Below are 57671 nucleotides of genomic sequence, written 5' to 3' on the forward strand. Positions count from 1 at the left end.
CCGGCTTTTTTGCTCGTTGATCGCTGGTGGTGCAAGCCCTTCTCTAACTTAAGGTTCGCCAGGCCCCGCGCCATTCCAAAAGCGATTAAGCGTGTCAATCAGACCACATCGCTTAGCATAACCCAGCAATTCCAAGGCGCACTCTCGCGCCCCGCTGACGGCTGATATAGCCTGCTCAGTATTGCAAATATTGGAGGGGGCGATCTTGAAGGCAATTGGATCGGCAGCGCTGCTCTGCATTCTCGCGGCGGGCTGCACAACCACAACGGCGGATGGGGTTAAAGTTCGAAACAAACTGACTGTGCACACCGTAGCGAACAAGCCGGTTCAACTTAATGTGTATCGGCATGCTGATAAACAATGCGATCCTATCGGGACGCCAACTCTCAAAATTATTGACCCGCCAAGACTTGGTTCACTGAAGCAGGTTCGTAGTATGGGGTTCCCGAATTTTACGGCTAGTGCGTATGTGCATTGTAATAATCGAAAAGTAGTTGGTTCTGAGATAGTATACACTCCAAGGAACGTCACAGGGCAAGACTCCGCCACCATTGAAATATATTTTTATGACGGAGACGTTTGGAGGCAAAGCTTCGACATTTTTGTTCGATAGCGCGGTATTATCGGCGCAGAGGCGCATTGCTGCCGCTCCATCGGTTCGGTTGGAGCTTTTTTGTTGCTGCAGCGCCTTTTGGTCGTGTCGATGCGGTTCAGTCCTCGAACATTCTGGCATGGGCATAGCTACGCAGGTCGTGAAGATGCCGTCCCCAATGTGATTGGAAGCCGAACCGAAAGTACCAGACGGCATCTGCCGGGCTCGTATTGTCCCACCGCCATGCGACCCCCTGCAGGTCGCATGCAATATCTGTAATATCGTTCAGAGCGTCTCCCACCATTGCTTCGAGAGTCCGCGCGTCGCCTGGCGCGATCTGGTCAGGTCTGACGGTGGTGTAATAGCCGAAACCCGGGAACGCTCGCACCGCTCTTTCGCGCATCTGCTTGTAGGTCGTTTGAGCGGGTATCTCGTCTGGATGCTCGCCCGGCCACTCGTCGGGGCATGCGTGATAGGCCAGCGCCAATCGGTCCAGGGCAACCGCCAAGGCGGCTGCGCGATCGTCAGCGGTTACGCGGCCCTCTGACGTCCGGGAGACGTCCAAGAGGGCCAGATAATTTCTTACGGCGTCGATCAGTTGCCGCCTCCAGCCAGTTTCAGGCGCCGTAGCTCGCGACTTTGAAGGCCCGGCCCGGCTCAGACCCTGATCTTCACATAGCTGCCCGGCGCGTCCCCGAGCGGCGCGAGCTTGCCGCTGCCGGGCTCGCGGGCCGGCACCGTCTTTGGCGCCTGGGCCTTGATCCACTCGAGCCAATGCGGCCACCACGAGCCGGGGTGCTCGGCCGCGCCCTCGATCCAGTCCTCGAAGACGCCCTCCGGCTTCCCGCCGGTCCAGTACTGGTATTTCACCTTGCCCGGCGGATTGATCACACCGGCGATATGGCCCGAGCCGGCCATGACATAATCGACCGGCCCGCCAAAGCATTGCGAGCCGAGGAAGACCGACGGCGCCGGCGCGATATGGTCTTCCTTGGCCGCGAGGTTGTAGACCGGGATCTTGACCGCCTTCAGGTCGAGCGTCTTGCCGCCGATCACCATCTCGCCTTTCGACAGCCGGTTCTCGAGATAGCAGCCGCGCAGGTAGAAGGAGTGGTTCGCCGCCGGCATCCGCGTCGAATCGGAATTCCAGTAGAGCAGGTCGAAGGCCGTCGGCAGCTTGCCCTTGAGGTAGTTGTTGACGGCATAGGACCAGATCAGGTCGTTCGGCCGCAGCATGTTGAAGGCGCCGGCCATGCGCGCGCCGTCGAGATAGCCGCGCTGCGCCATCTGCTCCTCGATGGAGCGGATCTGCTCCTCGTCGACGAAGACCGAGAGCTCGCCGGCCTTCGAGAAATCGACCTGCGTCGTGAAGAAGGTCGCGCTCTCGATCCGCTTGTCCTTCGTCGCCGCCATATAGGCGAGGGTGACGCCGAGCAGCGTGCCGCCGACGCAATAGCCGATCGCCGTGACCCGCTTCTCGCCGGTCGCCTCTTCGATCGCGTCGAGCGCCGCGAAGATGCCCTCGCGCATATAGCTCTCGAAATCCTTGAGCGCGTGGCGCTCGTCGGGATTGACCCAGGAGATGCAGAAAACCGTCAGCCCCTGCGCCACGCACCAGCGGATGAAGCTCTTCTCCGCATTGAGATCGAGGATGTAGAACTTGTTGATCCAGGGCGGCACGATCAGCAGCGGCCGCTTGACGACCTGCTCGGTCGCCGGCGCGTACTGGATCAGCTCCATGATCTCGTTGCGGTAGACCACCTTGCCGGGCGTCGTCGCGATGTTGACGCCGACCTCGAAGGCCCGCCCGTCCGACTGGCGGATCTTGAGCTCGCCGCCGCCGGCCTCGATATCCTCGGCCAGCATCTTCATGCCGCGCACCAGGTTCTCGCCGTTCTGCTTCAGGGTTTCCCGCAGCAGCTCGGGATTGGTCGCGACGAAGTTCGAGGGGGAGAGGGCGCTGGCGATCTGCTTGACGTAGAAGCGCGCCTTCTCCCGCGTATGCGGGTCGAGGTCCTCGGCGCGGTCCACCATCGATTCGGCCCAGCGCGAGCCGATCAGGTAGGCCTGCTTGACGAAGTCGAACATCGGGTGGGCCGACCAGTCCGGATCGGCGAAGCGGGCGTCGCGCTTGTCGGGTTCGACGACCGGCGGGGCCTCCTCGCCGCTGGCGCGCTTCAGGGTGGAGGCCCATAGATTCATGAAATCGCTGGTCAGCGACGCCTGCGCCTCGATGATCTTGGTCGGGTCGGTCACCCAGCGCTCGGCGACGCGGCCGATCGTCTTGACCATCTCGCTGACCTCGTCGGCGGCGCCGGTCTTGGCCTCGCCGCGCTCGATCGGCTTGAGATAGGCGGCCGTGACCTTGCCGGCCTCCTCCATGAAGCGGCTCATGTTCTGGGCGAGCAGGTCGAAATCGGGCGCCGGCGCCTCGTCCGGGCCGGCGGGACCCTTCGACTTGTCGTCGCCAGGCGGGCGCATGACCATCTTCCCCTTGTCGCGTCTTCTGTGGAAGCCATTGCTTCCCATTTTGGTCCCATTAAGGACCTAACCGATATGGTGTATAAAGAGAATTCTGCAACGCGCCGGGCCTATTCATGTCGTTCAACAATCCTATGACGAGGCTCCGGCCTTGGACCGTCATGCTGCTCGCCTGCGGCCCGCTCCTGGCCGGCTGCGCCGGCGACGGCATCAAGGGCGTCGCCGAGGCGACGGGCCTTGCGACCACGCCGCAGGAATCGAAGCCTTTCGTGAAGGAGGCGCGCCGGGGCGATGCCGAATACGTCCCGGTGGGTAGCAGCGTGACCCGGACGGCGCCGCGCAAGCCGGTGGCCGATTTCAAGGCGCTCGAGACCCAGCTCGAGGCCAAGCGCCTCTCCAACGAGGCTGCCGGAAACCAGGCCAAGGTGCTCGGCACCACGCCGCCGCCTGCTCCGGCCGTGATCCCGACCAATTGAGAGCCGCTGCCGGCCGGTTTTCGGCTCCGTAATAGCGCTCTCTTCCGCGATAGAGGGTGAGGCGCTGCTGCCACGCCCGCAGCTTTCGTCGAATCTTGCGTTTAATAATCTGTTCTGACCGAAGATGCGATGCTAAGGGCCGTCAACGCAAAATTGTGACGGGGCCGGTTCGCGCGGCCTGGTCAAGGGACCTGTTTCGAGATGACCGATTTCCATCGCATCAAGCGCCTGCCGCCCTACGTTTTCGAACAGGTCAACAAGATCAAGGCTGCCGAGCGCGCCAAGGGCGTCGACATCATCGATCTCGGCATGGGCAATCCCGACCTGCCGGCCCCGAAGCACGTCATCGACAAGCTGGTCGAGACGGCAGGCAAGCCGCGCACCGACCGCTACTCCGCCTCGAAGGGCATCGCCGGCCTGCGCCGTGCCCAGGCGCATTATTACGGCCGCCGTTTCGGCGTGAAACTCAATCCCGAGACCCAGGTCGTCGCGACGCTCGGCTCCAAGGAGGGCTTCGCCAATATGGCGCAGGCCATCACCGGGCCGGGCGATGTCGTGCTGGTGCCGAATCCGAGCTATCCGATCCACGCCTTCGGCTTCCTGATGGCAGGCGGCGTCATCCGCTCGGTCCCGGCTGAGCCGACGCCTGCCTTCTTCCCGGCGCTGGAGCGGGCGATGATCCATTCGGTGCCGAAGCCGATCGCGCTCGTCACCTGCTATCCGGCGAACCCGACCGCCTATACGGCTTCGCTCGACTTCTATCGCGACCTCGTCGCCTTCGCGAAGAAGCATGAGCTGATCCTGCTCTCGGACCTGGCCTATGCCGAGGTCTATTTCCATGAGAACGATCCGCCGCCCTCGATGCTGCAGGTGCCGGGCGCCATGGACGTTACCGTCGAGTTCACCTCGATGTCCAAGACCTTCTCGATGGCGGGCTGGCGCATGGGCTTCGCCGTCGGCAACGAGCGCCTGCTCGCCGCGCTGGCACGGGTGAAATCCTATCTCGACTATGGCGCCTACACCCCGATCCAGGTCGCGGCCGCCGCAGCCCTCAACGGTCCCGAGGATTGCATCCGCGAAATGCGCGAGACCTATCGCAAGCGCCGCGATGCGCTGGTCGAAAGCTTCGGCAAGGCGGGCTGGGAGTTTCCGGCGCCGAACGCCTCGATGTTCGCCTGGGTGCCGATCCCGGAAAAATTCCGGCATCTCGGCTCGCTGGAGTTCTCCAAGCTGCTGATCGAGAAGGCCGAGGTTGCGGTCGCGCCGGGCATCGGCTTCGGCGAGCATGGCGACGACTACGTCCGCATCGCCATCGTCGAGAACGAGCAGCGCATCCGGCAGGCCGCCCGCAATGTCGGGCGCTTCCTGAAAACCGCCGATCAGACGCTTCACAACGTCATTCAGATGCCGAAGGCGGGGTAGGGCGACGCCGGCGAACTGGCCGTCTGCTTCCACGTCATTGCGAGCGCCAGCGAAGCAATCCAGGAAGGCTCGCTCGACGGCTTCTGGATTGCTTCGTCGCTGTGCTCCTCGCAATGACGACGAGGCGCTGTTGCGCCCTGGCACTGGACCCCGCCGCGAAAACATGGGAACCGAAGCGCCGGGGCTGACGGAGCGAAGGGCAGGGCGCGAGATGATCTCCAAGGGCCGGGTAATCGGAGTGGCTTTTGGCCTGTTCGCGCTGATTTGCCTGGTCTTCACCTATGACTATTCGCGCGGCCGCAACACGCAGACGGATTCGCCCCTGATCTCGGACGTACTGGCTGGGACCCGCTCCAATGAATGCGGCCGCGACGCGACCGATGTCGCAGCGCGCTATTTCCCGCCGGGCCTGGAGCAGGCCGAGGCCGAACGCATCCTCGCGACGGTCGCGATCGCACCGCCAAAGGCCTGGTTCTGGACGCCAGTGATCGAGAACGCGACGACCTGGACCGGGACGACGCTGGAGGCGCTGCACACGATCAAGACCACGGCCTTCGGCAACCAGCTGCTGCGCCTGCACCTGACCTTTGCCGACGGCAAGCTGCACCGGCTGGCGGCGGAGGTCGTCTGCCGCTTCGATTGACGCGGCCGGGCGAGATCGGGCTGGGACGAGCCGAGCTCCGCAGCACCATCTTGCCTCGTCAGATATCCGTTTCGCGGTTCCGTTCGTCGGGATAATATCATTCCGCCTGGATAGGCGCTGGGAGGCCGGCTTCGGCTTCACCCAGCGCCAAGTGAAGCATCCTGTCTCACAGGAGCGCGCAATGGCTTCGACCGACAAGCTCTTCGCGGGCCCGATACCCGAGCTCTACGATCGTCTGCTCGTCCCGCTGCTCTTCGAACCCTACGCGGCCGACCTTGCCGACCGTGTCGCAAAGGCGAAACCGCGGCGCATCCTCGAAGTCGCGGCCGGCACCGGCGCATTGACGCGGGCCATGGCGGCCAGGCTCGACGGCGAGGCGCGCATCGTCGCCTCCGACTTGAACCAGCCGATGCTCGATCAGGCCGTAGGGCGGCTGGGCGCGGATGCAAGGATCACCTGGCCGCAGGCCGACGCGCTCGCGCTTCCGTTCGAGGATGGCGGCTTCGATCTCGTGGCTTGTCAGTTCGGGGTGATGTTCTTTCCAGACAAGGCGGAAGGCTACAAGGAGGCGCGCCGTGTGCTGAAACCCGGCGGGCTCTACGTTTTCAATGTCTGGGACAGCATTGCGGAGAACGAGTTTGCGCGGGTCGTGACGGAGGCGCTGGCGACGGTTTTCCCCGATGATCCGCCCCGTTTCATGGAGCGGGTTCCGCACGGCTACCATGATACGGCTGCGATCCGCCGGGAGCTTGCTGCTGCAGGCTTTGGCGCGATCACGATCGAGGCGGTCGCCCGGAAGAGCAGGGCCGGTTCGGCAGGAGAGGCCGCGCTGGCCTATTGCCAGGGCACGCCGCTGCGAATGGAAATCGAAACGCGCGATCAATCGGGCTTGGAGGCTGCAACACAGGCCGCTGCCGAGGCGCTGGCTCGTCGGTTCGGAGACGGGCCGATCGAAGGGCGGATCAGCGCGCATGTGGTGTCTGCGGTGAAGGTTTGACCGGCTCCGCAACTCGCGCCGAGAAACAACGTTTGCCGCCTCCGACCCAGACCGGGCACGCATCGGCTCCGTTGACTCAAGGGGCTCGCCATGCGACCCCGCGCCACATGAATTCCGCGACCCCTTCCCTCGAAACCACACCCCTTCGCATCGGCCTCGCCGGCCTCGGCACGGTCGGTGCCTCCGTCCTGCGCATCCTCAACCGGCAGGAAAACGCCATCGCGGCCCGTTGCGGCCGTGCCGTTCGGGTGACGGCCGTCTCCGCCCGGGACCGGAGCCGCGACCGCGGCGTCGATCTCAGCGGCTTCGCCTGGTTCGACGATCCGGTCGAGCTGGCGCGGTCGCCCCAGATCGATTGCCTGGTCGAGCTGGTCGGCGGCTCGGACGGTGTGGCCAAGGCCGCGGTCGAGGCCGCGCTCGCGGCCGGCAAGTCGGTCGTCACCGCCAACAAGGCGCTGCTCGCGGCCCATGGCGTCGCGCTGGCGGAGCTCGCCGAGAGCAAGGGCGCCGCGCTCGCCTTCGAGGCCTCGTCGGCGGGCGGCATCCCGGTCGTGAAGACCTTGCGCGAGGCGCTGTCGGGCAACAACGTCACCCGGCTCTACGGCATCCTCAACGGCACCTGCAATTACATCCTCTCGCGCATGGAACAGGAGGGGCTGACCTTCGAGGCCTGCCTGAAGGACGCGCAGCGCCTCGGCTATGCTGAGGCTGATCCGACCTTCGATGTCGAGGGCTACGACACCGCCCACAAGCTCGCCATCCTGACCAGCCTCGCCTTCGGCACGAAGATCGACGCCGAAGCGATTCATGTCGAAGGTATTTCCTCGATCACGCCGCTCGACCTGAAGATGGCCGACGAGCTCGGCTACCGGATCAAGCTGCTCGGCGTCGCCGAGCGCACCAAGACCGGCATCGAGCAGCGCGTGCACCCGACCATGGTCCCGAAATCCTCGGCGATCGCGCAAGTCATGGGCGTCACCAACGCCGTGACCATCGATGCCGACGCCGTCCGCGAGATCACGCTGGTCGGGCCCGGCGCCGGCGGCGACCCGACCGCCTCGGCGGTGGTCGCCGACATCGTCGATGTCGCACGCGGCACGGCCGGACTGCCCTTCGGCCTGCCCGTGGCGCGGCTCGAAACCCCGACGCGCGCGCCGATGCAGCGCCACGAGGGCGGCTATTATGTCCGCCTCGCCGTGGCCGACCGCCCGGGCGCCGCTGCCGCCATCGCGACCCGCATGGCCGAAGCCGACATCTCGCTCGAGAGCATCGTCCAGCGCCGCTCCGAGGCCGCTGCCGCCCGCGATCCGGGCGGGCGCTCCGGCGCGCCGGTGCCGGTCGTGCTGATCACCTACGCCACCAGCGAGCAGGCGATCCGCGCTGCGCTGGAGAAAGTCACCGCCGACGGTCACATTGCCGAGCCGCCGCAGGTGATAAGGATTGAACGCGAATAGGCTTTCGGCGTTTCCATCAACGACCTGCCGATTGCCGACAGCCAGAACGCCTGAGGGAGCCTCATGTCCGAACTCACTATCGCCTCAACCCATATCATCGAGCGCTATCTCTCGATGGAATTGGTCCGCGTCACCGAGCGCGCCGCCGTCTCTGCGGCCCGCCTGCGTGGCCACGGCAACGAGAAGGCGGCCGACCAGGCGGCGGTCGACGCCATGCGGCGCGAGCTCAACCGCCTGCCTATCGACGGCGAGATCGTCATCGGCGAGGGCGAGCGCGACGAGGCGCCGATGCTCTTCATCGGCGAGAAGGTCGGCAACCGGCACGGGCCCAAGGTCCATATCGCCGTCGACCCGCTGGAAGGCACGACGCTGTGCGCCAAGGACATGCCCGGCGCGATCGCCGTCATGGCCATGGCCGAGGCCGGCAAGCTGCTCTATGCGCCCGACGTCTACATGGACAAGATCGCGATCGGCCCGGGCTATGCCCAGGGCGTGATCGATCTCGACGCCTCGCCGACCGACAATATCCACGCCATGGCCAAGGCCAAGGGCGTCAAGCCGCACGAGATCAGCGCGCTCGTCATGGATCGGCCGCGCCATGCCAAGCTGATCGAGGAGATCCGCAAGACCGGCGCCTCGATCCGCCTGATCACCGACGGTGACGTCGCCGGCGTGATCTTCTGCACCGAGCCGGAGAAGACCGGCATCGACATTTATATGGGCATTGGCGGTGCGCCAGAGGGCGTGCTCGCGGCCGCTGCCTTGCGCTGCGTCGGCGGCCAGATGCAGGGCCGTCTCATCCTCGACACCGAGGAGAAGCGCGTCCGCGCCCATGGCATGGGCGTCCTCGACCCGAACAAGAAATACGACATGTCCGAGATGGCCTCGGGCGACGTCATCGTCTCCGCCACGGGCGTCACCGATGGTGGCATGCTGTCGGGCGTCAAGTTCGGCAAGGAGGTCATCGAGACCGAGACGATCGTCTATCGTTCGATCACCGGCACGGTGCGCCGCATCTATGGCGAGCACCGCGAGTTCGGCAAGTTCAAGCTGGATTGAGGGGCTGGCGCGAGGCGCCGCCACCATCGTCGGATCGTCACCAGATGGCCGGGCTCGTCCCGGCCATTTGCGTTTCGGCTAACTCAGAGCAGGATGCGAAAAAGTGGAAACCGGTTTTTCGCATTGATCCTGCTCTAACTCTTTGATGAGAGACGGATTCAGATTTCAGATGGGATCACTGCGTGATGCCATCTGAAATCATCCGGCTCTAAGTCGCGCGTCGCACGCATGGCAGGGGACATGGCAGGGAAATTGGCGCTCCCTGTGGTTTGCGCTAGTGAGGGCCGGTTAGTCAGCTCAGCAATTGCAGCACATCCTCCCATGAACATGAATGCGCCGCCCGGGATCGCCCATCGCGCCGCGATGCCGGTGCTGATCGCCCTGAGCGTCACGCATCTGATGAACGACATGATCCAGTCGCTGATCCCGGCGATCTATCCGATCATCAAGGCTGCCTATTCGCTCGACTTCGGGCAGGTCGGGCTGATCACGCTGACCTTCCAGGTCTCGGCCTCGCTGCTGCAGCCGGTGGTCGGCCTCTACACCGACAAGAATCCGATGCCGTATTCGATGGTCGTCGGCATGGGTTTCACCCTGACCGGCCTGGTCGGTCTGGCCTATGCCGGCAGCTACGCGCTCCTGCTCGTGGCCGCGGCCTGCGTCGGCATCGGCTCGTCGATCTTCCATCCCGAAGCCACCAGGATGGCGCGCAACGCCTCGGGCGGCCAGCACGGGCTCGCTCAGGGGATCTTTCAGGTCGGCGGCCAGACCGGCGGCGCACTGGGGCCCTTGCTGGCGGCGTTCATCATCGTGCCGCGAGGGCAGGGCAGCCTCGCCTGGTTCTCGGCCGCGGCGCTCATCGCCATGATGCTGATGACCTGGATTGCCGGGCGCTATGCGCAAATCGGCAAAGCGCAGGCGGCCGCCAGGCCCGCGGCGCTGAAATCCGCCACCCAGCCTGCGCCGCGGCCGATGGCGAGCATCGTCCTGCCGATCACGATATTGATCATCCTGCTCTTCTCGAAGAACGCGTATTCGTCAAGCTTCACCTCGTTCTACACGTTCTACCTGATCGGGAAGTTCGGCGTGTCGCTGCAGACCTCGCAGGTGATGCTGTTCCTGTTCCTTGGCGCGTCGGCGGCTGGCGCCCTGGCGGGCGGCATGCTCGGCGACAGGATCGGCCGCAACAAGATCATCTGGTTCTCGATCCTGGGGGCGCTGCCCTTCACGCTGATCCTGCCCTATGCCGACCTGTTCTGGACCGGCGTCCTGACCATCGTCATCAACCTGATCATGTCGAGCGCCTTCGCCGCCATCCTGATCTACGCGATGGAGCTTCTGCCGGGCCGGATCGGGCTGGTCGGCGGCTTCTTCTACGGGCTGTCCTTCGGGCTGGGCGGTGTCGCCGCTGCCCTGCTCGGGGAATTCGCGGACAGCCTCGGCATCGAGACGGTTTACCGGATCTGCTCGTTCCTGCCCGCCATCGGATTGCTCGCCTGGTTCCTGCCGAGCCTGAAACCGGCCCGGGCCAGCTAGAGCAGGATGCGAAAAAGTGGGAACCGGTTTTTCGCATCGATCCTGCTCTAACTTATTGGTGAGAGACGGATTCAGATTTCAGATGGAACCGCAAAGCGATTCCATCTGAAATCATCCGGCTCTAGGCCGCAAGCCGGCGCCTGCCTCTCCTCAGCCCACCGCCTTCGCCGCTTCGCGTCCCGCGATCCGGCCCGAGAAGATGCAGCCGCCCAAAAAGGTGCCTTCGAGCGCGCGATAGCCGTGCAGGCCGCCGCCGCCGAAGCCGGCCGCCTCGCCCGCCGCGTAGAGGCCGGGCAGCGCCTCGCCATCGGCGCCGAGCACGCGCGAGGACAGGTCCGTCTCCAGCCCGCCCAGGGATTTCCGGGTCAGGATATTGAGCCGGACCGCGATCAGCGGGCCATAGGCCGGGTCGAGGATGCGGTGCGGCTTGGCCGTGCGGATCAGGCGGTCGCCGAGATAGGCGCGCGCGCCGCGCAGCGCCGTCATTTGCAGGTCCTTGCCGAACGGGTTCGCCACCTCGCGGTCGCGCGCCTCGATCTGGGTGCGCAGATTCGCCGCGTCGAGCAGGTTCTCGCCGCTGAGCGCGTTCATGCGCGCGACCAGCCGGGAGAAATCGCGCTCGACGATGAAATCCTCGCCCTTGTCCATGAAGGCCTGGACGGGCGCCGGAATGCCCCTGGTCGCGCGCTCGAACACCTTGCGCCAGCTCTTGTCGGTCAGGTCGGGGTTCTGCTCCGAGCCGGACAACGCGAATTCCTTGGCGATGATGCCGCGCGTCAGCACGAACCAGGAATAGTCGAACCCGGTCTTGCGCAGGTGCTCCAGCGTGCCGAGCGTGTCGAAGCCCGGAAACAGCGGCACCGGCAGGCGATTGCCGCGCGCATCGAACCAGAGAGACGAGGGGCCGGGCAGGATGCGGATTCCGTGCTGCGGCCAGATCGGGTCCCAGTTCGCGATGCCCTCGACATAGTGCCACATCCGGTCGCGATTGATCAGCCGCCCGCCCGCCGCCTCAGTGATGCCAAGCATCCTGCCGTCGACATGGTCGGGCACGCCCGAGAGCATCTGCCTGGGTGGATCGCCCAGACGCCTCGGCCAGTGTTGCCGGACCAGATCGTGATTGCCGCCGATCCCGCCCGAGGTGACGATCACGGCCTGGGCCTTCAGCGCGAAGGCGCCTGCGGTCTCCCGCGAGCTGGCTTGGCCGCGAGCTGCCTCGCTCGGCTCCAGGATCTCGCCTTCGACGCCGTCGATCGTGCCGGCGCTTGTCGTAAGCCCGGTGACGCGGTGGCGGAAGCGCAGCGAGACCAGTCCTTTGTCCGCCGCTTCGCGTACGCGGCGCAGGAAGGGTTCGAGCACGCCGGGGCCGGTGCCCCAGGTGACATGGAAGCGCGGCACCGAATTGCCGTGACCGGTCGCGAGATAGCCGCCGCGTTCGGCCCAGCCGACGATCGGAAACCAGCGCATGCCTTGGCTGTGCAGCCAGGATCGCTTCTCGCCGGCGGCGAAATCGAGATAGGCCTGCGCCCAGCGTCGCGGCCATTCGTCCTCGGGTCGGTCGAATCCGGCCGAGCCGAGCCAGTCCTGCGTGGCAAGCTCCCGCGAATCGTGGATGCGCAGGCGGCGCTGCTCGGGCGTATCGACCAGGAAAAGCCCGCCGAAGGACCAGAAGGCCTGTCCGCCGAGCGATTGCTCCGGCTCCTGATCGAGCAGGATCACCTTGCGGCCCGCCTCCGCCAGCTCGGCTGTGGCCACGAGGCCGGCCAGACCGCCGCCTATGACGATGGCATCGGCATCGAGCGGCATGGCGCGTCATCCCCCGGCTGTCCTGTCCGGTGTCACTATGGCGCAGCGAATGCCGGTGACAAAGCCATGGCGACGGTTGACGAAGGCCGCGCGCTGCGCGACCCCATGAGCATGAACGTCATCGCCCAGCGCCCGTTCCTCGGCGTCACCCGTTCGGCGCTCGGGCGCGTCTGGCGCGACCGGCTCGATGCGGCGGGCCTCGGCCGAGCCGAGGCGCTGGCCCAGATCGAGGGCATTCCCGACATCGTCGCGCGCGTGCTTGCCGGGCGCGGTGTCGAGGCGGCCGAGGCGGCGCGCTATCTCGAGCCGAAGCTGCGCGATCTCCTGCCCGACCCCTCAACCCTGATCGACATGGATGCGGCCGCCGCGCGGCTGGCGGGCGCCGCCGCGAGCGGCGAGGCCGTGGCGATCTTCGGCGACTATGATGTCGACGGCGCCTGCTCGGCAGCGCTCCTCGCCGGCTTCCTGAAGGCGGCCGGAGCCCGCCCGCGCATCCATATTCCAGACCGGCTGATCGAGGGCTACGGCCCCAACAGCGAGGCCATTGGCATGCTGGCCGGCGAGGGCGCGACCCTGCTGGTCACGGTCGATTGCGGCACGACCAGCCATGAGCCGCTCGCGCAGGCGCGCCGGCTCGGGCTCGATGTGGTCGTGCTCGACCACCACCAGGCGCCCGAGCTGCTGCCGCAGGTCGAGGCGCTGGTGAACCCGAACCGCCAGGACGACCTCTCCGGCCTCGGCCATCTCTGCGCTGCGGGCGTCGTCTTCCTGGCGCTGGTCGCGACCGCGCGCGAGTTGCGCCGGCAGGGCTTCTGGGCAAATCGCGGCGGCGAGCCCGACCTGCTGGCCACCCTCGATCTCGTTGCGCTGGCGACGGTCGCCGACGTGGTGCCGCTCAAGGGGCTGAACCGTGCTTTCGTGCGCCAGGGCATCGCCATCCTGCGCGGGCGTTCGCGGCCGGGCCTCGCAGCGCTGCTCGACATCGCCGGGCTCGACGGGCCGGTGCAGCCCTGGCATCTCGGCTTCCTGCTCGGTCCGCGCATCAATGCAGGCGGCCGCATCGGCGATGCCGGCCTCGGCGCCCGCCTGCTCATGACCGAGGACGAGATCGAGGCGCGCGCCATCGCGGCCGAGCTCAACCGGCTGAACCAGGAGCGGCAGGAGATCGAGAAGCGCGCGGTCGAGGAGGCGATGGCTCAGGCCGATCATGCCCTGATGACCGATCCGGAGCTTCCGGTCCTGCTCGCCGGCTCCGCGAACTGGCATCCCGGCATCGTCGGCCTCGTCGCGGCGCGCCTGAAGGAGCGCTTCCGCCGCCCGGCTTTCGCGCTGGCGCTGAACGGTGAGGGCGGCGCCACCGGCTCGGGCCGCTCGGTGGCTGGCGTCGATCTCGGCCGGGCGGTGCGCCAGGCGGTGGAGGCCGGACTGGCTCTGAAGGGCGGCGGCCATGCGATGGCGGCCGGGATCACGCTGGCAACGGGGCAGGACAAGGCCTTTCACGGCTTTCTGTCCGAGCGGCTCGCGGTGGAGGTCGCTGCCGCGCGCGAATCCGAGGCCCTGCTGGTCGATGCCGCGCTCAGCGCCGGCGGCGCCAATCCGCGGCTTCTGGCCGAGATCGAGAAGGCCGGCCCGTTCGGCTCCGGCTGCCCAGAGCCGACCTTCGTCTTCGCCGCGCATCGTCTGGTCGACGCGGTCGAGATCGGCAGCGGCGGCCATGTCCGGGTCAAGCTGCGCAGCGGGGATGGCGCGACGATCGGCGGCGTCGCCTTCCGGGTGGCGCAGGAGCCGCTCGGCCGGGCCCTGCTGGGCGCGCGCGGCGAGAACGTGCATCTCGCCGCCGGCCTCGCCCTGAACCGCTGGGGCGGCAACGAGACGGTGGAGCTGCGCGTCCTCGACCTTGCCCGCACGGTCTGACGGCGAATAGCCCTTCGGTCTCGGCTGTGCGGTTCTTCTCGCTGTGCGGTTCTTCTCGCTGTGTAAGGCGGCCCGCTCGGCAAACTCGGGCTTGCCGAGCGGGAGATGTCGCACTATAGCTCGCGCCGCTTCCGATGGGTTGCAGTGATTTGCAACCGAAGCCCTGCGGCCTTCGTCTATCGGTTAGGACACCAGCCTTTCACGCTGGGGAGACGGGTTCGACTCCCGTAGGCCGCGCCAGAACTCAACCATTCGGAATAAAGCTGCGAACCTCCCGGCAGCATGGAGGGAATCCCAGCGATCATGCCGCCAACGAGCACCCTCTCTGCGAGATGCTCGAGTTGTCTCCGGTTCTGGATCGGTCGATGCGGCGTTTGTCCTGCCTTACGGATCGTTTCGAACTTGGCTCCGTCAGCCTTTCAGGAAATACATCGCGGCCTTCGCGGCGCTCTCGACATGACGCGTCGCGGCCTGCCTCGCTGCCTCCCCGTCGCGCGAATTGAGGGCCTCCATGAGCTCTGACAGCTCGCGCATGCTTTCGCGGCTGCGTCCGGGTGCCTGAAGCGACGTTGCCCGAAGCAGCATGATCCGCGCATTGAGCATCTTGAGACTCAGCCCCAGGGCACTGTTTCCCGATCCGTCGATGAGGCAGTCGTAGAACTTGTTCTTGGCATCGAGCCGCGCCATCGGGTCGGCCACGTCGAAGGATGCGCGCAGCCGCTCGAAGGCCTGGGTCAGTGCCACGCGTTGCGCATCCGTCGCCTTTTCGGCGAAGAGCTTGCAGGCGAGGCCCTCGAGCTGGATTCGGACCTCGTAGATGTCGCGGGCCTGATCGGCGGAGAGCGTCGCGACGACCGGGCCGCGATGCGGTACGACCTCGATCAAGCCCTCCGACTCCAGCTGGCGCAGCGCTTCGCGGATCAATGTACGGCTGACGCCGGTCAATTCGCAGAGCTCGCGCTCCGGCAGGCGCTCGCCGCCCTTGAAGCGCCCTGTGGCGATCGCATAGCGGATATTCTCGGTGACGCTGTGGCGCAACGGTGCCGCCACGCGCTCGACGCGAAAGTCGCGCTCCGGAAACGCCGCATCATTCATCACCGTCCGCTTGCTCCCTGACCTGACGCTGCATTGGCCATGTCATATCCGTCACCAGTATTCTAGCGCAGGCCCATGATTGCGCATAATCACGACGGCAGCGGGCACAAGACCGAAAGTCCGATGCCTGCTGCCGCGATCGCAGCCGACTACTGGGTCGGCTTGCCGAGCGCCTGACGGACCTGGTTGATATAGGCCGGTCCGTCGAAACCGACTTCCTTCGCGCGCGCAAGCCAGCTGTCATAGGCGGCTTTCGCGTATTTCGGGTCGTTGACAACCGCCCGCTCCTGCTCGGAGGCGCTCCAGGGCTCAACGCTATGCTTCTTCATGTTGTCGAGTGCCGACTGAACGAAGGCGTTGTAGGTCCCGAAGGCATCCTTCTGGAGCCCGTCCATCGCGCTTTGCACCTGAGCCCGGACATCGGCCGGCATGCCCTCCCATTCCGCCTTGTTGATCAGGATAGCCCAGCCGGTGATGGCTCCGACGCCCCAGTCCTGCACGTTCTTCGCCAGCCGCCAGAACTCCATCGCGCCGCCGACGCAGGTCGAGATGAAGACCCCGTCGATGACGCCACGCTCGAGCGCCGGCATGATTTCAGTGGTCGCCATCGGCGTCGGTTTGGCGCCGAGCGCGTTCATCTGCGCCGCCGTCTGCGGGTTATGGACGCGCAGACGCTTGTTCTTGAAGTCCTCGACCGTGCGGATCGGTGTCTTCGAGAACAGCCGGGTCGGGCACCAGGCGCCTTCGGCGAGCACCACCGCGCCCCACTTCTCCTCCCAAATCTTGGCGACGTCCTTGGCCCAGAAGGCGTCTCGCACCTTCTGGTACTCTTCGACATTGTTGATCAGGCCGGGCAAGTTGAAGATGCCCATGCGCGGCTCGTCGGCGGCGAGATAAGTGTGAAGCGAAGCCGACATCGGCAGGCGGCCGTCGCGCACGGCTGACGCGATTTGCGCCGGAGCGACCAGAGAATCGCTGACCGTTACCGAGACCCGGCCATTCGTCGCCTTGGCGACGCGCTCCGGCACGCTTGCGGTCATAGCGGAATAAGCATCGCCCGGTGAGACGATGATGCCCATCGTCAGGTCGATCTTCTGGGCCTGGGCCATGCCCGGTACGCCGACCGCGAAGACTGCCCCGACAAAGGCAGCGAGCAGGCTATGGGTTTGGCGCGGCTCGGCCGCCGTCCTGGATATGAGCATTCGGTCCTCCCATGGATTCAATGTTTGTCAGGCGGAACCTTGCGTCCGCCCTCTTGGCGACGACCACGCGGATCTCGATGCGATCCCATATATCCGTCATCCAATCATACAATATGACCGTACTATTGCGCGCCAATCAAGCGCCGTGCTAACGCAGCCCCGACAATGTTTCGGGAGATACGCCTATGGCCGACGCGATCGTGGCGACGGGAACGCTGGAAACCCCCGAGGAAATCCGCTCCCCGGTGATCCGCGGCATCGACAGGCTCTCCGATCTCGGCGGTTTCATCGGCGCGCTCGCCCTCGTGGCGATGACCGCGATCGTCGTGTTCGAGGTGATCTCACGCTATGCCTTCAACGAGCCAACGAGCTGGGTGACCGAGATCGGCACCTATCTCTTCGTCGCGATCGTCTTCTTCGGCATGGCGCCGGCGCAGCGCGCCAATTCCCACATTCAAGTCGAGATCCTGGTCGATTCCGTCTCAACGGAGTGGCGCACCCGTCTCGAGCTGGTGACGCTCTGGCTGGGCCTCACCTTCGTCGTGTTCACCGCCTGGCACACGGCGCGCTTCACCTTCCTCGAATATGTCCATGGTGCGCGCGACTGGGGGTTGCTCGGTACGCCTCAATGGCTGCCGCAGATTCCGATGACGCTCGGCCTGATCCTTTTCGCGGTGGCTATCCTGCGCGATCTGCATGAATTGCGGCCGCCTCGCTCGGTGGTAGCGCAATGGATCGTCCCGGTGGTCGCGCTGGCGCTGACGGCGGCCCTTATGGCGATGGGCCGCTCCGATTGGCGTATTCCCGGCACACGCTTCGACTGGGGCTCGATCCTGATCTGCGGCGCGGTGGCCGTCGCCATGGTCGCCTGGAGCGGCTGGCGCATCGCCGCGGCCACGGTGATCGCCTTCGGCGGCCTGGCGCTGGTCTTCTACCTGTCGCGCGGCACCTCGCTGCTCTGGCTCGGCAGCCTGCTCGGCCTCACCCTGCTGGTGCTGCTCTTCGCCGGCGTGCGCGTTGCCTTCGCCATGGGTATCGTGGGGCTGCTCGGCCTCTATTTCCTGCTGCCGCAGGCGCAGCTTCCGGTGCTGGCCGACCGCTCCTGGACCAGCATCAACAGCTTCACGCTCACCGCCGTGCCGAGCTTCGTTCTGATGGGGGCACTGCTCGTCCGCAGCGGCATCACTACCGAACTGTTCGACGCGCTGGTCGCCTGGTTCGGCAAGACGCCGGGCGGCCTCGCCCATGCCAGCGTCGCGGCATCGGCCACCTTCGCCGCCGTCTGCGGCTCGAGCCTAGCCACGGCCGCGACACTCGGCTCCGTCGCTGCGCCCGAAATGGTCAAGCGCGGCTACAGCCCCCGCCTGACCTACGGCGTTGTCGCTGCAGGCGCGACGCTCGGCATCCTCATCCCGCCCTCGATCGCGATGATCATCTACGGCAACGTCGTCGGCGTCGCCGTCACGCAGCTCTTCCTAGCTGGCATCATTCCCGGCCTGCTGCTGTCGCTGCTGTTCATGGTCACGGTCTTTATCTGGGGGCTGGTTTCGCCCGGCGCGATCCCGAAGGGCGAAGCCTATTCCTGGGGGCGCAAGCTCAGCTCCGCCGTCGGCGTGCTGCCCTTCCTGTTCCTAATCGCGGCCGTGCTCGGCTCACTCTATCTCGGCATCGCGACGCCGACCGAGGCCGGCGCGATCGGCGCTGTCGCGGCGCTCGGGATGGCGGTGAAGCGCGGCAGGCTCGATTGGGACGCCTTCTATGCCTGCCTGATCGACACGGTGAAGGTCACGGCCTTCATCATGCTGATCGTGGTCGGTGCGGCGATCATGAGCTGGGTGTTTGACTATCTGCGGCTGCCGCGCGCCATGGTGCAACTCGTCACCGACGCGAACCTCGCGCCCTGGCTCGTCTTCGCGATCATCGTCGGGATCTACCTGATCCTCGGCTGCTTCATCGAATCGATCGCGATGATGCTGATGACGCTGAGCGTCACGTTCCCCGTCATCGTCTCGATCGGCCTCGATCCGATCTGGTTCGGTGTCGTGCTGGTGCTGCTCGTCGAGATCGGGCTGGTGACGCCGCCGGTGGGGCTCGTACTGTTCGTCCTCAAGGGCATGAGCGGCAACGTGGCGCTGCGGGACATCGCCTATGGCGTCATCCCCTATATCTTCGTGATGCTGGGCTTCATCTGGCTGCTCTATTTCTTCCCCGGGATCGTGACCTGGCTGCCGAAGCAGGTCGGTTGAGCCACGACGCGTCCTGACCCATCGAGAGCACCTGCATGATTTCCCGTAGCCTATCCCGCTTCGTTGTCGACTCGCAGTGGCGCGACATGCCCGAGGCGTTGCGCCACGAAGCGAAGCGCTCTGTCGTCAACGTCATTGGCACTGCCCTCGGCGGCTCGAGCGACGACGCCACGCGCCGCGCGGCGGAGACTCTGGCGCCCTTCTCCTCACCGGCGGAATCGACCGTGATCGGCCGGCGCGAGCAGATGAGCTGCCTTGACGCAGCGTTCACCAATGCGCTCGCCGGCAATGTCTTCGATTTCGACGACACGCATCCCGGCACGATCATCCATCCGTCCGCCCCGGTCGCCCCGCCGCTCTTCGCCTTCGCCCAGCGGCACTCGATGACAGGCGCGAAACTGCTTCACGCCTTCATCTTGGGCGTTGAGATCGAATGCCGTCTCGGCAACGCCATCTCGCCCTTCCACTACAAGAAGGGCTGGCACATCACCGCAACCTGCGGCGTGTTCGGCGCAGCGGCGGCCATCGGCAAGGTACTCGGGCTGGACGAGACGCGCATGCTCTGGGCGCTCGGCAATGCCTCGGCCCAGTCATGCGGACTGGTCGAGACATTGGGCACCATGGCCAAGAGCATCGGCGTCGGACAATCGGCACGGGGCGGGCTGTTGGCGGCGCTGCTGGCGCAGAACGGCGTCGAGGGGCCAGAGCTACCGGTGGAGGGGCCACGCGGCTTCCTGCAGGTTATGGGCGGCGAACCGGATTTTGACGGCCTGACCGAAGGGCTCGGCCAGCGCTGGGAGCTGCTGCGCAACACCTACAAGCCTTATCCTTGTGGCGTCGTGCTGAACCCGGTCATCGATGCAGTGCTCGCTCTCCGGGAGCAGAATTTCGTGCCGCCGGAGCGTATCGCCGGCATCCGCGTGCTCGGCCATCCCCTGCTCGGCGAGCGGGCCGATCGTCCGGCCGTCACGACCGGCCGCGAGGCGCAGGTCAGCGCCCAGCATGCCGTCGCGGTTGCCTGGCTCGACGGGCGCGCGGGGGTCACGGAATTCAGTGATGCCCGCGTCAGGGCGGCGGATGTGCTGGCGCTGCGCAGCAAGGTTTCGGTCGGTCAGGCGGCAGGCCACACGGTCGATGGCGCGCGGGTCGAGATCACGCTCTCCAATGGCGGCGTGCTCGACCATGTCGTCGATGCGGCGCGCGGCAGCACCGACAATCCGCTGTCCGACGCCGAAATCTCGGAGAAGTTCCGAACGCTCGCCGCCCATGGCTGCCCGGGCTTCGACCCCGAGCCGCTGCTGACCGCCCTGTGGGGCCTCGACGAAGCGCTCGATGCCGGAAGCGTCATCGCGATGGCCGCCTCCGGCTGACGCGCTCAGCGCGCCTGCCAGCCCCCGTCGATTGGCAAGGTCGTGCCGGTCATGTCCTGCCCGGCCGGACTGCATAGGAAGACGAGCAACGCCGCGACGCTGTCCAGCGCAACGAAGCGTTCCGTCGGATGGCGAGGTGCGATGTAGTCCTGCGCTGCCTTGTCCTCGCTGACACCCTGCTCGCGCGCGATGCCCGCAATCCGCTCGAGGATCGCGGGGGAGGGCACCGTGCCGGGACAGAGCGCATTGCAGGTGATGCCGGTTTGCGCCGTCTCGATCGCGATTGCCCGCGTCATGCCGAGCAGCGCCGTCTTGGTGGTGACATAGTCGATGCGGTTCTCGGCGCCGCGCGCGCCATAGATCGAGGACAGATTGACGATCCGGCCCCAGCCCTTTGCCTTCATGCCGGGCAGCGCGAGGCGCGCCGCATGAAAGGCGGCGGACAGATTGACCGCGAGCGAGGCGTCCCATTGCGCGGCGGTGAAGCTCTCGATCGGCTGGAAATGCCGGATGACGGCATTGTTGACCAAGATATCGACCGGCCCGGCGCGTCCGGCAGCCGCTGTCATCATCGCCTCGATCTGCTCGGCCTTCGCCAGATCCGCGCCATCGAACGCGACTTCGACGCTGGCCTCCTCGGCCAACGCGGCCGCCACGGCTTCGCCGACGCCCGGCGCAGCCAGGCCGTTCAGCGTGACGGAAGCTCCCTGCAGCGCCAGCCCGCGCGCCATCGCATATCCCAGCCCGGCGACCGAGCCCGTGACGAGCGCATGCCGCCCTTCGAGTATCCTGCCGGTCATGGCAACTCCTTCGGCGTCTCGTCGAGCCGCACCGCGATGCCTGTCAGCTCGGCCGAGACTGGCGGGTAGATCGCCATCACCAGCGGGTCATGGCCCGGCACGACGTGCTGTGGCGAATCGGCCAGCCGGTGGATGGTGCGGTAGCCTTCCATCATCGCGCCAGCGTCGTGCACGGCCGGGAAGGGCAGGCCCTTCTGCATGTTCATGTAGAGATGCGAGGCGTCCGACGCGATCACGACCCAGCCGCGCTTCGTCCAGACCCGTACGATCTGGAGCCCGCCGGAATGGCCGCCGGTGCGATGCAGCGTCAGCCCGTCGGCCAGTTCGACGGTTCCGTCATGGAAGGCGACGCGCCCGGCATAGACGTGGCGCACGAAGGAGACGACGTCCTCGACATGGAAGGGATGGCGCAGGAAGCCGTGGCACATGCAGCGCCCGGTCGCATAGGCGACTTCCGCATCCTGGACATGGAAGCAGGCGCGCGGAAAGGCGCCGAGCGTGCCGGCGTGGTCGTAGTGCAGGTGGGTCAGGATCACCTCGTCTACCTTGGCGGCGTCGATGCCGATCAGGGCGAGCGCCTCATGGGGCTTGCGGATCAGGTCGCGTTTGCGCGCGACCGCCTGTTCCGTGTCGAAGCCCGTGTCGATGATGAAGGTCCGGTCGGAACGCTGGGCGACCCAGACGAAATAGTCGAGGTCCGAACCGTCCTCATGCGGATCGCCCCCGATCATGTTGTCCCAGGCTTTGCGTCCGCCATGGTTGGCATAGCGCAGGGCATAGAGCGCGAAGGGCTCGGGCGCGCTGGCCCGGCCATGCTGCGTCGTCGTCATTCTGGCCTTCTCCTCCCGTCATCGTCACGGGCGCTGTCTATGCATCGCCGCGGGTGCTTCATATCAGCACACAATAATACCGTCATACAATAATTGACGCTCTGCCGACCTTTGCCTTATGCATGGCTCCAGATGCCACCGCTGCCCGCCCTGCCGGACCAGCCTCAGACAGGATAGCCAGACATGACGACCCGCCCGGAATTCCACGGTGAGCAGTTCAAGAGGGGCCTCGATATCCGCCGCGAGGTTCTGGGAGCGGCCTATGTCGACAAGTCCGTCGAGGGCGCGACCGACATGACGGCGCCGCTGCAGAAGCTCGTGACCGAATGGTGCTGGGGCGAGGTCTGGGGCCGTCCGGGGCTCGATCGGCGCACGCGCAGCTTCCTCAATCTCGCCTTCCTGACTGCGCTCAACCGCCCCAACGAGATTCGGCTCCATGTCCGCGGAGCGCTCAACAACGGCGTCACGCGCGAGGAAATCCAGGAGGTCGTGCTGCAGGCGGCGATCTATTGCGGCGTCCCTGCCGCGCTCGACTGCATGAAGGTCGCTGTCGAGGTGTTCAAGGACATCGACGCGGGCCGCTGAGGCGGACTTGGACATAAAGACGGGAGTGAAGGCTATGACACAACAGAAGCGCATCGGCTTCGTCGGACTGGGCACGATGGGGCTGCCCATGGCCGAGAACCTGGTCTCCGCCGGCTTCAAGGTCGTCGGCTTCGATCTGTCGCCCAAGGCCTGCCAGGCGCTGTCCGCCGCGGGCGGCAGCATTGTGTCCACGGCCGCGGCAGCAGCGGAAGGGGCGGACATCGTCATCACCATGCTGCCCAACGCCTCGCATGTGCGGGCCGCGCTGTTCGGCCCCCTCGGTGTCAGCGACACGCTCGCCAAGGATGCCGTCTTCATCAATATGTCGACGATCCTGCCGCAGGAGACCGACGCCCTCGCGGCCGACATGAAGGCGCGCGGCCTGCGCATGCTCGACGCGCCGGTCGGTCGCTCGGCGATCGAGGCACGGCGCGGCGCTCTTCTCATCCTCGCCAGCGGTGAGCCGGAGAACATCCGTAAGGCGCAGTTCGCCTTCGACGTCATGGGCAGCCAGACGGTCGACTGCGGCGCGCTCGGCGGCGGCTCGCGCGCCAAGATCGTCAACAACTTCATGGGCATCTCACTCAACGCCCTGACGGCCGAGGCGCTGACGCTGGCGGAAGCGGCGGGCATCACCATCAAACTCGCGCTCGATGTCATGCGCGGCACGATCGCCGGGCTGGGCCACATGAACATCACCTACCCGAACAAGGTGCTGCGCGGAGACCTCTCGGCCGGCTTCCAGGTCGATCTCGCCCACAAGGATCTCGGCCTCGCGATCGAGCTTGCTGCACGCAACCATGTTCCCGTCTTCATGGGGGCGGCTGCGCTGCAGAGCTACTCGGTCGCCCGCTCTCTTGGGCGCGGCGCGCAGGATTACACGGCGATCTATCCCGTGATCCGCGAGCTCGCCGGCCTACCGGAGGAGATTCCCTACAAGCCGACCTCCCAGCAGGAGGTCGATCCCTTCTCCCGCCCGAAGGCCTGATCTGCCGGCTGACGGCCGGATTCACGCAAAACCCGAAGGGCCGACGTCCGGAGCGATCCGGCGAATCAGCCCTCGCCTCAGGAGGATCGCCCATGTTCAAGCCGCTCGCATTGGCCCTGTCGCTGTTCGTTGCTGGATCCGCCATGGCGCAGGACTATCCGGCCGCCAAACCGATTACGATGATCGTGCCGTTCTCGGCCGGAGGACCGGCGGACATCATCGCCCGCCTCCTCGCCAGGGTGATGGGACCTCACCTTGGCGGGACGATCATCATCGAGAACGCCGTCGGGGCCGGCGGCACGCTCGGTATGAACCGCGTCGCGAAAGCCCAGCCGGACGGCTACACCCTGTTGCTCATGCATACGGGGCACGCCACTGCGCCCTCCTTCTATTCGAAGCTGCCCTTCGATCCGATCAAGGACTTCCAGCCGATCGGCATGGTGACCGACGTCCCGATGACCATCGTCGGTCGCAAGGACTACCCGGCGAGGGACCTGAAGGAACTCGTCGCCGATCTCAAAGCCAAGGGCGACAAGGTCAACTACGCCAATGTCGGTCTGGGCTCGGCCTCGCATCTCTGCGGCGTCCTGCTGATGAGCGCGATCGACAAGCAACTGACCTGGGTCCCCTACAAGGGCGGAGCGCCGGCGCTGAACGACCTGATCGCGGGGCATGTCGACGTCTATTGCGAGCCGGCTACCGGCACCACGCCGCAGATCCAGTCCGGCAAGATCAAGGGCTACGCGGTCACGACGAAGACGCGAGTGAAAGCACTGCCCGACCTTCCGACCGCCGACGAGGCGGGGCTGCCGGGCTTCGAGGTCTCGACCTGGTACGGCATGCATGCCCCGGCCGGCACCCCGCGTCCGATCGTCGACAAGCTCGGTGAGGCCTTGCGCATCGCCCTTGCCGATCCGACCGTGATCGCGCGCTTCGCCGAACTGAGCATGGAGCCCGTCGCGCGGGACAAGGCGACACCGCAGGCGATGGAAGCCTTCCTCGCTTCGGAACTGACGCGTTGGACGACCCTGCTCGCCAAGGCCGGCATCAAGCCGGAATGAAACCGGCGCACCCAGGAACCGCGCGCCTTGCTGTGCGCGCCTCAGAACCGATTCACCGGCAGCATCATCATCTCGGCGATCTGCACATGTGGCGGCTGGTCAAGCACGAAGAGAGCGCAGCGGGCGACGTCCTCCGGATCGAGCGCCATCTTGAACTGGTCGAAATAGGCCTTCTCCCTCTCGGTATCGCCGCGATAGCGCGTGACGATGATGCCAGTTCGGGCAAGGCCCGGCTGAAACTCGGTGACACGCAGCGCGGTCTCGGCAAGCTCGCCGCGCAGCGTCTGCGTGAACATGTGCACGCCAGCCTTGCTGGTGCTGTAGGCGGTCATGTCGGGGATGATCCGCACTGCGTTGATCGAGCTGATATTAAGGATGTGGCCCTGATTGCGCGCGACCATCGCGGGCAGCATGGCGCGGGTGACGCGCATCAGGCCGATCAGGTTCGTCTCGATGATCGCGGTCCAGTCGTCCGGGGAGCCCTCGGCGAAGGCCGTGCGCCCGCCAATGTCGTGCCCGGCATTGTTGAACAGTACGTCGATCGGCTGGAATTCGGTCGGGATCTTCGAGGGCAGGGCGTCGACCGCAGCCGCGTCGCTGATGTCGAGCACGATCGGATAGGTCGTCGCGCCGAGTTCGGCCGCCAGCGCGTCGAGCCGCTCCTTGTCGCGATCGACGAGGATCACGCGGCGGCCGCTGTCGACGAGCCCCTTGGCGAAGGCGCGTCCCAATCCGCCGGCGGCGCCGGTCAACAGGACGGTGCGGGTTTTCTCGACGGTCATCGGCCTCTCCTTCGGCGTGGTCGCCTCCGGCGCCTCGCTCGTGAACGTTCCTCGGCGCTGAAACTGCCACAGCCGCCAGAGGCTGTCCGCCACCGCGGGAGTGCTAGCTGTTATGCCGGATCTGGTCTCGCAGAGGGTGGACGATGATCGATCTCAAGCAGCTCAAGGCCTTCTCGACCCTGGCCGAGTTCGGCAGCTTCTCGCGCTCGGCCGGCGTGCTGGGCATCGCGCAGCCCGTGCTCAGCCGGCAGATCAAGGCGCTTGAGCAGGAACTCGGCGTCGAGCTGTTCTACCGCAACGGTCGCGGCACGGTGCTGACGGAAGCCGGCAAGGTGCTGAACCAGTACGCCAAGGATGTGATCGAGACTGTCGACCGCGCCGCCAGCGAGGTCACGGCGCTGAAGTCGAGCCCACGCGGCACTATCGTTATCGGTCTGCCGCCCTCGGTCGGGATTGTGCTGACGGTTCCGCTGGTGCAGCATTTCCGCGAGGCCTTCCCGCTGATCTCGCTGCGCGTGATCGAAGGCTTCAGCGGCCATGTGCTGGAATGGCTGCTGACCGGCAAAATCGACGTCGCGGTGCTCTACAACGCCCCGCGCACCGGGAGTCTCAGGGCCGAACCGCTGTTGACCGACGAGCTCTTCCTGCTCGGCCCTGCGGAAGGTGGCGTCTTGCCCGATGGAGAGAGCGTTCCTGCCCGCCTGCTCTCCGAAATCCCGTTGATCCTGCCCGCGCGCCCGCACGGGCTGCGGATGCTGATCGATTCGATGCTGGGCGAAGCCGGGATCGTGCCGCGCGTCGAGATCGAGGTCGAGGCGATGCCCTCCACGCTCGGCCTGGTCGAGAAGGGCGTGGGTTATACGATCCTCTCGTACTCGACCGCCTATGCCCGCGTGCAGGAGGGCCGCATGCGCGCCTGGCGGATCGTCGAACCGGGCATCACCCGTCAGCTCATCCTTGCGACATCCAGCCAGCGGCCGACCACGCCCGCGATGCGCTCGCTCGTCGCCATGGTGCGCCAGGAGGTGCGCAGCCTGACCGAGCAGGGCCTCTGGCTGCCGAAAGGTCGCTGAGCCAACTGCCGCGATCGGCATGACTGATATTCGACCCATGGCGATGCCGCCGGCTGCACGGCTTCGCTACCTTGCTGGCAACGAATGAAGACGCCGGAGCCGCAGCGCCCGGCGCAGGGAGATTTCAGGGATGGCACTTCTAGGCTTCGTCGGCGTCGGCCGCATGGGCGCACCGATGGTCTCCCGCCTCATCGAGGCCGGGCATCAGCTCGTCATCTTCGACACCCAGAAGCAAGCGACTGACGCGCTCGCCACCAAGGGCGCGAAAGTCGTGGCGTCCCCCAAGGCGGTAGCTGACGAGACCGAGATCGTCTTCGTCAGTCTGCCGACGCCCGACATCGTCAAGGCCGTGGCCCTGGGCCCTGATGGCGTCAGTGAGGGCGGACGCGTCCGCGTCATGGTCGACCTCTCGACATCGGGTCCGGGCGCTGCGGTCGTGGTGGCGAAGGGCCTGGCCGAGAAGAATATCGTCTCCGTCGACAGCCCGGTCAGCGGCGGCATCAAGGGCGCGACCGCCGGCACGCTCGCCGTCATGGTCTCATGTCCCAGGGCGACCTTCGATGAGCTCGACCCGATCCTTAAGACGTTCGGCAAGATCTTCTTCACCGGCGAGAAGCCGGGCTTGGCTCAGACCGCCAAGCTCGTCAACAATCTGATGGCCGCCGCTTCACTGGTCATCACCTCCGAGGCCATGGCGATGGGCGTCAAGGCCGGGCTCGACGCCCGGGTTCTGATCGACATCGTCAATGTCTCAAGCGGGCGCAGCAGCGCGACCGAGGACAAGTTCCCGCGCGCGGTCCTGCCCGGCACCTTCGATTTCGGCTTCGCCACCGGGCTTTCCTACAAGGATGTCCGGCTCTGCGTCGACGAGGCAGAGGCTATGGGCGTGCCGATGGTGGTGGGCGCCGCGGTGCGCCAGATGCTTGCGGTGACGCAGGCGAGGTTTGGCGCGCAATCCGACTTCACCAGCATCGCCAAGGTGCTGGAGGAATGGGCCGGGGTCGAGATCCGCGGCTGACCCCGCCCCCGATCAGGCCGGTTTCGGAAGGAGCGCGCCATGCCCGCTACCCACGCCGATATGCCAACTCCGTCAGCCGCCTCGCTGACGCGCATGCTGGCGCGGGCCGCATTGGCGGCCGAGCCCGCGGGCTTCGGCCCCGAGGTCTCGGCCAAGCTCAAGATCTGCCTGATCGACTTCCTCTCCTGCTGCTTCGAGGCCTATGAGCTGCCGACCAGTCGGCAGGCGCGGGCCATCGCGAAACCGCGCGCCGATGGGGCGACGATCATCGGCTCCGACATACTCGCGACGCCGGGCGAGGCGGCCTTCGCCAACGGTTCCACCGGCCATGGCCTGGTGCGCGAGGACATGCATGCCGGCAGCATCAGCCATCACGGCGTCGTCGTCTGGCCGACCTTGCTCGCGCTCGCCCAGGATCATGGCTGTTCCGGCGCCGCCATGCTCAAGGCCGCCCTGGTCGGCTACGAGGGCGGGGCGCGGCTCGGGCGGGCCCTGTTCGATGCCGACCTCGCGCGCCTCTACCGACCGACTGGAACGGTCGGCCCGCTCGGCGGAGCGCTCGCAGGCGCGGTCCTGCTGGGGCTGAGCGAGGACGAGACAGTCGCGGCGCTCGGCCTTGCGGCCAACACCTCCAGCGGTCTCAACCAGTGGCCGCATACCGGCGCCAGCGACATGTATTTCCATCCGGGCTTTGCGGCACGCAGCGCCGTGACATCGGTTGAGCTTGCGGCTGCCGGCGCCGATGCCTCCGAGACCATCCTCGAAGGCGAGGCCGGGCTCTTCGCCGCCTTCCGCCGTGGCCCGCCGCGCGCGCCCGTCGCGCTGTTCGCCGGCGGAAAGGCGGAGATTCTCGCCGTCTACAACAAGCCGGTTCCGGCCTGCAATTTCGCCCAGACCGCCTGTCAGGCAGCCCTGCGCGTTGCCGGAGAGATCGAGGATCCAGGCGAGATCGAAACCCTGACAGTCGATCTTCCGGACGCCGCGATCCGTTACCCCGGCTGTGACTTCGCTGGCCCCTTCGCACACGCGCTGCAGGCCAAGATGAGCATCCAGTACGGCGTCGCTGCCGCGCTCCGGCACGGCGTCGTCGAGGAAGCCAATTACGCCCGCCTCGACGAACCCGTCATCCTACACCTGGCGCGGCTGGCCAGGCTGCGTTGCGATGCCGGCTTTTCCGCCGCCTTCCCGGGGCGCCAGGGAGCAGAGGTCACCGTCACGCTCAGGAACGGCACGCGCATCAACCATCGCCTGTCGGATGTCGTGCCGGCAACCGAATCCGAGATCCGCGCGCGCTTCCGCACTGCTGCCGGCGAACGCCTGGGCCTGCGCCGGGCCGACGATATCGAGGCGTTGATCGACGGGCTGGAGACGCTGGCGGATGCAGGGCGCATTGCGAGGCTGTGCCTGGCCGGCGACAGCGCCGTCGCGGCCCGTACGAGACAAGCGGCCGCGAAAGGCTGACCGCATCCCTCTTAGGGGACGCGGAACACGAACGCCGGGCGACAAGATCCGGCGCGAACGAATGGGGAGTGAGGAATGCCTGTGGTGACCAGACGACCGCGAGCCTCGGCTGCGCGGAGGGCCGTGCGATGACGGCGCAAATGATCGAGAACGTTCTGCAGGCGCTCGCTGCAGGGCTGCTCGCCGGCGCGATCTACGGGCTGATGTGCGTCGGCCTGGGCCTCATCTTCGGCGTCATGCGGGTCATCAATTTCGCCCATGGCGACTTCATGATGCTCGGCATGTACGCCGCCTATTTCCTCTTGGGCGCGCTCGGCATCCAGGCGCTCGCGGGCAATTATGCAGGCCCCTACATCGCGATCCTGCTGGCCGGGCCGCTGCTCTTCCTGTTCGGCTACGGAATCCACAAGGCGCTGATCTCAAGGGTCACCGGAACGCGCACGGCCCAGCTCGACGGCGAGGGCCACTACGCCCAGCTGATCCTGACGCTCGGCATCGCGCTCGTGCTGCAGAACGGCGGCATGATCGTCTTCGGCTCGGAGCTGCATTCGATTCGCACGCCGCTTTCCAGCAGCGCCTGGGAGCTCGGCCCGCTCTGGGGCGACTTCATCAGCATCTTCGTCAACAAGTCGCGCGGCATCGCGGCGCTGTTCTCGATCGCCACCATCACGGTTCTGGCGCTGATGATCGCCCGATCGCGGCTCGGCAAGTCGCTGCGCGCGGCCGCCGACAATCCCGAGGCCGCGACCTATATGGGCATCGACGTCGACCGGGCACATCGCGTCGCCTTCGCGCTCGGCGTCGGCATCACCGCGATTGCAGGCGGATTGCTCGCCACGAACTATCCGTTCCAGCCTTATATCGGGCTCGAATACGTCATCGTCATGTATGCCGGCGTCGTGCTCGGCGGCATGGGCTCGATCATCGGCGCCTTCTGGGGCGGCATGACGATCGGCCTCGTCCAGCAGCTCTCGACGCTTGTGCTGCCGACGCAACTCCAGAACGCCGCGATCTTCGTCGTCTTCCTGCTGATCGTCTTCCTGAGGCCTCAGGGCTTCTTCGGTCGCGTCGTGGAGAGGACCTGACATGCGTCTGTCCTTGCTCCTGCCGGTCCTGGTCTTCGCGGCGGCCTATGCGCTGCTCTCGCTGTTGGTGACCAATTCCTATTACCAGCTCATGCTGACGCTGGTGCTGGTCTGGGCCTGCTTCGGCCTCTCCTGGAACGTGCTTTCCGGCTATACCGGGCTGGTCTCCTTCGGTCATGCCGCCTTCTTCGGGCTCGGCGCCTATACGACCGCGCTCGGGCAGATCCATTTCGATCTGAGCCCCTGGTTGATGATCCCGGTCTCGGCGCTGGTCGGTGGCCTTGCCGGGCTCGCCGTCGGCTTCCCGACCTTCCGGCTGCGTGGGCATTACTTCGCGCTGGCCATGCTCGCCTACCCGCTGGCGCTGCTCTACGTCTTCGAATGGCTCGGCTATCAGGAGCTCACGCTGCCGATCAAGCGCGAGAACCCGGCCGCCTACATGCAGTTCGCCGACCACAGGGTCTACACCCTGCTCGCGCTCGCGATGCTTGTCGCGGTGATGTTGCTGTCGCAATGGATCGAGCGCTCGCGCTTCGGGCGCGCTTTGCTCGCGATCAAGCAGAACGAGGCCGCGGCCGAGGCTGCCGGCATCGATACGCTCGCCTGGAAGCTCAAGGCCATCGCCGTCTCCGGCGCCATCGCAGGCATGGTCGGCGGCTTCTATGCGGTCGTGCTCCTGGTCGTGACGCCGCCCTCCGTCTTCGGCATGCTGGTCTCGGCGCAGGCGCTCACCGTCGCCATGTTCGGCGGCATCGGCAGCGTCTGGGGGCCGGTTATCGGCGCCGCTTTCCTGATTCCGGTCGCCGAGATCCTGCATGCGGAACTCGGCTCGCGCTTTCCGGGCATCCAGGGCGTGGTCTATGGCCTCGCCATCATCGGCGTCATCCTGATCGCCCCCGAAGGCGTCTACTGGAAGCTCCGCGACCGCTTCACCAAGCGCTCACGCATCGGTGCCGGCTCGATCCTGCCTGCCGCATCGCGTGAGGGCACTGCGCTCGCCCGGATCAAGCCCGGCAAGGACGCAGCCGTGGCGCTCAGCGTACGCAATGTCTCGAAATCGTTCGGCGGGCTCAAGGCCAACCAGAACATCTCCTTCGATGTACCCGAAGGTGCGATCCTCGGCATCATCGGCCCCAACGGCGCCGGCAAGACCACGCTGTTCAACCTGCTCAACGGCTTCCTCAAGCCCGACCAGGGCGAGGTGAAGGTCTATGGCCGCGAGACGGTCGGCATGAAGCCACACCAGATTTGCGCGCTCGGCGTCGGCCGGACCTTCCAGGTGATGCGCCCGTTCCTCCGCATGTCGGTGGCCGAGAACGTCGTGCTCGGCGCCTATGTCGCGACGCCCGACGACGAGGAGGCGAAACGCTTCGCCGCTGAGGCGGTCGCGCGAGTCGGACTCTCGGATGTCGCCGACAAGCTCGCCGGCGAGCTGATGACGAAGGAGCTACGGCTGATGGAGCTGGCGCGCGCACTCGCCGGCCAGCCGAAGCTGCTGCTGCTCGACGAGACGCTGGCCGGGCTCGGCCATGGCGAGGCCGACGAGGTCGTGGCCGTCATCCGTCGCCTGGCCGCTGACTCCATCACCATCGTGATCATCGAGCACACCATGCAGGCCATGGTGAAGCTCGTCGATCACTTCCTCGTCCTCGATCACGGCGCCGTCCTCGTCGATGGCGAGCCCAACGCCGTGACGCGCGATCCGCGCGTGATCGAGGCCTATCTCGGGAAGAAGTGGATGGCCGATGCTCAGGCTTGAGAATGTTCTGGCCGGATACTCGGCACTCCCCGTCCTGCAGGACGTTTCGCTCTCGGTCGATGCCGGGCAGTTCGTCGCCGTTGTCGGGCCGAACGGAGCCGGCAAGACGACCCTGTTCAAGACGATCTCGGGAATCTTGGCGCCGCGGCAGGGCCGCATCGCCTTCGAGGGCGTCGACCTCGCAACGATCGCGCCCGCCGGCCGCGCCCATCTCGGCATCGCGCATGTGCCGGAGGGGCGGCAGGTCTTCCCCTCGCTGACCGTGCTCGAGAACCTCGAGATGGGAGCCTATACGGCTGCCGGCCAGCGCGACTGGAAACACAATATCGAGCGGATCTTCACCTGGCTGCCGGTGCTGGCCGAGCGGCGTGGCCAGTTCGCCGGCACGCTCTCGGGCGGCGAGCAGCAGATGGTCGCGATCGGTCGCGGCCTCGCCTCCTCGCCGAAGCTCCTCATGCTCGACGAGCCGTCGATGGGGCTCGCCCCGGCGATCGCCGATTTCATCTTCGAGAAGCTGATCGAGATCCGCCGCGACACGGGGCTGACCATCCTGCTGGTCGAGCAGCGCGTCGCCGAGGCACTGGAATCCGCCGACCACGGCTATGTGCTCGAGGCCGGCCGCGTCGTCCTCGAGGGCGACAATCGAACGCTGCGCGCGGATGACCGCGTCAGGCAAGCCTATCTCGGCATGTGACCGAGCCTCACCGAAGACCTGAAAGCCGCGGCTACAGCGGCGACACACTGGAGGAGACGAAGCGATGACGACGAGACGATCCCTGACCCGCAGTCTTGCCGCGCTGCCCGCGCTGGCATTGCTTGGCCTGACTTTCCCTGCCGCCGCTCAGAACCCGGCCGAGGTGAAGGTCGGTCTGCTGGTGCCACTGTCGGGCCTCTATGCCCGCCCCGGCCAGGTCATGAAGATGGGCGCGGAGATGGCCGTCGAGCACATCAACGCGCAAGGCGGCATCAAGGCGCTTGGCGGCGCCAAGCTCAAGCTGGTGCTGCTGGATTCCGGCGACACGGTCGAGAAGGCCAAGAATGCCGCCCAGCGCATGGTGGCGCAGGAGACCGACCTCGTTGCCGCCAGCGGCGCCTACCTCTCCTCCTTCACGCTCGCTGCGACCGAGGTCACCGAGCGGGCCAGCCTGCCGATGCTGACGCTGTCCTATTCCGACCTGATCACGGATCGCGGCTTCAAATACGTCTTCCAGACGTCCGCGACGGCGGCCTCGCAGGCCGAGCAATGCCTGCCCGAGGTGATGAAGGTCGCGGAGAAGGCGACGGGCGTCAGGCCGAAGACGGTCGCGATCATCACCGACAACACCGGAGCCTCGGTCGCCTCGGTCAAGCCGATGCGCGAGCGCCTGCTCAAGGAGCATGGCCTGACCCTCGTCGTCGACGAGACCTTCACCCCGCCGCTCTCGGACGCGACGCCGCTGGTGCAGAAGGTCCGCGCGACTCGGCCCGACCTGCTGTTCTTCCTCCCGACGGTGATTTCCGATGGCAAGCTTATCCTCGAGAAGATGAACGAGTTCGGTCTCGGCCAAGCGCGCATTCCGACGATCTCCTTCGGAATCGCCATCGCCGAGCCGGAAATGCTCAAGACCATGAGCGCTGACCTGCTGCAGGGCGTGATGACCTGCGTCGGCAGCTGGGGTTCCAAGGGCCATGAGCCGCTGATCGCCGAGTTGAAGAGCAAGTATGGCGAACCCTGGATGACCCAGAACGGCATCTCGACCTATGCCGATATGTGGGTCGTCGCCGCCGCGCTGGAAAAGGCTGGCAAGGCCGACAAGGAAGCCGTCGCCCAGGCGCTGCGCACCCTCGATCTCGGGCCGTCGAAATACTACCCGGGCGGCTTGATCAAGTTCGACAACAAGGGCCGACGCGTGAATGCGGGCCTGACCATCGTGCAGTGGCAGAGCGGCATGCCGAACACCGTCTTCCCGCCCGATCTCGCGATGACTCAGGCCATCTGGTCCAAGAAATGACGAATCCGGGCCGGCTGCGATGCCGGCCCTCCCGCCTGGGCGATGCCCGGGCTTGCTACCGCCGAACCTGGAGAAAGACATGAGCAAGGACGTCTTCGATCGTGGTCTCGCTATCCGCAAGGACGTGCTCGGTAAGGAATTCGTCGAAAAGTCGCTGGCGACGGCCGACGAGTTCAACATGCCGATGCAGGAACTCACGACCGAGTATTGCTGGGGCGCCGTCTGGGGCCGCGATGGCCTGCCACGCAAGACGCGCTCGATGCTGAATCTCGCCATGATCAGCGCGCTGAACCGCCCTCACGAACTGAAGATGCACATCAAGGGCGCCCTCAAGAACGGCGTCACTAAGGACGAAATCCGCGAGGTTTTCCTGCAAGTCGCGATTTATTGCGGCATCCCCGCGGGCGTGGACTCGTTCCGCATCGCGCGCGAGGCCTTCAACGAGGCCGAGGCGGCCGGCTGATGACGGCCTGTGAGCCGTGACATCGTGTCTGTTCAACACTTCGGAGGAGCCGATGCTCCTCCGAAGCGAAGCGTCTGGATAGGCCGATCCAGGAATCATATCGCAATCTCAAATACATAGGTGTTCGCAGTTTTATCCTGAATGGCGCGCCACATTCAGCCATCCGGAATAAAACTGCGAACTCTCAGAGAGTTCGACCGGCGCTCACAACAGAAGAGCATGCGGCCCATTGTGAGTTGATGGTTGGAAGCCTCAACGGTTTCCCTTGCCAGTTCTGCCTCGCGCCACTTCCGGACATTAGCCTCCTGCCCGGAACCGGACATCCTAAGGGCGGCATTAGAATAACCGGTGTCCACCCGTTACGGGACGTTGCAGCGGCATCAGGGAAATTCGCGTTCGCCGCCATTCGCGTCGGACCTCAGCGCCCTCATCGACGATTTCCAGCGAGAGTTCTGGATTCACGGACCGTCGCACGAACAAGGTGGGGCGTACGCGCGCGCTGGCAAATCAGGCCGGCTACCCAAATATGCATGGAGGTCGAGAAAATCCCCGCTTCGATCCGGTCTGTGTCATCGAGGTTTGATCGAGCGATGAGCGGACTTGACCTGCTTGATGCCGGGCGCAAGGCTCGACTCGGCGACCCTCTTTCACACCCGCGGCTTCGGCGGAGCTTTCAGCGACGTCTATCGGATCGCAGGGGGCGGATACCTTTCGATCCTTCGATGAAAACGAAGGAGAGTGGCCGCAACGGCGCTACCAGCTTCCATGTCCCATTCCTCCTGCGCTTCGATCAACCTGCCACCGGTGATTGCCTGTCAACAAGCGAGGCTGGCGCCTCAACCTGAAATCGAAAGAACGGGATTCTCTGACTAGTTCTGGGATTCCCTGCTCATCCGCTCCCCTCAGGACCGGCATAACTACGCATGGCTCCGGTCGCAGGTCGCTCGCCGGCGGTCTTCGGCCCGGCGGTCGGATGTTTGGCCTTGACGCAAGCTCGAAGGGAGGCCGGCCCCATGGCTAAGACCTCGTCCCAATTGACCGGCGAGCTGCCCGGTTACCGCCGGGCGACTTCAAGCAAGATCACCATGTTGGGGGCTGCCCTGATCATTTGCGGCGCGGTCGCGATCGCCAGCCCCGCCATCTCGACCATGGCCGTGACCCTGTTCCTTGGCCTGGTCCTGGCCGCAGGCGGGATCGTCAAGATCGTCCAGTCCTTCCTGATGAGGGAATCGGGCGGGTTCGCCTGGCAACTGCTCGCCGGGACGATCGAGCTGCTTGGAGGCTTGCTCGTCTATTTCAACCCGATGAAGGGCGCGGTCGCCATCACCGTCGTCATCGCGCTGGTGCTCATGGCAGAAGGGCTCGCCCAACTCGGCCTTGCGTTCAGGATGCGCGCCCAACGCGGCGTGATCTGGATGGTCCTGTCCGGCGCCATTACGGTCGCGGTCGGTGCGGCATTAGCGATGCGGCTTCCCAGTGAGGGGGCCTACGCCCCCGGCACGCTGGTCGGCATCTCGCTGCTCTTCGCCGGCTGGGCCTATATCGCGATCGCGCTCGCCGCCCGCAGGGCAGCCACCTGAGCGCGAGGTCGAGAGCACCGAAGGTCGGCAGGATGCGTGGTTTCATCGGCAAGACGCTGAAGCGAGGCGTGGCGGTGCTCGCAATCGTCGCCCTGTCCCTGTTCGGGCTGCGGATCTACGACACCGAGCGCGGCGCACCGCTCGAGCCGTGGCATACCTTTGTGCCGGACGAGCTCCCGCTTTCGAAACTCGATAGCGCCAGCTGGGTTGACTATCTGGCCGCCGAGGCGGCGGCGTTCGCGAGCATCCGGACCGAGGTCACGCAGAAGCTGGCGCCGGACGAGCGTGTTCCGGTTAATCGCTATTTCGACGGCAGCGCGATCTATCCCGGTCACTTCAAGCAGGACTGGAACCGCTCCTACGTCATGAAGCCCGCGGGCAAGCCGGTCGGCGTCGCGGTCTTCCTGCACGGGCTGACGGACTCGCCTTACAGCCTGCGCCACGTCGCCCGCCAATATCGTGATCGCGGCTTCCTCGCCATCGCGATCCGCCTGCCTGGCCATGGCACGGTTCCGGCGGGGCTCACCGAGGTCGAATGGGAGGACTGGCTTGCGGCGACGCGCCTGGCCGTGCGCGAGGCGAGGCGGCAAGTCGAACCTCACCTGCCTCTGCATCTGGTCGGCTTCTCGAACGGCGGGGCACTTGCCCTGATGTATGCACTCGATGCGCTCGAGACGGCCGATCTGGCGCGGCCCGACCGCATCGTGCTGATCTCGCCGATGATCGGCATCACGGCCTTTGCGCGGTTCGCCGGCCTTGCCGGACTGCCGGCTCTGATGCCGCGCTTTGCCAAGGCCGCCTGGCTCAGCGTCCTGCCGGAGTTCAACCCGTTCAAGTACAACTCGTTTCCGGTCAATGGCGCGCGGCAGTCGCATTTGCTGACCAATGCGTTGCAACAGAAGATCCTGCGGCTTGCACGCGAGGGCCGTTTGAAGGATCTGGCGCCGCTCATCACCTTCCAGTCGGTGATGGACTTCACTGTAAGCACGCGGGCGATCATCACCTCGCTCTATGTCCATCTTCCCGCGAACGGCAGCGAACTCGTGCTGTTCGACCTGAACCGCTCGACCAAGTTCGGGCTGTTGCTCAATGCGGCTTCCGACACGCTGCTGACCCGCATGCTGCCGGCTCCGCCGCGGAATTTCCGCGTCGCGATCATCACCAATGCCAGCGCCGATTCAAGCGACATGGTCGAGCGCATCACGGATGCCGGCGCGACCGCTGAGACGACGCGCGATCTCGGCCTGTCCTATCCGTTCGACGTCTTTTCACTCTCGCATGTCGCACTGCCGTTTCCGACCAGCGACGCGCTCTATGGTCTCAACCCAGATCCGGGCGAGGATTTCGGTATCAAGCTCGGCTCGGTCGCGGCGCGGGGCGAGCGCGGCACCCTGATCGTGAACCTGGATTCGCTGCTGCGGATGTCGTCGAACCCGTTCTTTCCCTATCTGATCGACAGGGTCGACGAGCCGTTGTGCGATGCGGCGCCTGCATCGACGGCGGTGCCGGCGGGCAAGTAGCGGCGGGTTTCGATCAGAACCGCCAGATCAGCGGCACGTAGAACACCGACATGATGAAGAACCAGATCATCAGCGGCGTGCCGAGCTTCCAGTAGCTGCCGAAGCTGTAGCCGCCCGGGCCCATCACCATCAGGTTGGTCGCGGTGGCGATCGGGGTCAGGAAGGAGGCCGCGCCGGCGATGCACAGGCTCATCATGATCGGGCGCGGCGAGACGCCGAGGCTGGTCGCCGCCGCCATGGCGATAGGGATCACCAGCATCGTCGTCGCTGTGTTGCTCATGATCTGACCGAGGCTCGCGGTCAGCACGAAGAGCCCGGCGAGGAAGACCAGCGGCCCGGCGCCGCCGGTCAGCGCGACGAGGGAGTCGGCGACGAGCTGGGCGGCGCCCGACTGCACCATCGCGGTCGAAAGCGGCATCATCGCGCCGACCAGGATCACGGTGGTCCAGTTGATGGCACGATAGGACTGCTCGACCGAGACGATGCCAGCGATAATCAGCGCGCATGCCGCCGTGAGGCCCGCGACGGCCGGCGGCACGATGCCGGTGGCGAGAAGGAGCACGAGACCGGCGAGTGCCGCGACCGCAACGCCGGCGCCGGCTCCCATCGGTACGGCCTGACGCCGGACGAGATCCGGCGAATTGACCACCAGCACATCGGGATCGTTGAGGCGGAGGTCGAGCGCCTTCCAGCTGCCCTCCAGCAGCATGGTGTCGCCGGCCTGGAGCACGTCGCCGGGTTCGAGGTCGACACCAGCACGCTGCACGGCCAGCACGACGAGGTCGCCGCTATCGGTGACCATGCCGGGGAACATCGCGCGGCCGATCAGGGCCGAGCGCGGCGGGATGACGATCTCGGCGAGGCCGGAATGGCGGCTGAACAGGCTGTCCCCCTCATCGGCGGCATCGTCACGCAGGGCGAGGTGCTTGTCGGTTGCGAGGCTTGCGACCGCCTCGGCATCGCCCTTGACGAGCAGATAATCGCCCTCGGAGACGGTTGGCCCGCGCAGCGGCATCGCGGAAGCCCCGGCCTGCACCGCCATGAGCTCCAGCCGTGGAACGCCGGCCAGATCCACGTCCGCCGTCGCCATGCCGACATAGGGCGAGCTGGCGCGCACGCGCAGCCGGAATACGCCGTCAACGAGCCCGTAGTGCTCGACGAGCGTCTGGGCATGGCGGCTGAAATCGGCGGGCAGCCGCGCACTGCTCTGCTCCGGCAGCAGGCGGCGCCCGAGCAGCAGGATGATCGCCATCGTGCCCAGCAGGAGCGGCAGCCCGACCAGGGCGAACTCGGCGAAGCCGAAGCCCGGCAGACCAGCATCCTCGAGCGCCTCCGAGACCAGAATGTTCTTCGGTGCACCGGTGAGCAGCAGGTTCGCGCCGGCATGGGCGGAGAAGGCGAGCGGCATCAGCAGCTGCGAGGGCGACTGGCGCAGGCGGATCGCCGCCATGACCACGACGGGCATCAGCGCGGCGACTGCGCCGCCGCCGCTGATCAGCGCGGTCAGGCAGCCGGCGGCCGTCATGATGATGATCAGCAGGCGCGTGCGGTTGTTCTCGCCGGCCTTGGCGATGAGGAGCTGGCCGGCCCAGGCCGTCACACCGGTCTTTTCGAGCGCGGCGCTGACGATGAACAGGCTGGCGATGAAGAGCACGGCACGATCGCCGAAGCCTGCCAGCGCCTGTTCCAGCGTGACCACGCCCGTCGCCCAGAGCGACAGTGCGGCGGCGAAGGCGACGACGACCACCGGCAGCCTGTTCCAGGCGAACAGGGCGATCGTGACGGCGACGACGATCGCGGTGCTCTCGATCGGGCTCATGGTTCGTGCGGTCTCGCGCCGAGGGAGCCCGGAGGTCGTTGCGAGCGGCGCCCGGCCCGATCGGGCACGCTTCCGTCGGTGTATCGGCGCGACGCCCGCAGGTTAGTGTGCTGCGTTGACGTCATGGGCATCCACGCGTGCAAGATCGCTCGAAATCGCTCAATCGGCTGATGTTGAAGTAGCATTCGTCCCAGTGACGGTCATCGACCGCCTGTCCCACTTCTGGGCCTGGCGTCCCAAATTCGCTCCGGCCAGGCTGCGCTGGCCTTGAGCGCGTGCATGGCTGAAGTATCGAGGATATGCCTTGGGGATGGCGGCCGGCTCGGCCGTCCGGGCGTCGTGGCGGGAACGAGGCATGACAGGTCTATGCCGGCTTCGGCTGACAGGTGCAGTCGCGTCCAACCCGAGCATGGCACGGCCATGATCATCGAGCCGCGCGCGGGCGACGCCGAGGACGACGCCAGCAGCACCAAGAAGCGCTCGCTTCTCGCCATCGCCGGGAGCCTGCTGGGGGAGATCAATCTGCCCAAGCTCGCCTTAGCCTGGATCATCCTCGCCGGCCTGCCCGGCCTGCTGCTCGGGCTTGCGCCACTGGTCGTCACCGCATGGCTCACCTCCGTCTCGGGCAAAATCACTGCGCTCGCGAGCATCGGATCGCTGCTGCTTCTGGTGCTGGTCGCAGCCTTGGGCTGGTATGGCGTCCGCCCGCTGTTTCGCGCCGCCGAACGCAGCTTCTGGTCGCTGAATTCGCTCGTGGTCCAACCGGGCTATGCTCTGTGCCGGGAAGGTCTGCGCCATCTGGCCGAGCGCTTTCTCTCGCTGGAGGCCAGCGAGGACAAGCGCGCCGGGCTGAGGGCCGCGACGGCGTTCGGCGCCGGCCTTGGCGCCTGCGCCGCCGCTGTTGGACTGGCCGCGCTCGCCTGGCCATCGACGCGCTGGTCCGGCGAGTTCGCGGACCTCGCCCAGCCCTTGCGGCTGGTCGTTCCGGCTTTCGCCAACACCGTTGTGCTGATGGCGAGCTATTTCGCGATCGCCTCGCTCGCCTGGGGTGTGGCCGATGCGAGCATGGACCAGCCGCGAGATTTTGCGACCTTCGACGACGCGCCGACCTCCGCCGCGAGGTGGCGCGTCGCCCATCTCTCCGACATCCATGTCGTCGGCGAGCGCTACGGGTTCAGGATCGAGAGTGGCCGCGCCGGCCCGCGCGGCAACGAGCGGCTTGCCAGGGTTCTCGACAGGCTCGGTCAGATCCACGCGCAGGACCCGCTCGACCTCGTCCTGATCACCGGCGACATGACCGATGCGGGTCGATCCGCCGAATGGGCCGAGTTCCTCGACGCGCTGGCGCGCCATCCCGCATTGGCCGAGCGGACCCTCATCCTGCCCGGTAACCACGACGTGAACATCGTCGACCGTGCTAATCCGGCCCGGATGGAATTGCCGACGAGCCCGGGCAAGCGGCTGCGGCAGATGAGGACGCTCTCGGCGATGGCCGCGGTGCAGGGCGAGCGGGTCCGGGTGCTCGACCAGAGCAGGACGCGACTTGGCGGGACGCTGTCGGAGGCGCTGGAGCCGCATCGCGGGACGATCGCGGGCTTCGCCGATGCCGGGACGTTTCGCCTGTCGGCCCGGCTGGTCAATATCTGGGCCGATGTCTTTCCGATGATGCTGCCCCCCGCGGACGAGGACGGGCTGGGGGTGGTGCTGCTCAACTCGAATGCCGAGACGCATTTCTCCTTCACCAATGCGCTCGGGCTGGTGTCAGAAGAAGACATGCAGGCGATGCTCGCGATCCTCAGGCAGTTTCCGAAGGCGCGCTGGATCATCGCGCTGCACCACCACCCGGTCGAATACCCCAGACGGGCGAAGGCCTTCTCGGAGCGTATCGGCACGGCGCTGATCAATGGCAGCCGCTTCGTGCGCCAGCTCAAGCCATTGGGCCATCGCCTGGTTGCCATGCACGGGCACCGTCATATCGACTGGATCGGCCGCTGCGGTCCGCTCAAGATCGTCTCGGCGCCGTCCCCGGTCATGGAAGCGACGGATGACCAGCCGACGAGCTTCTACATCCATACGCTGGCAGCGGCGCCGGACGGCGGACTCGCGCTCCTCGGACCGCGGCGGATCGATATCGCGCCCGAGCCGGCCGCAACCTTCACGTCGTGAAAGGCGGTGCATCCTTCCCGGGTGAGCCGAAGAGCTCCGCCAGCCACAGGCTCGACGGGTGCTGGGCGCAGAAGGTGAGGAAGGCGATCGTGATCGGCACGCCGATGAAGGCGCCGAACACGCCCCAGAGATAGCTCCAGAAGAAGACCGAGAACAGGACGGTCGCGGGCGAGATCGAGAGCGCGCTGCCGGCGACGCGCGGCTCGATATAGCTGCCGACGATGAACTGGATCAGGTTGAGGCAGGCGAAGACAGCGACCACGGCCTGCCATGATCCGAACTGGGTCATCGCGAATACGGTCGGAAACACTGTCGCTACCAGCGGGCCGAGGAAGGGGATGTAGTTCAGCGAGAAGGCGATGAAGCCCCATTCCGCCGCGAGCGGCAGGCCGACCAGCGTGGCGAAGCCCCAGACGAGCAGGCCGGTGATGACGCTCATCAGCGTCCTGACCAGCATGTAGCGGCGGATCTTGCTGGCGGTGGCGGCGCTGCCCCGGAACAGGACCTCTCCGGTCCCGCGATTGCGCATGGCGCGCAGCTTGCGCCCGAAATCGTCTACCTCGAGCAGACCCAGGATGACGTAGACCAGCACCACCAGCCAGAAGCTCATGGTGCTGTTGAGCCGGCTGGTGAGGGTTTGCGCCGTGCGCAGGATCCAGCTCATGTTGAAGTTCTCGGACCAGACGCCGGCGACGGCGATGCCGTGCCCCTCCAGCCAGGTGGTGATCTGGTCGTAGAAGAGCTGGAAGCGCGCGGCGTCGCTGACGACCCAGCGGCCGACCCGCCCGAAGGCCCAGACGATCAGCGAGCCGAACGCGGCGAAGGCCACGACCATGAGCGCGACGCTGATGGCGAGCGCGAGCAGCTTGGGCAGCACGCTTTGCAGTCCCCTCTGCAAGGGCCAGACGAGGGCGATGATGAAGAGCGCGAAGGCGACGGGCGCAAAGACCGAACTCGCCACCGAGAGGGCGGCAACCGCCAGGATGATCGCGATGAGGATCTGCGCGCCGTGTTGGATCTTCCCTGTTGTCATTTGCATTCCCGATCAAGCGGAGGGGCGCTGGTCATTCTCATCCTCGTCTTGGTCGCACGGCCGGTTGGCGGGGTCACGGCGACTTCACCAAACCCGAGAAGCCGGCCACCGCCAGCAGGCTCAGGGCCCAGCCGACGACCGACTGGAAGTAAAAGTAGCTGATGGCCAGCCCGCCGCCCGGCTTGGTCGGGTTGGGCCGCCAGAACGCCTTTTGGCCCATGTCGAGCACCGGCAGCAGCGTATCGAGCGAGTACATCCACGGGTTGAAGGCCGGAAAGCTCGACGCCTCCCAGCGCTGGCGGAAGCAGTCCAGCTGGGTCTGCCCGGTCGCGGCCAGCCCGCTCGTGTGCTGGGTGGCGATGAGCGAACGCTGCTCACCGGTATCCAGGCCGCACAAGGTCCATTCTGGCGCCCGCAGCACCACGGCGCTGTTCGGCATGACGGCGCCTTGGCGCTCCGCATAGGCGAAGACGGCAACGCCGAGTACCCAGAACAGGAGGAGCCAGACGAAAGCGAGCAGGGGTTGGCGCCCATAGGCGACCGTGATGCCCAGGACGCCATCGATGACGGCGAGCAGCGCACGCCATAGCGGGTTGCGTGTCCGCGCCCGCCTGGCCTGCCGCTGCAGCCGCTCCTTGACCACGAGCACGGCGCGGGAATCCTCGCCATGGCCCATCTCGCGGAAGACGGATGCGAGTTGTTCATAGGGCTGGGGCCAGAAATCCTCGCCATGGCGTTCGGGCGTCTGACGCGCCAGCCAGTCGAGCCGGCTCCCGGCATCGACGGGGCCGTCGATGAAGGCGCCGTAGCGGCAGCGATTCAGCAGGAGATCGCCGACCTTCGGCCAGCACGAGGCTTCATCGTGGATGGTGCCGACCGAGGCTCCCGTCAGCGCCAGCGTGCCGTTCACCCGGGCCTCGCGGCGCAGGAAGAACGCGCCCTTGACCGCGCTGCGGCTCAGCCCCAACGCGACCTGTCCTGGATTGTCGAGAATGGCACCCGAGCAGTCCAGGTCGCCGCCGATCTGCGCGGCCGTCAAACGGACCTCGCCCTCGATGCGGGTGCCGCGCAGCACGACACTGCCGTGGCTTTCGATTTCGCTCGCCTCGATCGAGAGCCCCTCAGTCGCCGTGATGGTGGCGCTGGCGCAGTCGAGATCGGCCGCAAGCTGAGCGCCCGACAGGTTGATGCCGCCACGCAAATGGGCGCCGCGCATCAGCACGTTTCGAACCTCCAGGCTATCGGCAAGCAATGCGTAACCGCTGGGGGCGCGGATGGTCACGCCGTCGCATTCGAGATTGCCGCCGAGGCGCGACTGCACGAGGTTGACCTCGCCATTAACCTCCGCACCGCGCAGATAGACGCCGCCACGCGCCTCGAGCCGCTCAGCCTGGAGGCCCGGAAGCAGCGATCCGTCGAGGAATAGGCGGTTGATGATTGCTGCCTTGAGAATGGGCGGCGCCTCGAAATGGCAGTCGTTCAGGCCGATGTCGCGGAAGACGCGACAGGCTTCGAGGTCGAGCACATCCGTGATCCAGGCGCCGCTGATCCGGATGCCCTTCTCGTGCGGGCGGCAGCCTTTCTCGCCACCCAGCAGGAGAAAGCGTAGGAAGCGCGCGCGACAGACCCGCGCCGAGTCGGGACGCTCCGGGCGCGAGCCGTCTCCGAGCCGGTCGAAATTGCCGCTCAGAAGCTTGGCGACGATCTCCTCTTCCGCTGGAAGAAGCGGCAGGAAATCGTCAAGGCGCGCTGCCGCGGTGGCAAACTGGACCCATTCCGCCGCCGCTTCGACGCCCAATTCCGCCATCACGTCGCCGCCGGAGCCGCCGCCTCGGCTGTCGCATGCGCCACGAGCGCCTCGCGCAACGCCGCCTCCTTGGTCTCGTCGAACGAGGTGCTCATCAAGACGCCCCCGACGCCCTTGAGATCGGCCAGGACCTTGTCGGTGGTCATCTTGCGGATCAGCAGGAACAGGCCCGCGGTGTTGGGCTGGAGAGCGCTGGCCGTCTCCTTCATGAACTTGTCGTTGATGCCGACATCTGTGAGCTTGCCGCCCAAGGCGCCGGATGCAGCGCCAAGCGCGGTCCCGACGAGCGGCGCCAGGAAGATGAAGCCGATCAGCGTACCCCAGAGGGCGCCCGATGCCGCGCCGGCCGCGGTGAGGTTCATCATCTGGTTGAGCTTCACATGGCCTTTCCCGTCTTTGACCACGACGACGGCGTCGCCGAGCTCGATCAGGTATTCGCGCTGGAGGGAGAGGACCTTCCGACGGACCTCCTCGGCCTTCTGCTCGGTCGGGAAGGCGATGAAAACGAGATCGCTCATGAGATTGAACTCCGTTGCTGATATCTGGTGGATCGACCGGGATTTGGCGTCGCGCAGCCCCGGTCGCTTGGCTGACGCGGCTCGGAAAGTGGCATGCCGGGACGCTCGGGCATGCCGAGGCGCGGGCAAGATCGGATCGCATCCCTCGGCCATCGCCACGCCCTGACGCAGCGCTTCGACGAGCTGGAGGGTCAGCGTCCGCGGGATCAGCAGCGTGATCCTGAGCAGCTCCCGAGCTCTGGCTCCGACGGGGCTGCGATCATCCCCGCCGCCGGTGAGGATTTGCCCGGCTTGCTGGACCCGCCAGCCCAGCGAGCGCCGGGAGACCTCGCTTTCCGCGAGCGTCACGACGGCGTCGGCGATCTTGTTCTCGGCAAGCGCGCGGGCCGCGGCGAGCAGCGCCCGCTGATAGCTTTCCTCGCGGACGATCTCGGCTCCATCCAGGCGGACGAGCAAGATGCGGGCGGCAGCGACGCCGGGGAGCTGATCGAGCAGCAGGGTCGCTCCCGGCGTCGGATCGAGCTTGCCCCCTTGCAGGGCCAGCGAGAGATCGCCGCCTGACAGCTCATCGACCCGCCGGGCCGACCCGGTGAGGGGGCTGCCGACCCCGAGCACGAGAAATTCGGTCTTCAGCACCGCCGCGTCGCCCACGGCGGGGATGATCTCTATGAATGTTCTCCGCGAAGAAATCATCGGGCTATTTGACCAAGAGTAGAGTGGTTACGTCGGCCGGTCTGTTGGCGTCCCGTGCAACATGTCGCGAGGCCGGTCACGGTCAGGAGGGTAGCTTCGCCTTGTGTCCGAGTGTCAGGGACGCGGCCGTTGTGCGGTCGGGCTCGGGCGCTGGTGGGAGCGGCCGCACACGCTGGCCGACATGCAGCGCCTGGATGCCGCCGGTGACGATGATCTCGCCGGGCTCCAGGCCTTGCGAGACGATGACCTGGCCCGGATCGAAGCGCAGGATATCGATATTTCGCAGCGAGACCGTCGATTTCGCGGGGTCGACGACCCAGACCGCCGGCGAGAGATCTTGCTGGGTCAGGGCGCTGGCCGGGATCGAGACGATTGCCGCGGAGGTGAGCTCGAGCGTTCCGATCACGGTGGATCCGAGCCGCATGGCCTCCGGCGGGTCCTGCAAGCCGATCCTGACCTGGAAGGTCCGGGTGACGGGGTCCGCCTGCGGTGCGATCTCGCGGACCCGGCCGGACGCGGACACGGCGGGAGCGTCGGCGAGCGCGACCCGAACCGTGCTGTCGCCGGCCTGGGTTTCGAGCGATCTGGCCGGCACGTTGAAGACCGCGTCGCGGCCATCCTCACGCGCCAGCTGAACGATGACCTGCCCGGGTTGCACGACCTCTCCGGGCTCGACGTTGCGGGCGGTGACGACACCCGCCACACCCGCCCGGAGTTCGGTGAAACCGAGCCGATCCTGAGCCAGCTCGACCTGGGCCTCGGCGTTTTCGAGCTGGGCCTGGGCGGCTTCCTGCGCCTTGAGCGCCTGGTCGAAGCGCGGCCGGGTGGTGAAGCCCTGCGCCATGAGGCGCTCCTGGCGTGCAAAGCTGCTGCGCGCCGTGCTGACCTCGCCGCGGGCCGCCTCGAGCGCGGCCTTGGCGGCCGTCAGCGCGTTCTGCTCGATCGTCGGGGCAAGACGGGCGATCAACTGCCCGGCCTTGACGTTGTCCCCGACATTGACCGGCCGCTCGGCGACACGCCCGGCGATGCGGAAGGCAAGCCCGACATTCTTCTCGGCCTGGATTTCGCCGCTCAGTTGGATGTCGTTGGCGAGCTTGCCGGCCTCGACCGTCACGACGCGGACGAACCTGGCTTCGGGCGGGGCGGCCTTATCATCCTGGCAGGCGGCAAGCGTCAGGACCAGGGCGATGGCGGCCATGCCACGAACGATGCCGGCACCGGCTGGCCAAGACCGCTTCGCTGGGAGGTTCATCATCGCACCAAAACTCCCGCAGCGGCTTTGGCCGGAGCTTTCGCCGGCTTCGGCTCAAGCGAGCCTGGGGCGAAGACGGCGACGTAGAGCACCGGCAGCAGAACGAGGGTGAGGACGGTCGCGACCAGCAGGCCGCCCATGATGGCGAAGGCCATCGGGCCCCAGAATACCGTCGGCGCGATCGGGATCATGCCGAGCACGGTCGAGACCGCCGTCAGCATGATCGGCCGGAAGCGGGTGCTGGCGGCGTCGAGCGCTGCATCGACGACGCCCTTGCCGCCGGCCCGTTCCGCCTCGATCTGGCCAACCAGGATCACCGCGTTCTTGGTGATGATGCCGATCAGAGCGAGGACGCCAAGGAGCGCGACGAAGCCCAACGGCTTGCCCGAGAGCAGCAAGGCTCCGACCACGCCGATCAGGCCGAGCGGCGCGATGCTGAGCACGATCGCAAGCAGCCTGAAGCTGCGCAGCTCGGCCATCAGGATCGTGAACATGATCAACAGCATGACAGGCACGACCGCGATGACCGACGCCTGCGACTTGGCGCTTTCCTCGACGGTCCCGCCGACGGCGATGTCATAGGCGGGCGGCAGGGTCTTTTTCAGTTCGTCGATGGCGGGCTGCAAGGCTGTGACGACAGTCTCCGGCAGGATGCCCGGCGCGACGTCGGCGGCGACGGTCAGGTTCGGCACCCTGTCACGCCGCCAGATCAACGGCGTGCCGAGCCCGTAGCTGAAGGTGGCGAATTGCGACAGCGGCACCGAGCGCCCACCCGGCAGGGCGACCTGCATCGTCCGCAGCGTCTCCAGCGAGACGCGGTCGACATCCTGGGCCCGCACGACGACGTCGACGAGATAGATGTCGTCGCGTACCTGCGTCGCGACCGTGCCGGAGACGACCGCGTTCAGGATCGTCGCCAGCGCCTGCGAACTCAGGCCCAGGCGGCGCGCCTCGTCCTGGTCGACGCGCAGCTGCAATTCGCGCGAGGGCTCGATCCAGTCGAAATTGACCTGCTTGGCGCTCGGGTTGGCGGCGACGACCTGGGCCAGCTTCATGGCGATCGAGCGGACTTCCGCGATATCGGCGCCACTCACGCGATACTGGACCGGCCAGCCCACGGGCGGTCCCAGTTCGAGCGGATAGACGCGGGCGACGACATTCGGGAAGCCCTTGGCCAGCAGGTCTTCGAGCTTGGCCTGAAGGCGCGCGCGCGCCGACACGTCCTTGGCGACGATCACGGCCTGGCTGAAGAAGTCGTTGGGCAGCTGCGCGTTCAGCGGAAGGTAGAAGCGGATCGCGCCGCGCCCGACATAGGTGCTCCAGCGGTCGACGTCCGGGTCGTCCTTGAGCAATGCGTCGAAGCGGGTCGCGAGCTGCTCGCTGGCATAGATCGAGGCATTCTGCGGGAGGGTAAGATCGACCAGGAGCTCGGGCCGGTCGGATGCCGGGAAGAACTGACGCGGCACCAGCGGCAGCGCGAGCACGGATGCTGCGAACAAGGCCAGCGTCATCGCGATCGTGACCCAGCGCAGCTTGATGGCGCCGGAGAGGAGTTGCCTGAATCTCCGTTCGACCTTTCCGGGTCCGGTATTGCCCGAGGCGGCGTCGGGCGCCTTCAGCATCGCGACGCCGAGCACCGGGGCGAAGATCACGGCCACGAACCACGAGACGACGAGCGCGATGCTGACCACTGCGAAGAGCGAGAACGTATATTCGCCGGCCGAGCTCGCGGCGAAGCCGATCGGCACGAAACCGGCGATCGTCACCAGCGTCCCGGCCAGCATTGCCATCGCGTATTTCTTGAAGGCGTAGGTCGCCGCCTTGGTCTTCTCCTCGCCGGCCGCGAGCCGCGTCACCATCGCGTCGGTCGTCGTCATCGCGTCGTCGACCAGCAGGGCAAGCGCGATGATGAGCGCGCCGAGCGAGATGCGCTGCATGTCGATGCCGGCAACCAGCATCACGGCGAAGACGACGGCGAGTGTCAGCGGGATCGAGAGTGCGACCACAAGACCGGGGCGCACACCAAGGCTGATGAAGCTCACCGCCATGATGATGGCGATCGACTGCCAGAGGGAAGTTATGAAGTCGGCGATGGCGTGGTCGACAGTCGCCGCCTGATCCGCGACCAGGCGCGGCTCGATGCCAAGCGGCAGGTCGGCCTTGATCTGCGCCATGGCCTTCTTGATGTTCTGGCCGAGGGCGAGGATGTCGCCGCCGTCGCGCATCGCGATGCCTAGCCCGATGGCTTCCTGGCCGTTGACGCGGAACATTGGCTGAGGCGGATCGGCATGGCCGCGCCGCACCGTTGCGATGTCGGCAAGGCGGACCATCCGGTCGCCCACCGGGAAATTGACGTTCAGCAGATCAGCTTCCGACTGGAAGGCGCCGGAGACACGCAGCGAGACCTTTTCATCCCTGGTCTGGATGATGCCGGCAGGTCGAACGACGTTCTGGCTCTGCAGCGCTGCCAGCAAGGCGCCGCGATCAATGCCGAGATTGGCGAGCTCCCTGACCGAGAACTCGACGAAAATGCGCTCGTCCTGGGCGCCGATGATCTCGATCTTCGAGACGTCCGGAACGAGCAGCAGGCGGGAGCGGACAGCCTCGACATGGTCGCGCAGTTCGCGGCCGGTGAAGCCGTCGGCGGTGAAGCCGTAGATGATGCCGAAGGTGTCGCCGAATCGGTCGTTGAAGAAGGGGCCGACCGTGCCGGCCGGCAGGGTGTGCCGGATGTCGGCGACGAGATTGCGGACCCTGTACCAGGTATCCTGCACATTGCGCGCTGGAACAGATTCCTTCAGATCAACGAAAATCGTCGTCACGCCAGGCGTTGTATAGCTGCGCACGGTATTGAGGCCGGGCGTTTCCTCGAGCTGGCGTTCGAGCCGTTCGGTGACCTGCGTGAGCGTGTCTTCCATCGTCGCGCCAGGCCAGGCAGCCGAGACGACCATGGATTTGATGACGAAGGAGGGGTCTTCGTTGCGGCCGAGCCGAATGAAGGAGAGAACTCCGGCTGCCACGGCGACGATCATGAGATAGATCACGACCGAACGCGTTCTGAGCGCCCATTCCGAGAGGTTGAAGCTCATCGTGGCTCTGCTCCGGCCAACCGCACCTGCTGGCCGTTCTTCAAGAGACTTGCGCCGGCCGTCACGACGATGTCGCCCAGCATGAGACCCTTGCCGACCAGGGCCATCGCCGGGTCGGTGCTGAGCACGTCCAGTGTGCGCAGCGATACGGTCAGGCTCTGCGGATCCACGACCCAGACACCGGTGTCCTGCCCGCTCCGGATGAGGGCCGTCGCTGGAACGGAGTTGGCGGACGCTTCGCTGCCGCGGATCGTGCCCGACACGGTTGTGCCGAGCCTGAAGGCCTGGGGCGGATCGGCAAGGCCGACCCTGACCCTGAAGGTTCGTGTCACCGGGTCCGCCTGGGGCGCAATTTCACGCACGCGGCCGGTGGCAGTCACCGCCGGGTCGCCGGAGAGAGCGACATGCACGGGCGCATCCGGCAAGAGCGTGCGGACCATGTCCGCCGGCACCTCGAAGACCGCGTCGCGACCGTCGCGCTTGGCGATCTGCACGATCATCCGACCAGCCGCGACGACCTCGGCCGGTTCCGCGCCGATCCGCGTCACCACGCCCGGCGCATCCGCCTTCAGGATGGTGAAGCCGACGATATCCTCCGACGACCTCACGCGAGCCCGGGCCGCGTCGACTTGCGCCTGCGCGGTTGTGCGGCCCTGCTCGGCCGCCTCGAAGTCGGCCTGGCTGGTGACGTTGCGCCCAAGCAGATGACGCTGGCGCTCGAACTGGTTCTCCGCCCGGCGAAATCCGCCCTGCGCAGCCGCCAGCGCTGCGCGGGCCGAGCGCAGCTCGTTGAGCTCGTTCTCGGGATCGAGACGAGCGACCACGTCGCCACCGCGCACAGTCGCGCCGACGCCGACGCCGCGCTCCGCCAGACGACCGCCGATACGGAAGGACAACGAGACAAGGTCCTGGGCCTCGATATGCCCGGTGAGGCTGATATCCGCTGCCTCGCGGGGAGTGTCGACCGTGATGGTGCGGACGATGCGGACGGGTGGCGGGGCCTCAACGTCCTCGCGATTGCAGGCCGCAGCCGTAAGCGAGATCGTGGCGAGCGCCACGGTCTGCAAGCATCGCGCGGATCCGGCTTTGCGCGCCCCGTTCATGCCAGCAGCCCTCCCTTCCCGGGTGTGGCGCCGGCCAGCCCGCTCGGGCGGAGGAGGGCCTCACGCAAGCCTTCCGGTTTCATCACAGTCTTTCCTCTGGCAACCGCAGCGGAGCCATGGAATATCAGGCGCAAGACGAGGTCTTTCGCGCCGATTTCTTCAGTTGGCAGGAAGGACGCTACCAACAGTGCGGGAGCCGCGGATCAGCTCAGAATCCCAGTTCTGCGCTGGTCATCCCAAATTTTCTGGAGGTTGCTCGACCTCGCAGGCGATGAGCAGCGGCAGCATGCCGCCACGTCTGAGGCTGGTTGCGACCGGGACCAGAAGGAGCATGCCGATACCCGCCGCGGCGGCCATCAGGCCATAGATCTGTTCGCCCCATGAAGCATAAGCATAGCCGGCAAGCGCGGTCAGGACCGCCATCGCCCCTGCCCAGCCGGCTGCCAGCCAGGCCTGAGCCTGGGCCACCATTCCACGCGGAGCGAACGTGACAAGGAGGAAGACGCTGCTCAGATGCGTGGCCCCGAACGTCAGGCCGTGCGTCAGCTGGAGCAGGACGAGGGCTGTGATATCGGGATCCAGCGCCATGGCGGCCCAGCGCAGGGTGGCGGCCGCCGCGCTGATCGCCAGCAGCACGACGGCGCCAGTCGGGCCACGCACGGCATAACCGAGCACGCTGAAGACCATGATCTCGGACATGATGCCCGCTGCCCAGAGGCTGCCCATGGCCCCGCCGGAGATGCCGAGGCTTTGCCAATGCAGCGTGCTGAACCCATAGATGCCGGCATGGCTGGCCTGGACGAGGGCGGCGCTGGCGATGGTCAGGACCAGCAGATTGGGCCGCCCACGGCCCGCTGTCGTTTCAACGGGTGCGGTGGAAACCTCGGGCACACGCACGCGCGCAACCGCCATTGCAGCGAGCGCCGTCGCCAGCGCCGAGAGCGTCAGCATTCCGATGATGGACGATGCGGGAAGCCAATCGAGCAGCCAGCCGGCAGAGAGATTGGCCAGCGCGAAGCCTGCCGAACCCCAGAGGCGGATGCGCCCATAACGGAGCTCTGCGGAGCGCAGGCCCTTCAGGCTGCGCAGCGCAACTGTATCGGTCAAGGCGATCAGGGGGCCCTGAGCAAGCGCGATCGCGACGACCAGCAGCAGGATCGGCAGGAAGCCCCGGGCAAATGCGAGGAAGGCGGTTCCGACGACGACGGCGACCGAGCAGGCGACCAACGCGGCGTTCAGGCGCTCCCGCCGGTCGGCAAGGGCGCCGACAAGCGGGTTCGCGATAATGCGGGCCAGCAGCGGCGCTGCGAGCACGATCCCGATGGCCTCGTTATCGAGCGATTGCGCCCTCAGCCAAAGCGGGAAGAACGGCAGATTGACGCCGAGCTCGAAGAACAGGACCGCATAGAGAAAGGAGAGGCGCCCGGTTGCCCGGCTCATCCCCGGGGCCTCACCCCCGGTTTCCGGGCGCGGGGCCGGCGCTGTCGTTGCCGTCGCCTCGCGCCGCTGCCGAGCCGGGCGCGCCATCCGGTATTGGGCTGTCGAGGCAAACGTCGAACGGTTGCGCGGAGAGCCGGGAGAGGCTCCGCTCGCGCGCCTCAGTCGGGCTGTAGCCGAACTCCCGTCGGAAGGCCCGGCTGAACGTCGAGTGATCGACGAAGCCGACCTCGTTGCCGATGACGTGGATCGACAAGCCGTCGCGGGGCGAGGTCAGCCGGCGATGGGCCTCGCGCAGCCTTTCGCGATTGATGAAATGGGCAACGCCGCCGGTGCTCTCGAAGAAGCGGTAGAGCTTGGAGCGGGACATCGCCATCAGCCGGGCCAGCTGTTCGGGACCGAATTCGGGAGAGGCCATGTTCTGACGGACAACGAGACGAGCCCGGTCGATTAGTGGCGAGGCGAGGGGAGCGTGGGCTTCGACGTGCTCCGAACGGCCCGCGATGCAGGCTGCGACAAGCGAGCAGGTCGCGCCGGACAGCCCTTGTGCGCGGTCCGGCGCGATAAGCGGCAGATATCGGGCGAGATTCTCCAAGTAACCGGCAAGGACTGGCTGGAGCTCCGGGTCGATCCCCAGCTCGTGCGCTCGCTCGAAATTATCGAGCTCGCCCGGGCAGAAATCTCGGGGCAGAAACAGGGTCAGCACTTCCGTATCCTCGGCCTGACCTTCAAAGGGCATGGCCAACGAGCGGAAGCTCAGATTGCCCTGGCTCGCGTTCGTGAGCGAAAGCGAGCACTCGCCACCAGTGCCGGCACGCGCGAGCACAACGCACCAATGATCAAGGAAGGATCTTTGACGGTGCCGCCAATGGCGCACGGGTGCGTTGGCGTAGAGCGTCCTCGTGAAGACAACGTCGCCGAACGTCCAGCAGGAAAACTCGGCCTCGAATGTCTCGGCGGCTTCGGCCGTCGGCAGCAAATCGATGGTGTGGGCCAGCATGGACCGCCAGGCATCGAACTGCTCTTTGGGCTGGAGGTCTCGAGTCGAGAACCTTTGAGCAAAGGCACCATCGGCCGATGTGCCCGAGCCGGAAAAAGAAAGTGCCGACACGGCGTTTTCCCCTCAGCGATGTTGATACAGTCTAAAGCCGATACAACTTGCGAAAAGGTCGCGGTTTCGAGCGTGATGAAGAAAGTGTGCTGCCCAAAACTACCATTGGGAAGCAATAATTTAGGCAAATTATCACGAAAATTAGCCGCGGCAATACCTCTCGACAGTTCGATGCCTATTGGGACTGAGACACTGCTTCGAATACGCGGATCGGAGCTGTGAACAGCAGACTCGCAGCCGAGCCAAGTGCGTCCGCCGCCGCCGAAGGGGGCGCTACGTCCGTGTCGGTGATGACCTGTCCCTGCAGCAGTCTGTCGCCGATGAGGCGAACCGCATGGGGGCTGGCCGCATAGAGGTCGTGATTGACGCGATCGCCGGCGCTGATGGCACTGAGGTCGAGCACCGTGATGGCCGACAGGCCAGCCAGCTGTCGCCGATACTCATCGCGCGTCGGGTCGATGCCCCCTAGACGCGTCGCGCCACGTGCGATGAATCGTGACAGTTGCAGCGCCCGGTCATGTTGCGAGACGAACAACGTGATCCGCGGACGCCGCTTCCCCATATCCTCGACCTGCCGCCTGAACACGCCGACGTCGAGGTCGGGCGAGGCGAGAATCACGTTGGTAATCTTCCTGGGAATGCCGCCGGGTTCGAGCCCGAGCTGCCGAATGGCTTCCATGGCCGGCCAGCTTCCCATGGAATGAGCGAGGATAACGATCTCACCGACAGAGGGGCTGTCCGCCGCCACCCTGAGGAGATAGGCGAGGTCAGAGCGCGAATGCGACGCATTGTCGAAATCGCGGCGGTAGTCGAGCAGTCCCCCTCGCGAGGGCCATGAGAACAGGACGGGGGCGGCCTCGGCATCTGCATCATGGGTCAGTTGAGCGAAGCGAAAGACCGCCCTGTCGAACGGGGTGTTGAAGCCGTGCACGAAGGCGAAGACGCGCCGTTTCCGACCGCCGGCCGTCCGGAACCATCTGCCGAGATCGGCCTTTGCGACAGGAGTTGCGGAGGTGGCCACGAAATCCGTTGTGGGATTTCCTGGCACGCTACGCGGTAGCTGTATCGTGCCGACCTGCCGCTCCCTCGGAATCGAAACAACGATCTGGCTGAACGAGACGCCGTCGCCGCGATCTCCGCTATAGAGCACGCCCGCTTCGTCCGAGGGAGCCCGTGTCGTCGCGGCGAGAATGTCGACGCGGTCGGTTCCCGGAACAGGAGCCACGGGCACGAGCATTCCCCTCGGCGCGGAGGAGCAACTCGCGAGGATCACCGCCAGGGTGATGCCCACAAGATGCCTGCGCCCCGGATGTTGCGAGGGCCGGCGGCATCGAGGCGTGATCGCGGCTATGCTCGGTCGCCTCGTGTCCGAGCGGAAACTAGAGCATTTTCGAGCGAAGCGGGTACCGGTTCGCGTCAAGAAAATACGATAAAACAAAGAGATGGAGCATGTCTGCGATTCGAAGAAACGCGGAGATGCTCTAGCCACGGGGTCGTGCCGCTTGCCGGGTGCCGGTCTCACTTTAGCCCGCTCCATTCCCCGCATCGGATCGCGGCATTCCGACTGCTCAACGATAGGGAAGCTGTCCGACAACGGCAATATGGCGAAAATCGGTGCCGGGCGCGAAGGGCGTCCGATCTTCCCGTTTTGGGTAGCTTACTGCGTATTTTGGGGAGCGGAGCGACGGCGCGGAGTCGGTTTGTCAGCGACTTTGGGACAGGCGGCCCAAGTTTTGGGATTCTGTGCCGATGCCCAAACCCTGAGGAGAACTAAGGTCCAACCTGAGGATCGGGATGCTACTGCCCGGCCGGCATGACTGCTGTGTCGCGTTCCCTGCGGGGCGCGGAACCTTCGGTGGGGGAGACGATGACGATCGAGAGCGTCGCGCCAAAGACCACGATGCAGAGATTTCTCGATACCGTCGAGAAAGTCGGGAACATGGTTCCCCACCCCGTGGTCATCTTCCTGATCCTCATCGGCATCGTTATCGCTCTCTCAGCCGTGCTCAGCTTGTTCGGAGCGGCGGTCAGCTTCGAGCGCATCAACGCGGAGACCCATCAGGTCGAGACCGCGAGCACGGCGATACAAAGCCTGCTGACCGTCGACGGCATCCGCTTCATGTATTCGTCGCTGATTCCGAATTTCATGAGCTTCACGGCGGTCGGGCTGATGATCGTCGCGATGATCGGTGCCGGCGTCGCCGAGGAATCCGGGCTGGTCACGGCCCTGATCCGGAAACTTGTCATCGTCTCGCCAGGCTGGGCGCTGACCTACATCCTGGCCTTCGTCGGCATTCTCGCCAGCATAGCGGCGGATGCCGGCTACCTGGTCCTGATTCCACTGGCGGGCATCGCGTATCTCGCCGTCGGGCGCCATCCGCTAGCCGGGCTGGCGCTCGGTTTCGCCGCCGTAGCCGGCGCCTTTACGGTCAATATGCTGATCAAGCCGCTCGACGCCGTTCTGGTCGAGTTCACCAATGATGCGGCCCGACTGGTTGATCCCAATCGCTCGATTGGCCTCGCATCGAATGTCTGGTTCTCTTGCGCGTCCGTGCTGTTCCTGACCGTAATCATCGCGTTCATCACCGACCGAATGATCGCGCCGCGTCTCGGACCCTACAATCCGAAGCTGGCTGCCGAGGGGACCACCACGGAGCAGGGCGCCGTGCTGTCCGACCGGGAGTCGCGCGGACTACGCTACGCCGGCCTCGGCCTGCTCGCCTTGATCGCCGTCTTCTGCCTCCTGACGATTCCGTCAGGGGCGCCACTGCGCAACCCCGTCACGGGAGAACTGATCGGCAACTCGCCGTTCATGAACGGCTTGATCGCGCTGATCATGCTGATGTTCCTGGTGACTGGTTGGGCCTATGGCATCGGCGCAGGAACGCTGAAGACTCTGCCCGAGGTGATCGCGGCGATCGAGAAGTCGATCAAGAGTCTCGGTGGCACGATCTTCCTATTCTTCGTCCTGAGCCAGTTTGTCGCCTATTTCACCTATACCAACATGGGCACCGTGATGGCGCTCAGCCTGTCCGGCGTGCTGCAATCGGCCAATATCGGCGCCTTGCCGCTGCTGCTCGGCTTCATCGTCGTGGTGGCGATCATTGACCTGCTGCTGACTGGCGCGATTGCGAAATGGGCGATCTTCGCCCCGGTGTTCGTGCCGCTGCTGATGAAGCTTGGCGTCGAGCCCGAAGCCGTGCTCGCGGCCTATCGCGTCGGCGACTCGCCGATGAACGCGATCACGCCGCTCAACGCCTATTTCGCGCTCGTCGTCGGCTTCGCGCAGAAATACGACAAGTCCGCTGGCGTGGGCACGATCGTCTCGCTGATGCTGCCCTATGTCGTGTGGATGTTCGTGCTGTGGACGGCCCTCTTCGCCGTCTGGAAGATGCTCGGCCTGCCCTGGGGCCTGTGATGGCCAATTGCGCGAGCCGCTGCCACGGAATTCTCAACTGATCGGATGGATACCATGAGCAGTCCCTCCATTCCCCTGGATGTTGACGCCGCGATCGATCACCTGATGCGGTTCCTCTCGGTCGAGGGCGTGACCGGGCAGGAGGCCAATATCGCCGCCGCGGTCAGCGACGCCTTGAAGGCGATCGGCGTGCCGGCTTCGGCGATCCGCTTCGACGACGCCAACAAGCGTATCCCGGTGCCGACGCAGACCGGCAACCTCATTGTCGACCTGCCCGGCACGCGGCCCGGCCCGCGCCTGTTGTTCTCCACCCATCTCGATACCGTGCCGCTTTGCGCCGGCGCCAAGCCCCGCCGCGAGGGCGATCGCATCGTCTCGGACGGCACCACCGCGCTCGGCGGCGATGCCCGCACCGGCGTTGCGCTGCTGGTCGTGCTGGCGGAGACGCTGATCAAGCACAAGCTGCCGCATCCACCGATCACGTTGCTCTTCACCGTCCGCGAGGAAAGCGGCCTGCATGGCGCGCGCGAACTGAATCCCGCCGAGCTCGGCGGCCCGGTCATGTGCGTCAATGTCGACGGCCAGCTGGCCTCCGAACTGATCATCGGCGCTGTCGGCCAGGAGAACTGGGAGGTCGAGATCAAGGGCCGGGCCTCCCATGCCGGGGTCGCGCCGGAAAAGGGCATCTCGGCCACGCTGGTCGGGGCCATCGCCCTTGCCGAGACCCGGAGCACGGGCTGGTTCGGCAAGGTCGTGAAGCCGGACGGCCGCGGCACCAGCAATGTCGGCATCTTCGGCGGCAAGGGTGGCACCACCGCGGCCGGCGATGCGACCAACGTCGTCACCGATTACGCTTTCATCAAGGGCGAGGCGCGCAGCCCCGAATTGACCTTCGCGAGCCAGATCGTCGATGGCTACGAGGCGGCCTTCGCCAAG

Annotated in this window: 44 protein-coding genes, 1 tRNA gene and 1 pseudogene (1 of these 46 cut by a window edge); 27 read left to right on the forward strand and 19 right to left on the reverse strand. The window is 66.1% G+C overall.

All coding sequences use genetic code 11. From position 1 onward, the window contains the following. Window positions 1–710 precede the first annotated feature (710 nt). The gene (locus tag ACTIF2_RS21285) at window positions 711–1100 is read right to left on the reverse strand and encodes a DUF5063 domain-containing protein (protein WP_439499119.1); all 390 of its coding nucleotides are present in this window, start codon (window positions 1098–1100) and stop codon (window positions 711–713) included. A 149-nt stretch (window positions 1101–1249) separates the two neighbouring features. Then, complete coding sequence (locus ACTIF2_RS21290; RefSeq protein WP_439499120.1) at window positions 1250–3073, reverse strand: PHA/PHB synthase family protein; 1824 nt, start codon at window positions 3071–3073, stop codon at window positions 1250–1252. 161 nt (window positions 3074–3234) lie between these two features. Here ACTIF2_RS21290 and ACTIF2_RS21295 point away from each other — a divergent pair, with 161 nt between their 5' ends. From ACTIF2_RS21295 to ACTIF2_RS21325, 7 genes are all read left to right on the forward strand, one after another. Further along, complete coding sequence (locus ACTIF2_RS21295; protein ID WP_439499121.1) at window positions 3235–3549, forward strand: hypothetical protein; 315 nt, start codon at window positions 3235–3237, stop codon at window positions 3547–3549. 201 nt (window positions 3550–3750) lie between these two features. Next, the gene (locus tag ACTIF2_RS21300) at window positions 3751–4971 is read left to right on the forward strand and encodes an LL-diaminopimelate aminotransferase (protein ID WP_439499122.1); all 1221 of its coding nucleotides are present in this window, start codon (window positions 3751–3753) and stop codon (window positions 4969–4971) included. A 163-nt stretch (window positions 4972–5134) separates the two neighbouring features. Further along, on the forward strand, window positions 5135–5614 hold the full coding sequence (locus tag ACTIF2_RS21305; protein ID WP_439499123.1) for a hypothetical protein: 480 nt from the start codon (window positions 5135–5137) through the stop codon (window positions 5612–5614). Between the two features lie 181 nt (window positions 5615–5795). Further along, window positions 5796–6611 carry a class I SAM-dependent methyltransferase gene (locus ACTIF2_RS21310; protein ID WP_439499124.1) on the forward strand — a complete coding sequence of 272 codons (816 nt, stop codon included), beginning with the start codon at window positions 5796–5798 and terminating at the stop codon, window positions 6609–6611. Between the two features lie 107 nt (window positions 6612–6718). Next, complete coding sequence (locus ACTIF2_RS21315) at window positions 6719–8065, forward strand: homoserine dehydrogenase (RefSeq protein ID WP_439499125.1); 1347 nt, start codon at window positions 6719–6721, stop codon at window positions 8063–8065. Window positions 8066–8128: 63 nt separating this feature from the next. Next, window positions 8129–9124 carry a class II fructose-bisphosphatase gene (gene glpX / locus ACTIF2_RS21320; RefSeq protein WP_439499126.1) on the forward strand — a complete coding sequence of 332 codons (996 nt, stop codon included), beginning with the start codon at window positions 8129–8131 and terminating at the stop codon, window positions 9122–9124. A 321-nt stretch (window positions 9125–9445) separates the two neighbouring features. After that, complete coding sequence (locus ACTIF2_RS21325) at window positions 9446–10660, forward strand: MFS transporter (RefSeq protein ID WP_465248474.1); 1215 nt, start codon at window positions 9446–9448, stop codon at window positions 10658–10660. A 150-nt stretch (window positions 10661–10810) separates the two neighbouring features. Here ACTIF2_RS21325 and ACTIF2_RS21330 read toward each other — a convergent pair whose 3' ends face one another. After that, window positions 10811–12466, reverse strand: coding sequence for an FAD-binding dehydrogenase (locus ACTIF2_RS21330; RefSeq protein WP_439499127.1), 1656 nt, complete (start codon window positions 12464–12466; stop codon window positions 10811–10813). A gap of 105 nt (window positions 12467–12571) precedes the next feature. On the opposite strand from ACTIF2_RS21330, the gene recJ reads away from it, so the two are divergent. Together recJ and ACTIF2_RS21340 are read left to right on the forward strand one after the other, a co-directional pair. Then, the gene (gene recJ, locus ACTIF2_RS21335; protein WP_439499168.1) at window positions 12572–14380 is read left to right on the forward strand and encodes a single-stranded-DNA-specific exonuclease RecJ; all 1809 of its coding nucleotides are present in this window, start codon (window positions 12572–12574) and stop codon (window positions 14378–14380) included. A 165-nt stretch (window positions 14381–14545) separates the two neighbouring features. After that, a tRNA-Glu gene (locus ACTIF2_RS21340) sits at window positions 14546–14620 on the forward strand. A gap of 171 nt (window positions 14621–14791) precedes the next feature. Here ACTIF2_RS21340 and ACTIF2_RS21345 read toward each other — a convergent pair. Both ACTIF2_RS21345 and dctP read right to left on the reverse strand, forming a co-directional pair. Continuing rightward, window positions 14792–15475, reverse strand: a complete 684-nt coding sequence (locus ACTIF2_RS21345; protein ID WP_439499169.1) for a GntR family transcriptional regulator — start codon at window positions 15473–15475, stop codon at window positions 14792–14794. Window positions 15476–15624: 149 nt separating this feature from the next. Further along, on the reverse strand, window positions 15625–16677 hold the full coding sequence (gene dctP / locus ACTIF2_RS21350) for a TRAP transporter substrate-binding protein DctP (protein ID WP_439499128.1): 1053 nt from the start codon (window positions 16675–16677) through the stop codon (window positions 15625–15627). Window positions 16678–16862: 185 nt separating this feature from the next. Between dctP and ACTIF2_RS21355 the strand changes: the two genes are divergently transcribed. Beyond that, entirely contained in the window at window positions 16863–18923 is a 2061-nt protein-coding gene (locus ACTIF2_RS21355) for a TRAP transporter large permease subunit (RefSeq protein WP_439499129.1), read from the forward strand. A 35-nt stretch (window positions 18924–18958) separates the two neighbouring features. After that, the gene (locus ACTIF2_RS21360) at window positions 18959–20293 is read left to right on the forward strand and encodes an MmgE/PrpD family protein (protein WP_439499130.1); all 1335 of its coding nucleotides are present in this window, start codon (window positions 18959–18961) and stop codon (window positions 20291–20293) included. 5 nt (window positions 20294–20298) lie between these two features. Here ACTIF2_RS21360 and ACTIF2_RS21365 read toward each other — a convergent pair whose 3' ends face one another. Further along, on the reverse strand, window positions 20299–21093 hold the full coding sequence (locus ACTIF2_RS21365; protein WP_439499131.1) for an SDR family oxidoreductase: 795 nt from the start codon (window positions 21091–21093) through the stop codon (window positions 20299–20301). Then, window positions 21090–21923 (reverse strand): N-acyl homoserine lactonase family protein, encoded by an 834-nt coding sequence (locus tag ACTIF2_RS21370; RefSeq protein WP_439499132.1) that lies wholly within the window; start codon window positions 21921–21923, stop codon window positions 21090–21092. The genes ACTIF2_RS21365 and ACTIF2_RS21370 overlap by 4 nt, the downstream gene beginning before the upstream one ends. 183 nt (window positions 21924–22106) lie before the next feature. On the opposite strand from ACTIF2_RS21370, the gene ACTIF2_RS21375 reads away from it, so the two are divergent. The 3 genes from ACTIF2_RS21375 (at window position 22107) to ACTIF2_RS21385 (ending at window position 24557) form a co-directional block, all read left to right on the forward strand. Beyond that, on the forward strand, window positions 22107–22508 hold the full coding sequence (locus tag ACTIF2_RS21375) for a carboxymuconolactone decarboxylase family protein (RefSeq protein WP_439499133.1): 402 nt from the start codon (window positions 22107–22109) through the stop codon (window positions 22506–22508). A gap of 34 nt (window positions 22509–22542) precedes the next feature. Continuing rightward, complete coding sequence (gene yihU, locus ACTIF2_RS21380) at window positions 22543–23496, forward strand: sulfolactaldehyde 3-reductase (RefSeq protein WP_439499134.1); 954 nt, start codon at window positions 22543–22545, stop codon at window positions 23494–23496. Between the two features lie 92 nt (window positions 23497–23588). Further along, the gene (locus ACTIF2_RS21385) at window positions 23589–24557 is read left to right on the forward strand and encodes a Bug family tripartite tricarboxylate transporter substrate binding protein (RefSeq protein ID WP_439499135.1); all 969 of its coding nucleotides are present in this window, start codon (window positions 23589–23591) and stop codon (window positions 24555–24557) included. 41 nt (window positions 24558–24598) lie between these two features. On the opposite strand, the gene ACTIF2_RS21390 is transcribed toward ACTIF2_RS21385, so the two are convergent. Then, entirely contained in the window at window positions 24599–25339 is a 741-nt protein-coding gene (locus ACTIF2_RS21390; RefSeq protein WP_439499136.1) for an SDR family oxidoreductase, read from the reverse strand. A 143-nt stretch (window positions 25340–25482) separates the two neighbouring features. Between ACTIF2_RS21390 and ACTIF2_RS21395 the strand changes: the two genes are divergently transcribed. The 10 genes from ACTIF2_RS21395 (at window position 25483) to ACTIF2_RS21440 (ending at window position 37289) form a co-directional block, all read left to right on the forward strand. After that, window positions 25483–26412, forward strand: a complete 930-nt coding sequence (locus ACTIF2_RS21395) for a LysR substrate-binding domain-containing protein (protein ID WP_439499137.1) — start codon at window positions 25483–25485, stop codon at window positions 26410–26412. Window positions 26413–26542: 130 nt separating this feature from the next. Further along, on the forward strand, window positions 26543–27430 hold the full coding sequence (locus ACTIF2_RS21400; RefSeq protein ID WP_439499138.1) for an NAD(P)-dependent oxidoreductase: 888 nt from the start codon (window positions 26543–26545) through the stop codon (window positions 27428–27430). A gap of 39 nt (window positions 27431–27469) precedes the next feature. Then, the gene (locus ACTIF2_RS21405) at window positions 27470–28891 is read left to right on the forward strand and encodes an MmgE/PrpD family protein (RefSeq protein WP_439499139.1); all 1422 of its coding nucleotides are present in this window, start codon (window positions 27470–27472) and stop codon (window positions 28889–28891) included. A 140-nt stretch (window positions 28892–29031) separates the two neighbouring features. Then, window positions 29032–29976 carry a branched-chain amino acid ABC transporter permease gene (locus tag ACTIF2_RS21410; RefSeq protein ID WP_439499140.1) on the forward strand — a complete coding sequence of 315 codons (945 nt, stop codon included), beginning with the start codon at window positions 29032–29034 and terminating at the stop codon, window positions 29974–29976. A 1-nt stretch (window position 29977) separates the two neighbouring features. After that, the gene (locus ACTIF2_RS21415; RefSeq protein WP_439499141.1) at window positions 29978–31735 is read left to right on the forward strand and encodes a branched-chain amino acid ABC transporter ATP-binding protein/permease; all 1758 of its coding nucleotides are present in this window, start codon (window positions 29978–29980) and stop codon (window positions 31733–31735) included. Continuing rightward, window positions 31722–32429 (forward strand): ABC transporter ATP-binding protein, encoded by a 708-nt coding sequence (locus tag ACTIF2_RS21420; RefSeq protein ID WP_439499142.1) that lies wholly within the window; start codon window positions 31722–31724, stop codon window positions 32427–32429. Before ACTIF2_RS21415 ends, ACTIF2_RS21420 begins: the two co-directional genes overlap by 14 nt. Before the next feature lie 64 nt (window positions 32430–32493). Then, window positions 32494–33726 (forward strand): ABC transporter substrate-binding protein, encoded by a 1233-nt coding sequence (locus tag ACTIF2_RS21425; RefSeq protein WP_439499143.1) that lies wholly within the window; start codon window positions 32494–32496, stop codon window positions 33724–33726. A 79-nt stretch (window positions 33727–33805) separates the two neighbouring features. Continuing rightward, window positions 33806–34189 carry a carboxymuconolactone decarboxylase family protein gene (locus ACTIF2_RS21430; RefSeq protein WP_439499170.1) on the forward strand — a complete coding sequence of 128 codons (384 nt, stop codon included), beginning with the start codon at window positions 33806–33808 and terminating at the stop codon, window positions 34187–34189. Window positions 34190–35202: 1013 nt separating this feature from the next. Further along, the gene (locus tag ACTIF2_RS21435) at window positions 35203–35769 is read left to right on the forward strand and encodes an HdeD family acid-resistance protein (RefSeq protein ID WP_439499144.1); all 567 of its coding nucleotides are present in this window, start codon (window positions 35203–35205) and stop codon (window positions 35767–35769) included. A gap of 32 nt (window positions 35770–35801) precedes the next feature. Then, a complete protein-coding gene (locus ACTIF2_RS21440; RefSeq protein ID WP_439499145.1) occupies window positions 35802–37289 on the forward strand; it encodes an alpha/beta hydrolase in 1488 nt (495 codons plus the stop codon). Between the two features lie 13 nt (window positions 37290–37302). Here ACTIF2_RS21440 and ACTIF2_RS21445 read toward each other — a convergent pair whose 3' ends face one another. Next, entirely contained in the window at window positions 37303–39108 is a 1806-nt protein-coding gene (locus tag ACTIF2_RS21445) for an SLC13 family permease (RefSeq protein WP_439499146.1), read from the reverse strand. Between the two features lie 420 nt (window positions 39109–39528). Here ACTIF2_RS21445 and ACTIF2_RS21450 point away from each other — a divergent pair, with 420 nt between their 5' ends. After that, a complete protein-coding gene (locus tag ACTIF2_RS21450; RefSeq protein ID WP_439499147.1) occupies window positions 39529–41274 on the forward strand; it encodes a metallophosphoesterase family protein in 1746 nt (581 codons plus the stop codon). Here the strand turns inward: ACTIF2_RS21450 and ACTIF2_RS21455 are convergent. The 10 genes and pseudogenes from ACTIF2_RS21455 to ACTIF2_RS21500 form a co-directional block, all read right to left on the reverse strand. Further along, window positions 41264–42307, reverse strand: coding sequence for an AI-2E family transporter (locus ACTIF2_RS21455; protein ID WP_439499148.1), 1044 nt, complete (start codon window positions 42305–42307; stop codon window positions 41264–41266). The two genes, ACTIF2_RS21450 and ACTIF2_RS21455, sit on opposite strands and share 11 nt — an antisense overlap. Before the next feature lie 73 nt (window positions 42308–42380). After that, a complete protein-coding gene (locus ACTIF2_RS21460; RefSeq protein WP_439499149.1) occupies window positions 42381–44114 on the reverse strand; it encodes a hypothetical protein in 1734 nt (577 codons plus the stop codon). Beyond that, the gene (locus tag ACTIF2_RS21465; RefSeq protein ID WP_439499171.1) at window positions 44114–44632 is read right to left on the reverse strand and encodes a DUF1269 domain-containing protein; all 519 of its coding nucleotides are present in this window, start codon (window positions 44630–44632) and stop codon (window positions 44114–44116) included. Before ACTIF2_RS21465 ends, ACTIF2_RS21460 begins: the two co-directional genes overlap by 1 nt. Window positions 44633–44929: 297 nt before the next feature. Next, window positions 44930–45325, reverse strand: a pseudogene (locus ACTIF2_RS21470) (M17 family peptidase N-terminal domain-containing protein); the annotation flags it as partial. 82 nt (window positions 45326–45407) lie between these two features. Continuing rightward, the gene (locus tag ACTIF2_RS21475; RefSeq protein ID WP_439499150.1) at window positions 45408–46523 is read right to left on the reverse strand and encodes an efflux RND transporter periplasmic adaptor subunit; all 1116 of its coding nucleotides are present in this window, start codon (window positions 46521–46523) and stop codon (window positions 45408–45410) included. A gap of 53 nt (window positions 46524–46576) precedes the next feature. After that, window positions 46577–49666, reverse strand: coding sequence for an efflux RND transporter permease subunit (locus ACTIF2_RS21480; protein WP_439499151.1), 3090 nt, complete (start codon window positions 49664–49666; stop codon window positions 46577–46579). After that, a complete protein-coding gene (locus ACTIF2_RS21485) occupies window positions 49663–50769 on the reverse strand; it encodes an efflux RND transporter periplasmic adaptor subunit (RefSeq protein WP_439499152.1) in 1107 nt (368 codons plus the stop codon). The genes ACTIF2_RS21480 and ACTIF2_RS21485 overlap by 4 nt, the downstream gene beginning before the upstream one ends. Window positions 50770–51000: 231 nt before the next feature. Further along, on the reverse strand, window positions 51001–52296 hold the full coding sequence (locus ACTIF2_RS21490) for an MFS transporter (protein ID WP_439499153.1): 1296 nt from the start codon (window positions 52294–52296) through the stop codon (window positions 51001–51003). Further along, on the reverse strand, window positions 52220–53317 hold the full coding sequence (locus ACTIF2_RS21495) for a helix-turn-helix transcriptional regulator (protein ID WP_439499154.1): 1098 nt from the start codon (window positions 53315–53317) through the stop codon (window positions 52220–52222). The genes ACTIF2_RS21490 and ACTIF2_RS21495 overlap by 77 nt, the downstream gene beginning before the upstream one ends. Before the next feature lie 175 nt (window positions 53318–53492). Further along, window positions 53493–54608, reverse strand: a complete 1116-nt coding sequence (locus tag ACTIF2_RS21500) for an alpha/beta hydrolase (RefSeq protein ID WP_439499155.1) — start codon at window positions 54606–54608, stop codon at window positions 53493–53495. A 576-nt stretch (window positions 54609–55184) separates the two neighbouring features. Between ACTIF2_RS21500 and ACTIF2_RS21505 the strand changes: the two genes are divergently transcribed. Beyond that, a complete protein-coding gene (locus tag ACTIF2_RS21505; RefSeq protein ID WP_439499156.1) occupies window positions 55185–56735 on the forward strand; it encodes an AbgT family transporter in 1551 nt (516 codons plus the stop codon). 54 nt (window positions 56736–56789) lie between these two features. Then, window positions 56790–57671, forward strand: partial view of a M20/M25/M40 family metallo-hydrolase gene (locus ACTIF2_RS21510; RefSeq protein ID WP_439499157.1) — the 5' portion only. The gene runs 324 nt beyond the window's last position; only the first 882 of its 1206 coding nucleotides appear in the window; its start codon is at window positions 56790–56792; its stop codon lies beyond the right edge, outside the window.

It is taken from the genome of Allobosea sp. (genome assembly GCF_051860145.1).
Taxonomy (GTDB): Bacteria; Pseudomonadota; Alphaproteobacteria; order Rhizobiales; family Beijerinckiaceae; genus Allobosea.

What these genes read in the sequence shown, in the direction of transcription:
- ACTIF2_RS21290 (WP_439499120.1), bottom strand. Translation starts at nt 3,073, where the DNA reads ATGCGCCCGCCTGGCGACGACAAGTCGAAGGGTCCCGCCGGCCCGGAC.
- ACTIF2_RS21295 (WP_439499121.1), top strand. Translation starts at nt 3,235, where the DNA reads ATGCTGCTCGCCTGCGGCCCGCTCCTGGCCGGCTGCGCCGGCGACGGC.
- ACTIF2_RS21300 (WP_439499122.1), top strand. Translation starts at nt 3,751, where the DNA reads ATGACCGATTTCCATCGCATCAAGCGCCTGCCGCCCTACGTTTTCGAA.
- ACTIF2_RS21305 (WP_439499123.1), top strand. Translation starts at nt 5,135, where the DNA reads ATGGGAACCGAAGCGCCGGGGCTGACGGAGCGAAGGGCAGGGCGCGAG.
- ACTIF2_RS21310 (WP_439499124.1), top strand. Translation starts at nt 5,796, where the DNA reads ATGGCTTCGACCGACAAGCTCTTCGCGGGCCCGATACCCGAGCTCTAC.
- ACTIF2_RS21315 (WP_439499125.1), top strand. Translation starts at nt 6,719, where the DNA reads ATGAATTCCGCGACCCCTTCCCTCGAAACCACACCCCTTCGCATCGGC.
- glpX (WP_439499126.1), top strand. Translation starts at nt 8,129, where the DNA reads ATGTCCGAACTCACTATCGCCTCAACCCATATCATCGAGCGCTATCTC.
- ACTIF2_RS21325 (WP_465248474.1), top strand. Translation starts at nt 9,446, where the DNA reads ATGAACATGAATGCGCCGCCCGGGATCGCCCATCGCGCCGCGATGCCG.
- ACTIF2_RS21330 (WP_439499127.1), bottom strand. Translation starts at nt 12,466, where the DNA reads ATGCCGCTCGATGCCGATGCCATCGTCATAGGCGGCGGTCTGGCCGGC.
- recJ (WP_439499168.1), top strand. Translation starts at nt 12,572, where the DNA reads ATGAGCATGAACGTCATCGCCCAGCGCCCGTTCCTCGGCGTCACCCGT.
- ACTIF2_RS21345 (WP_439499169.1), bottom strand. Translation starts at nt 15,475, where the DNA reads ATGAATGATGCGGCGTTTCCGGAGCGCGACTTTCGCGTCGAGCGCGTG.
- dctP (WP_439499128.1), bottom strand. Translation starts at nt 16,677, where the DNA reads ATGCTCATATCCAGGACGGCGGCCGAGCCGCGCCAAACCCATAGCCTG.
- ACTIF2_RS21355 (WP_439499129.1), top strand. Translation starts at nt 16,863, where the DNA reads ATGGCCGACGCGATCGTGGCGACGGGAACGCTGGAAACCCCCGAGGAA.
- ACTIF2_RS21360 (WP_439499130.1), top strand. Translation starts at nt 18,959, where the DNA reads ATGATTTCCCGTAGCCTATCCCGCTTCGTTGTCGACTCGCAGTGGCGC.
- ACTIF2_RS21365 (WP_439499131.1), bottom strand. Translation starts at nt 21,093, where the DNA reads ATGACCGGCAGGATACTCGAAGGGCGGCATGCGCTCGTCACGGGCTCG.
- ACTIF2_RS21370 (WP_439499132.1), bottom strand. Translation starts at nt 21,923, where the DNA reads ATGACGACGACGCAGCATGGCCGGGCCAGCGCGCCCGAGCCCTTCGCG.
- ACTIF2_RS21375 (WP_439499133.1), top strand. Translation starts at nt 22,107, where the DNA reads ATGACGACCCGCCCGGAATTCCACGGTGAGCAGTTCAAGAGGGGCCTC.
- yihU (WP_439499134.1), top strand. Translation starts at nt 22,543, where the DNA reads ATGACACAACAGAAGCGCATCGGCTTCGTCGGACTGGGCACGATGGGG.
- ACTIF2_RS21385 (WP_439499135.1), top strand. Translation starts at nt 23,589, where the DNA reads ATGTTCAAGCCGCTCGCATTGGCCCTGTCGCTGTTCGTTGCTGGATCC.
- ACTIF2_RS21390 (WP_439499136.1), bottom strand. Translation starts at nt 25,339, where the DNA reads ATGACCGTCGAGAAAACCCGCACCGTCCTGTTGACCGGCGCCGCCGGC.
- ACTIF2_RS21395 (WP_439499137.1), top strand. Translation starts at nt 25,483, where the DNA reads ATGATCGATCTCAAGCAGCTCAAGGCCTTCTCGACCCTGGCCGAGTTC.
- ACTIF2_RS21400 (WP_439499138.1), top strand. Translation starts at nt 26,543, where the DNA reads ATGGCACTTCTAGGCTTCGTCGGCGTCGGCCGCATGGGCGCACCGATG.
- ACTIF2_RS21405 (WP_439499139.1), top strand. Translation starts at nt 27,470, where the DNA reads ATGCCCGCTACCCACGCCGATATGCCAACTCCGTCAGCCGCCTCGCTG.
- ACTIF2_RS21410 (WP_439499140.1), top strand. Translation starts at nt 29,032, where the DNA reads ATGATCGAGAACGTTCTGCAGGCGCTCGCTGCAGGGCTGCTCGCCGGC.
- ACTIF2_RS21415 (WP_439499141.1), top strand. Translation starts at nt 29,978, where the DNA reads ATGCGTCTGTCCTTGCTCCTGCCGGTCCTGGTCTTCGCGGCGGCCTAT.
- ACTIF2_RS21420 (WP_439499142.1), top strand. Translation starts at nt 31,722, where the DNA reads ATGCTCAGGCTTGAGAATGTTCTGGCCGGATACTCGGCACTCCCCGTC.
- ACTIF2_RS21425 (WP_439499143.1), top strand. Translation starts at nt 32,494, where the DNA reads ATGACGACGAGACGATCCCTGACCCGCAGTCTTGCCGCGCTGCCCGCG.
- ACTIF2_RS21430 (WP_439499170.1), top strand. Translation starts at nt 33,806, where the DNA reads ATGAGCAAGGACGTCTTCGATCGTGGTCTCGCTATCCGCAAGGACGTG.
- ACTIF2_RS21435 (WP_439499144.1), top strand. Translation starts at nt 35,203, where the DNA reads ATGGCTAAGACCTCGTCCCAATTGACCGGCGAGCTGCCCGGTTACCGC.
- ACTIF2_RS21440 (WP_439499145.1), top strand. Translation starts at nt 35,802, where the DNA reads ATGCGTGGTTTCATCGGCAAGACGCTGAAGCGAGGCGTGGCGGTGCTC.
- ACTIF2_RS21445 (WP_439499146.1), bottom strand. Translation starts at nt 39,108, where the DNA reads ATGAGCCCGATCGAGAGCACCGCGATCGTCGTCGCCGTCACGATCGCC.
- ACTIF2_RS21450 (WP_439499147.1), top strand. Translation starts at nt 39,529, where the DNA reads ATGATCATCGAGCCGCGCGCGGGCGACGCCGAGGACGACGCCAGCAGC.
- ACTIF2_RS21455 (WP_439499148.1), bottom strand. Translation starts at nt 42,307, where the DNA reads ATGACAACAGGGAAGATCCAACACGGCGCGCAGATCCTCATCGCGATC.
- ACTIF2_RS21460 (WP_439499149.1), bottom strand. Translation starts at nt 44,114, where the DNA reads ATGGCGGAATTGGGCGTCGAAGCGGCGGCGGAATGGGTCCAGTTTGCC.
- ACTIF2_RS21465 (WP_439499171.1), bottom strand. Translation starts at nt 44,632, where the DNA reads ATGAGCGATCTCGTTTTCATCGCCTTCCCGACCGAGCAGAAGGCCGAG.
- ACTIF2_RS21475 (WP_439499150.1), bottom strand. Translation starts at nt 46,523, where the DNA reads ATGGCCGCCATCGCCCTGGTCCTGACGCTTGCCGCCTGCCAGGATGAT.
- ACTIF2_RS21480 (WP_439499151.1), bottom strand. Translation starts at nt 49,666, where the DNA reads ATGAGCTTCAACCTCTCGGAATGGGCGCTCAGAACGCGTTCGGTCGTG.
- ACTIF2_RS21485 (WP_439499152.1), bottom strand. Translation starts at nt 50,769, where the DNA reads ATGAACGGGGCGCGCAAAGCCGGATCCGCGCGATGCTTGCAGACCGTG.
- ACTIF2_RS21490 (WP_439499153.1), bottom strand. Translation starts at nt 52,296, where the DNA reads ATGGCGCGCCCGGCTCGGCAGCGGCGCGAGGCGACGGCAACGACAGCG.
- ACTIF2_RS21505 (WP_439499156.1), top strand. Translation starts at nt 55,185, where the DNA reads ATGACGATCGAGAGCGTCGCGCCAAAGACCACGATGCAGAGATTTCTC.